The 57,671-nt window shown below is 40.7% G+C and carries 51 protein-coding genes (2 of these 51 running past the window's edge); 43 read left to right on the forward strand and 8 right to left on the reverse strand.

The window, feature by feature from the left end; all coding sequences use genetic code 11:
* Positions 1–867 carry the 3' portion of a murein biosynthesis integral membrane protein MurJ gene (murJ, locus tag WC819_00855; GenBank protein ID MFA5985880.1) on the forward strand. The gene continues 768 nt to the left of window position 1, outside the view, so 867 of the gene's 1,635 nt are visible here — the last part of the coding sequence; the start codon falls outside the window, past its left edge; it ends in the stop codon at positions 865–867.
* A gap of 3 nt (positions 868–870) precedes the next feature.
* Here the strand turns inward: murJ and WC819_00860 are convergent, their stop codons facing one another.
* Positions 871–1,797 (reverse strand): AEC family transporter, encoded by a 927-nt coding sequence (locus WC819_00860; protein ID MFA5985881.1) that lies wholly within the window; start codon positions 1,795–1,797, stop codon positions 871–873.
* A gap of 138 nt (positions 1,798–1,935) precedes the next feature.
* On the opposite strand from WC819_00860, the gene WC819_00865 reads away from it, so the two are divergent.
* Positions 1,936–4,902 (forward strand): class I tRNA ligase family protein, encoded by a 2,967-nt coding sequence (locus tag WC819_00865; protein ID MFA5985882.1) that lies wholly within the window; start codon positions 1,936–1,938, stop codon positions 4,900–4,902.
* A gap of 225 nt (positions 4,903–5,127) precedes the next feature.
* On the opposite strand, the gene WC819_00870 is transcribed toward WC819_00865, so the two are convergent.
* Positions 5,128–5,832: a hypothetical protein gene (locus WC819_00870; protein MFA5985883.1), complete on the reverse strand. Its 705-nt coding sequence runs from the start codon at positions 5,830–5,832 to the stop codon at positions 5,128–5,130.
* Positions 5,833–6,027: 195 nt separating this feature from the next.
* Positions 6,028–7,050: a virulence RhuM family protein gene (locus WC819_00875; GenBank protein ID MFA5985884.1), complete on the reverse strand. Its 1,023-nt coding sequence runs from the start codon at positions 7,048–7,050 to the stop codon at positions 6,028–6,030.
* Positions 7,051–7,930: 880 nt separating this feature from the next.
* On the opposite strand from WC819_00875, the gene WC819_00880 reads away from it, so the two are divergent.
* Positions 7,931–8,095 carry a hypothetical protein gene (locus WC819_00880; protein ID MFA5985885.1) on the forward strand — a complete coding sequence of 55 codons (165 nt, stop codon included), beginning with the start codon at positions 7,931–7,933 and terminating at the stop codon, positions 8,093–8,095.
* A 346-nt stretch (positions 8,096–8,441) separates the two neighbouring features.
* Here WC819_00880 and WC819_00885 read toward each other — a convergent pair whose 3' ends face one another.
* The 3 genes from WC819_00885 to WC819_00895 all read right to left on the reverse strand — a co-directional run bounded on the left by WC819_00885 (position 8,442) and on the right by WC819_00895 (position 10,286).
* A complete protein-coding gene (locus tag WC819_00885) occupies positions 8,442–8,957 on the reverse strand; it encodes a hypothetical protein (GenBank protein MFA5985886.1) in 516 nt (171 codons plus the stop codon).
* Positions 8,958–9,090: 133 nt separating this feature from the next.
* Entirely contained in the window at positions 9,091–9,498 is a 408-nt protein-coding gene (locus WC819_00890; GenBank protein ID MFA5985887.1) for an NUDIX hydrolase, read from the reverse strand.
* 50 nt (positions 9,499–9,548) lie between these two features.
* The gene (locus tag WC819_00895) at positions 9,549–10,286 is read right to left on the reverse strand and encodes a hypothetical protein (protein MFA5985888.1); all 738 of its coding nucleotides are present in this window, start codon (positions 10,284–10,286) and stop codon (positions 9,549–9,551) included.
* Positions 10,287–10,683: 397 nt separating this feature from the next.
* Here WC819_00895 and WC819_00900 point away from each other — a divergent pair, with 397 nt between their 5' ends.
* Positions 10,684–10,881: a hypothetical protein gene (locus WC819_00900; protein ID MFA5985889.1), complete on the forward strand. Its 198-nt coding sequence runs from the start codon at positions 10,684–10,686 to the stop codon at positions 10,879–10,881.
* A gap of 215 nt (positions 10,882–11,096) precedes the next feature.
* Here WC819_00900 and WC819_00905 read toward each other — a convergent pair whose 3' ends face one another.
* On the reverse strand, positions 11,097–13,190 hold the full coding sequence (locus WC819_00905; GenBank protein ID MFA5985890.1) for a hypothetical protein: 2,094 nt from the start codon (positions 13,188–13,190) through the stop codon (positions 11,097–11,099).
* Between the two features lie 546 nt (positions 13,191–13,736).
* Here WC819_00905 and aspS point away from each other — a divergent pair.
* The 11 genes from aspS (at position 13,737) to WC819_00960 (ending at position 27,155) form a co-directional block, all read left to right on the forward strand.
* Positions 13,737–15,509: an aspartate--tRNA ligase gene (aspS, locus tag WC819_00910; GenBank protein MFA5985891.1), complete on the forward strand. Its 1,773-nt coding sequence runs from the start codon at positions 13,737–13,739 to the stop codon at positions 15,507–15,509.
* Positions 15,510–15,530: 21 nt separating this feature from the next.
* Entirely contained in the window at positions 15,531–16,493 is a 963-nt protein-coding gene (gene cgtA, locus WC819_00915; GenBank protein ID MFA5985892.1) for an Obg family GTPase CgtA, read from the forward strand.
* A gap of 15 nt (positions 16,494–16,508) precedes the next feature.
* Positions 16,509–17,600, forward strand: coding sequence for a metallophosphoesterase (locus WC819_00920; GenBank protein MFA5985893.1), 1,092 nt, complete (start codon positions 16,509–16,511; stop codon positions 17,598–17,600).
* A gap of 42 nt (positions 17,601–17,642) precedes the next feature.
* The gene (locus WC819_00925; GenBank protein MFA5985894.1) at positions 17,643–18,671 is read left to right on the forward strand and encodes a prohibitin family protein; all 1,029 of its coding nucleotides are present in this window, start codon (positions 17,643–17,645) and stop codon (positions 18,669–18,671) included.
* Between the two features lie 27 nt (positions 18,672–18,698).
* The gene (locus tag WC819_00930; GenBank protein ID MFA5985895.1) at positions 18,699–19,004 is read left to right on the forward strand and encodes an MGMT family protein; all 306 of its coding nucleotides are present in this window, start codon (positions 18,699–18,701) and stop codon (positions 19,002–19,004) included.
* Between the two features lie 44 nt (positions 19,005–19,048).
* Entirely contained in the window at positions 19,049–21,127 is a 2,079-nt protein-coding gene (locus WC819_00935) for an acetate--CoA ligase family protein (GenBank protein ID MFA5985896.1), read from the forward strand.
* 12 nt (positions 21,128–21,139) lie between these two features.
* Entirely contained in the window at positions 21,140–22,345 is a 1,206-nt protein-coding gene (locus tag WC819_00940; protein ID MFA5985897.1) for a response regulator, read from the forward strand.
* A gap of 62 nt (positions 22,346–22,407) precedes the next feature.
* Positions 22,408–24,129, forward strand: coding sequence for a single-stranded-DNA-specific exonuclease RecJ (recJ, locus tag WC819_00945; GenBank protein MFA5985898.1), 1,722 nt, complete (start codon positions 22,408–22,410; stop codon positions 24,127–24,129).
* A 98-nt stretch (positions 24,130–24,227) separates the two neighbouring features.
* Positions 24,228–24,647 carry an SET domain-containing protein gene (locus tag WC819_00950; GenBank protein MFA5985899.1) on the forward strand — a complete coding sequence of 140 codons (420 nt, stop codon included), beginning with the start codon at positions 24,228–24,230 and terminating at the stop codon, positions 24,645–24,647.
* Between the two features lie 242 nt (positions 24,648–24,889).
* Entirely contained in the window at positions 24,890–25,429 is a 540-nt protein-coding gene (locus WC819_00955) for a hypothetical protein (protein ID MFA5985900.1), read from the forward strand.
* Positions 25,430–25,541: 112 nt separating this feature from the next.
* Positions 25,542–27,155 (forward strand): ATP-binding protein, encoded by a 1,614-nt coding sequence (locus WC819_00960; GenBank protein MFA5985901.1) that lies wholly within the window; start codon positions 25,542–25,544, stop codon positions 27,153–27,155.
* 43 nt (positions 27,156–27,198) lie between these two features.
* Here WC819_00960 and WC819_00965 read toward each other — a convergent pair whose 3' ends face one another.
* A complete protein-coding gene (locus WC819_00965; GenBank protein ID MFA5985902.1) occupies positions 27,199–27,864 on the reverse strand; it encodes a response regulator transcription factor in 666 nt (221 codons plus the stop codon).
* A gap of 156 nt (positions 27,865–28,020) precedes the next feature.
* Here WC819_00965 and WC819_00970 point away from each other — a divergent pair, with 156 nt between their 5' ends.
* The 28 genes from WC819_00970 to WC819_01105 form a co-directional block, all read left to right on the forward strand.
* Positions 28,021–28,755 (forward strand): exonuclease domain-containing protein, encoded by a 735-nt coding sequence (locus WC819_00970; GenBank protein MFA5985903.1) that lies wholly within the window; start codon positions 28,021–28,023, stop codon positions 28,753–28,755.
* Positions 28,756–28,770: 15 nt separating this feature from the next.
* The gene (locus WC819_00975; protein MFA5985904.1) at positions 28,771–29,706 is read left to right on the forward strand and encodes a hypothetical protein; all 936 of its coding nucleotides are present in this window, start codon (positions 28,771–28,773) and stop codon (positions 29,704–29,706) included.
* A 17-nt stretch (positions 29,707–29,723) separates the two neighbouring features.
* On the forward strand, positions 29,724–30,863 hold the full coding sequence (locus WC819_00980) for a 1-deoxy-D-xylulose-5-phosphate reductoisomerase (protein ID MFA5985905.1): 1,140 nt from the start codon (positions 29,724–29,726) through the stop codon (positions 30,861–30,863).
* Between the two features lie 146 nt (positions 30,864–31,009).
* A complete protein-coding gene (locus WC819_00985) occupies positions 31,010–32,713 on the forward strand; it encodes a hypothetical protein (GenBank protein MFA5985906.1) in 1,704 nt (567 codons plus the stop codon).
* Entirely contained in the window at positions 32,703–33,650 is a 948-nt protein-coding gene (locus tag WC819_00990; GenBank protein ID MFA5985907.1) for a glycosyltransferase family 2 protein, read from the forward strand. The genes WC819_00985 and WC819_00990 overlap by 11 nt, the downstream gene beginning before the upstream one ends.
* Positions 33,640–34,452 (forward strand): glycosyltransferase, encoded by an 813-nt coding sequence (locus WC819_00995; GenBank protein ID MFA5985908.1) that lies wholly within the window; start codon positions 33,640–33,642, stop codon positions 34,450–34,452. The genes WC819_00990 and WC819_00995 overlap by 11 nt, the downstream gene beginning before the upstream one ends.
* A 56-nt stretch (positions 34,453–34,508) precedes the next feature.
* Positions 34,509–35,654 (forward strand): polysaccharide pyruvyl transferase family protein, encoded by a 1,146-nt coding sequence (locus WC819_01000; GenBank protein ID MFA5985909.1) that lies wholly within the window; start codon positions 34,509–34,511, stop codon positions 35,652–35,654.
* A gap of 92 nt (positions 35,655–35,746) precedes the next feature.
* Positions 35,747–38,224 (forward strand): hypothetical protein, encoded by a 2,478-nt coding sequence (locus WC819_01005; protein MFA5985910.1) that lies wholly within the window; start codon positions 35,747–35,749, stop codon positions 38,222–38,224.
* A 15-nt stretch (positions 38,225–38,239) separates the two neighbouring features.
* A complete protein-coding gene (locus tag WC819_01010) occupies positions 38,240–39,103 on the forward strand; it encodes a hypothetical protein (GenBank protein ID MFA5985911.1) in 864 nt (287 codons plus the stop codon).
* Positions 39,096–40,721 (forward strand): hypothetical protein, encoded by a 1,626-nt coding sequence (locus tag WC819_01015; protein ID MFA5985912.1) that lies wholly within the window; start codon positions 39,096–39,098, stop codon positions 40,719–40,721. Before WC819_01010 ends, WC819_01015 begins: the two co-directional genes overlap by 8 nt.
* 192 nt (positions 40,722–40,913) lie before the next feature.
* Entirely contained in the window at positions 40,914–41,276 is a 363-nt protein-coding gene (locus WC819_01020) for a carboxypeptidase regulatory-like domain-containing protein (protein ID MFA5985913.1), read from the forward strand.
* A gap of 85 nt (positions 41,277–41,361) precedes the next feature.
* Entirely contained in the window at positions 41,362–42,159 is a 798-nt protein-coding gene (locus tag WC819_01025) for a hypothetical protein (GenBank protein MFA5985914.1), read from the forward strand.
* Between the two features lie 18 nt (positions 42,160–42,177).
* Positions 42,178–43,455: an oligosaccharide flippase family protein gene (locus tag WC819_01030; GenBank protein ID MFA5985915.1), complete on the forward strand. Its 1,278-nt coding sequence runs from the start codon at positions 42,178–42,180 to the stop codon at positions 43,453–43,455.
* A 99-nt stretch (positions 43,456–43,554) separates the two neighbouring features.
* Positions 43,555–44,184: a hypothetical protein gene (locus WC819_01035; GenBank protein ID MFA5985916.1), complete on the forward strand. Its 630-nt coding sequence runs from the start codon at positions 43,555–43,557 to the stop codon at positions 44,182–44,184.
* Between the two features lie 98 nt (positions 44,185–44,282).
* Complete coding sequence (gene secA / locus WC819_01040) at positions 44,283–46,973, forward strand: preprotein translocase subunit SecA (protein MFA5985917.1); 2,691 nt, start codon at positions 44,283–44,285, stop codon at positions 46,971–46,973.
* 321 nt (positions 46,974–47,294) lie between these two features.
* Entirely contained in the window at positions 47,295–47,585 is a 291-nt protein-coding gene (locus WC819_01045; GenBank protein ID MFA5985918.1) for a hypothetical protein, read from the forward strand.
* A 94-nt stretch (positions 47,586–47,679) separates the two neighbouring features.
* Positions 47,680–48,174 carry an NUDIX domain-containing protein gene (locus WC819_01050; protein ID MFA5985919.1) on the forward strand — a complete coding sequence of 165 codons (495 nt, stop codon included), beginning with the start codon at positions 47,680–47,682 and terminating at the stop codon, positions 48,172–48,174.
* 129 nt (positions 48,175–48,303) lie between these two features.
* Positions 48,304–50,007 (forward strand): protein translocase subunit SecD, encoded by a 1,704-nt coding sequence (secD, locus tag WC819_01055; protein MFA5985920.1) that lies wholly within the window; start codon positions 48,304–48,306, stop codon positions 50,005–50,007.
* A 4-nt stretch (positions 50,008–50,011) separates the two neighbouring features.
* The gene (secF, locus tag WC819_01060; protein ID MFA5985921.1) at positions 50,012–50,941 is read left to right on the forward strand and encodes a protein translocase subunit SecF; all 930 of its coding nucleotides are present in this window, start codon (positions 50,012–50,014) and stop codon (positions 50,939–50,941) included.
* Between the two features lie 35 nt (positions 50,942–50,976).
* Positions 50,977–51,348: a hypothetical protein gene (locus tag WC819_01065; protein ID MFA5985922.1), complete on the forward strand. Its 372-nt coding sequence runs from the start codon at positions 50,977–50,979 to the stop codon at positions 51,346–51,348.
* 37 nt (positions 51,349–51,385) lie between these two features.
* A complete protein-coding gene (locus tag WC819_01070) occupies positions 51,386–51,820 on the forward strand; it encodes an NUDIX hydrolase (GenBank protein MFA5985923.1) in 435 nt (144 codons plus the stop codon).
* Positions 51,821–52,201: 381 nt separating this feature from the next.
* Complete coding sequence (locus WC819_01075) at positions 52,202–52,744, forward strand: hypothetical protein (GenBank protein ID MFA5985924.1); 543 nt, start codon at positions 52,202–52,204, stop codon at positions 52,742–52,744.
* Between the two features lie 126 nt (positions 52,745–52,870).
* Positions 52,871–54,373: a glutamate--tRNA ligase gene (gltX, locus tag WC819_01080; protein MFA5985925.1), complete on the forward strand. Its 1,503-nt coding sequence runs from the start codon at positions 52,871–52,873 to the stop codon at positions 54,371–54,373.
* A gap of 17 nt (positions 54,374–54,390) precedes the next feature.
* Positions 54,391–55,017 (forward strand): protein-L-isoaspartate O-methyltransferase, encoded by a 627-nt coding sequence (gene pcm, locus WC819_01085; GenBank protein MFA5985926.1) that lies wholly within the window; start codon positions 54,391–54,393, stop codon positions 55,015–55,017.
* A gap of 6 nt (positions 55,018–55,023) precedes the next feature.
* Positions 55,024–56,010, forward strand: a complete 987-nt coding sequence (gene mltG / locus WC819_01090; protein MFA5985927.1) for an endolytic transglycosylase MltG — start codon at positions 55,024–55,026, stop codon at positions 56,008–56,010.
* Between the two features lie 131 nt (positions 56,011–56,141).
* Positions 56,142–56,624, forward strand: coding sequence for a hypothetical protein (locus WC819_01095; protein ID MFA5985928.1), 483 nt, complete (start codon positions 56,142–56,144; stop codon positions 56,622–56,624).
* 37 nt (positions 56,625–56,661) lie between these two features.
* A complete protein-coding gene (locus tag WC819_01100) occupies positions 56,662–57,321 on the forward strand; it encodes a hypothetical protein (protein MFA5985929.1) in 660 nt (219 codons plus the stop codon).
* A gap of 40 nt (positions 57,322–57,361) precedes the next feature.
* Positions 57,362–57,671, forward strand: the 5' end (the start) of a protein-coding gene (locus tag WC819_01105; GenBank protein MFA5985930.1) for a hypothetical protein. The gene runs 782 nt beyond the window's last position; the window shows 310 of its 1,092 coding nt (coding positions 1–310); it begins with the start codon at positions 57,362–57,364; its stop codon lies off the right edge, out of view.

The following is a 57,671-nucleotide window of genomic DNA, read 5'->3' on the forward strand; positions in this document are numbered from 1 at the left end:
CAACTATCGCTTCTTCTTGTGACATTCTTTGCATCGACACTTGCTTCTGGTAGCGTGACGATCTTTACATTTGCCAATAATGTGCAAAGTGTTGTTTTGGGCCTGATCGGTGTGCCATTTGCTCTCGCCGCCTTTCCTGTATTGAGCAATAAGTTTGCTATCGGAGACACGGAAGCGTTTACAGGCGTCTTGTCACAAACACTTCGCAGGATCTTATATTATTCTGTGCCGCTTAGTATGATCTTTTTTGTTTTACGCGAACAGATCGTGAGGATCGTATTTGGTACGGGACAATTCAATTTGGAGAATACGATTTTCACATATCAAGTTTTGGGCATCTTATGTATTAGTCTTTTTGCACAAAGCGTGACGCCTCTTCTTGCACGTGGTTTTTATGCGATGCAAGATACCAAAACACCATTTTATATCGCTCTTGCGAGCCAGATATTAAATGCATGCATGATCGTTGTTTTGATCCGTGACATGAAAATTTATGCGATCGCGATCGCGTTTTCGATCACAGCTGTTATTAATGCGGGATTGCTCTTTGCGTATTTGCATCGGTCGATCAATGATGGGGAATATCGCGATACATTGCGCACGTTTATGCAAATCCTCATCGCGACATTTGTTACTGTTGTTTTAACTTTTTTTGCACGAAATATATTGGGATATTATTTGCCGTTGCGGTATGTGTGGGGTGTTTTGGGGCAATTGGTTGGTGCGGGAAGCGTTGGCGCAATATCTTATCTTTTTGTAACGGCGGTATTTGGTGTCAAAGAATTTGAAACGATCAGAAAAAAGATCATCATTCGCATATTCGGACGTACGCAAGTTGCTTCGGAGGAACAAAATATTGCGCGATAGTGCTTATCGCAAGAAAGTGATCCAAAAAGGTAATGTGAGAATTGCGAATGTTGTGCTCAATACGATCGATCGGGCGATGAAATTTTTGTCCAATTTATATTGATCGGCGAGAGCAAACGGTGTGACACCCAGTGGCATCGCGGATTCAAGGATCGATAAAACGTGTTCTGATGGCGCTATGCGGAAAAAAATCAGACCAAAATAAAATAATGCCGGAAGGATCATCAGTGATGCAAATGAAAAGATGGCAACAGGATACCAATCACGCAGGTTGCCGCGTGTGGATTGTCCGATAAATACACCGATGATGATCAGGACAACCGGCGTGACGGAAGCAACGAGCATCGTAAATGCCGTGTTGAGAATTGTCGGAATGGGGAGATGCAGTACGCTTATGAGTATGCCACAAAATACGGCGATGAGCATCGGATTTGTGCAAAGAATTTTTACGATGGTCTTGACGACGGATGTAGTAGATGTTCGGCGTGTGAGCTCTAAATATCCCACACCGATGCCAAACAATCCAAAAAGATATACAGCAACGATCAGGCTGAGTTGCGGGAGGATCGTGTTATCAAAAACGCTTGTGAGGAGGGGAATCCCGAGATAGGCGACATTGCTAAACATGAGACAGACAATAACTGTATCGCGCAGTTCTTGTGTGAGGCGGAAAATGTGTCCGATACCATAGGAAAGAATGAGAACAAAGATGATAAATGCAAAGTTTATAAGGATCAGGCGCAGTTCTGTGGAGAGTGAAAACGTTGTTTTTGCAAGGGATGTAAAAATGAGAAGGGGCAAGCCGATCTTGAGAACGAACTGATTGAGATTTTCGGACCAATCTTCTTTGATAAAATTGATATACCGTAAGAACGCCGCACCAAAAATAATGAAAAATAGCGGCGCAATGATCAAAAATACTTCACGCATACTCTTATAAAAATAGTAAAACACATTATGAGGCAATGATCCTCTTTGTCAATTATACCATATTTTTTGTTATGAGCGTTTGAAAAAAAACCCAAAGTGCGATAAGGTTAGGATATACAATTTTACTACATCTAAATTATGGAGCGATACGAACATCAAAAGATCGAGGCAAAATGGCGAGAAGCGTGGACTGCTGCCAATGTGTACAAAACGACAGAGGATCCGAAAAAAGAGAAATTCTACATTCTCGATATGTTTCCGTATCCGTCAGGTGACGGTTTGCACGTAGGTCATCCCAAGGGATACATTGCAACAGATGTGATCTCGCGGTACAAAAAAATGAATAACTTCAATGTATTGCATCCGATGGGGTGGGATGCTTTTGGACTTCCGGCAGAGCAATATGCACTCAAAAATAAAATGCACCCAAAGATCGCGACAGATCACAATATTGCAACGTTTAAAAAGCAGTTAGAAAAGATCTCGCTGAACTATGATTGGGAACGAGAGATTTCCACAATAGATCCATCGTTTTACAAATGGACCCAGTGGACGTTTATCCGCATGTTCAAAAAAGGATTGGTGTTTCAATCCAATGAGCCGATCAACTGGTGTCCGTCATGCAAGACGGGACTTGCCAATGAGGATCTGGAAAATGGTGCGTGTGAACGATGTGGTACGCCGATCGAAAAGAAAAAGATCCCGCAATGGGTGATCAAGATCACGGATTATGCGGACAGACTTCTCGCTGATCTGGATAAACTTGAATGGCAAGATCACATCAAAGAATTGCAACGCAATTGGATCGGACGATCAGAGGGTGCAAAAATTCAATTCAAAATTACATGTCATCCTGAACTTGTTTCAGGATCTCAAACGAATGAACAGTTATATATTGACGTATTTACCACGCGTCCGGATACGCTTTTTGGTGCAACCTATATGGTACTCGCTCCTGAACATCCACTTGTTGATAAATTTCTCTCTTGTCATGCTGAACTTGTTTCAGCATCTCAGGCTGATGCAAAAGAGATCCTGAAACAAGTTCAGGATGACAAAAAAAACTGTTATTGTGCTATTTTAAATGATGGCGAAGTTCGACAATATCAAAAACAAACGCTTACAAAGACAGAGATCGAGCGCACGACAGAAGGACGAGAAAAAACCGGTGTGAAGCTCGAGGGTGTGATGGCGATCAATCCTGCGAATGGTGCGGAGATCCCGATCTACATCGCGGATTATGTCTTGGCTGATTATGGCACAGGCGCGATCATGGCGGTGCCGGCACACGATGAAAGGGATTGGGAGTTTGCAAAGAGATATGATATTCCGATCGTGCAAGTGGTTGCCGAACTGGATGAAACCAAAGGAAAGTATACGGTACGTGATGATAAGAAAAGTGAAGAGCGACGTAGTATCACTGTCATTATCAAGCATTGGGCAGAGGATAGATATTATTGTCTCGATTGGCGAAAATCTGATAATGACTGGACGAGTTTTGTGATCGGCGGAGTTGAGGATGGTGAGACGATCGAAGAAACGGCAGTGCGTGAGGCGCGAGAGGAAACGGGGTATCAAAATATGCGTGTCGTGCGTCGTGTAGGTCAGGTGATCCGCAGTCGATTTTTTGCAGCGCACAAAGATATCAATATGAAAGACGCGGTACGTGAGTGTGTCTATCTCGAACTCATAGACGATGCATTTATTGCACCGGATGAAAAGCATACAAAAAATCATGATGGCATGTGGATAGAAAAAGAAGACGTTGATGAGTTTCTCAATCTTCCTGCACAAAAAACGTATTGGCGGCAATTTCTCACGGGTGAAGACGTGTATACTGGTAGTGGCGTGATGATGAATTCCGGAGAGTTTGATGGTATGGATAGTGAAGAAGCTAAAAAGGCAATTACAGAAAAAGTGGGCGGGGAGATGACGGTGAATTACAAATTGCGCGATTGGGTATTTTCTCGCCAACGATATTGGGGTGAGCCGATCCCGCTCATTCACTGTGCGAAATGTGGTGTCGTGCCAGTACCGGAAGAAGAACTGCCTTTGACACTTCCTGAAGTTGATAACTATGAACCGACAGGCACGGGCGAGTCACCGCTTGCGGCGATTTCTGATTGGGTCAACACAGTTTGTCCCACATGCGGAGGAGAAGCAAAGCGTGAGACCAATACGATGCCACAATGGGCTGGGTCAAGTTGGTATCACCTGCGTTATATCGATCCCAAAAACGATACGGCAATTATTGATAAAGACAAAGATGCATACTGGTCGCCAGTCGATTTTTATGTAGGTGGTGCAGAGCATGCGACGAGACATCTCATCTACGCGCGATTCTGGCACAAGTTCCTCTTTGATATCGGTGCGGTCGCCTATGATGAGCCATACAAAAAATTACAGACAGTCGGACTGATCATGGCAGAGGATGGACGCAAGATGTCCAAGCGATGGGGCAATGTGATCAATCCGGATGAAGTGATCGATCGCTTTGGCTCTGATACATTTCGCATGTATGAAATGTTCATGGGACCATTTGACGCAACCGTTGCGTGGAGCACGGAGAGTTTGATCGGTCCGCGCAAATTCCTCGAACGTTTGTGGAAATTTTTTGGCAATGGATTCACCGGCAATTCAGATCCTCAGATCCAGAAAGTATTGCACAAAACGATCAAAAAGGTGGGCGAGGATATCGATGCGATGAAATACAATACAGCGATCGCACAGATGATGATCCTCATGAACACAATGGAAAAACACAAAACAATGACAACGGGAGATATGGAGAAATTTCTCCTTATCCTCTCACCGTTCTGTCCGCACATTACGCAAGAATTATGGTCGCAGTTGGGTCGTGATTCATTCATCTTGCAAGAGCAGTGGCCAATGTATGATGCGGAAAAGATCATCGATGACGAGATCACGCTCGCAGTGCAAGTAAACGGCAAAGTGCGCGATCAGATCACCGTGAGTGCGGATATCACAGAAGAGGACGCCAAGGCACAAGCGCTTGCAAGTGAAAAGATCCAAAAATACACCGCCGGCAAAGACCCAAAAAAGATCATCTTTGTAAAAGGGAAGTTGATTAGTATCGTTGTGTAATTATTTTAAGCACCTCAAAAGAGGTGTTTTAAAATTATTTTTCATAACGTATCCGAATATGAGAAGTTTTTGACTTCAAATAGTTTTAAAATTTGTAAGAATTGATACAAAATTTTCGTCTGATATTTTTTGAAACGATTATCGGTAAATGGGTTGGAATATTTTTCTTTCAAATCTATGCTTTCTGCATAAATTGCCATGTGAAACAAAAAGGAATGATAATCATCAATTTTCAACGTGATATTTTTTAACAATCATCCTATTAAAATTTTCCTTGCCGTTTTTGCCGGGAACCAGTTTAATCGTATAATCGTCTATAAAAATTTCTCCCCTCATGTTAGGCGCCGATAAAACAAATGACTGATATTCGCCGCTTTCAGCGGCCGGATCTATGCCCTGGGATTGAAGCTCATTAACTAGTGCAGAGTTAATTTCTCTTCCAATATAATCTTTTGATAGGTTGCCTTCTCTTATACTCAAAATAACTGATTTAATTCTGTTGGATATTACGGAATTCATATAGTTAGCACCTTTTTCCCTCGAAGAGCATGCATCTCGAGATGGCCTGATTATCTCAACCCCCAAAGCACCAGCAAGCATATCTCCAATGCCTGAGGTATACGGATGCCATAAGTCGCCAGTAACAATGTGAGTTATTTTGTCTTGAATTATTAATTTATTTAATTCGACAAATAATTCATGCAGGTATAAGTTATTTGAATTGATTATTATTTCTTTGTGCGGCAGGCCAATTAAGCTTAATTGCGTTTTTCTTAATTTCTCATCGGCTTCCGGACCGGCATGCAATTGAGTATCGCCGATCGGCGATTTGATGCTCACTAAATATTCAATGTCATTCATTTCCCGCGCTCTTATTAAGGAATAAAAGCTATCTTTCCCTCCGCTAAATAATACGATTGTTTTTCTCATAATTTTATCCGTTTTTTCTACGACCAAAGAAGCATAAAAACACCTTTTCCCCTTTATAAAAAAATTAAAAATCAAATTTTCGTCCCTGTTCAAATCACAAATCTTCAAACTATCGCCAAGATAAAAAATTTATTTCGCCACAACGTATCGCAATGTCCGACGTTTGCCTTAGCGAATGTGGCTTTATTTTTTTCCTTATTTTTCTCCAGTCGGTAAAGATTTTACAAATTTATCAAAATCCGATTCTATTGACTGTGTTTTATTATATTCATCATATTCTTGAAATGCTTTTTGTTCTGCTTGGGCGCGAGAAATCGTGCCTTTTCCCTCAAGCACTTCATACTTATTAAACTCCAAAAAGTTGTTCACGGACTCCGCCAATTTTTCCATCGTAAGAGCAGTGCGATTTTCAATCAGTCTTTCGATGTAATCAAAATAGCCGACGATGCCTCTTTCTAGTTTCTTTATTTTATCCTCAGTAAGATAATTTTTGGCAATAATTGTGTCTGATTTCAGAATTCTGCTCTTTGGCGAATTTTTCCAAGTCTTGAGTCCCATGAAAGGTTTTTGCTTGTCTACTGTTTCATAAACAATCTCAGCTGCGGTTTTGCCGGTAATGGCAAAATGAAATTTATTTTGGATCATTGCATAAAAATTCTTGGCAATTTCTGACGTGGGGCTATAATCCATGCTACATTCAGCAAAAATATCCGTAATTTGCTGATAAATTTTTCTCTCACTGGCACGAATAGAACGGACTCTTTCCAAGAGTTCGAGAAAGTAATCTTTGTCGAAATATCTTCCGTTCTTTAATCTCTCATCATCCATGGTGAAACCTTTGATGATGTATTCCTTAAGCCTTTCCGTTGCCCAAATACGAAACTGAGTGGCTTGCGATGAGTTTACCCGATAGCCAACCGAAATAATGGCATCAAGATTATAGAACTTTGTTTGGTATTTTTTGCCATCATTGGCAGTGTATTCCAAAATGGAATGAACTGAATTTTCCAGCAATTCGCCACTTTCAAAGATATTCTTTAAATGCTTAGCAATAGCTGGTTGTTGCACACCAAACAATCTGGCCATCTTATCTTGGTTAAGCCAAATATTTTCGTCATGAAAGTAAATTTCCACTTTTACCTTGCCACTTGGCGCTGTGTAAAGCAGAAATTCCGTCAGTTCGTCTTTGATGGTGATTTGGTGATTATTTTTAGTCATATTATCTTAGGCATTAGATCTTCCATAAATTTGTTAATATTCGCCTATCTTGATTATATCACCAAACTTGCTATTTTGTCAGCGCAATTTGCCTGCCTGCCGGTGGGCAGGGGAGAGTCCCGATATCCGTTATTATGTATCAAGTGAAAAATCGGGGATGACGCATTTGCATCACCCCCGTTGTTGTGAGATGAGATCAAGTGTCTCTTTCCCTAGGCCATTCTCACCCGGCCAAAGGTTTTCGCCTTTCTGCTGTTTACCCGCTGGGTCGGAGTCGTCATTTCTCCTCCGCATGGGGTAGCTTGGTCTGGCCGCTTGTAAGGGAACAGCAGTTATTCCTTGCAACAGGATCAGGGTGCGTTAGGTGAACCTGATTTTTTATCCTATTGAGTTATTAACAACAAGCAGCATACCATCCTAGCGCCAATTAGACGAAAATTCTATAACTATCCGTATGAATCACCTCCTTTTTGTTCAGAATTTTTCTAAAAATATTTTTCATAACGTTTAAGAATAAAAGAAGTCACACGCCGACTAAAAACGTAAAGCTTATCCTATCCTCGAAACTTGTTAAATAGCACTGGCTCTATTATATCACAGAACTAAGGCGAGGGATTTGGAAAAATTCCGAGCCGAGGCCATTTTACTTTTATTCTTTGTTAGGCGAGGGTTTGATTTTTTTCCTTGATGTAAGAAATATAAAATAAAAAATCAAAAGCGTGGCGTCCCCTTAAGTTTTAAAGAAAAAATTTTGTTATTTTTAGTTTATAAAAGACATTTTTCTTAATATTGACACCACATAATAAATTTGATTAAATTAAGCATAGCTCTACACACAAGATGTGCATAAACTAGAAGTCCTAGCCGAAAGGAGACTAAGATGGGAAATCTTGAAGAGTACTATGACAAGGACTACGGCAGACGGTATTATAAGCTAACAGCCGAAGCAGAAAGGAAAAAGCGACAAAAAGAAAAAAGGGAGGAGGAGGAACTAAAGCAAAAGGGGACGTGGCCTCACGGTATGCCCTGGGGAGGGAAAAAATAAGACCATGCCACGGATGGTATTATCTCTTGGAGAAACTATCTTACCGCCAATACACCAAAAAGGTTGAGGCGGTTTTTTCTTTGTAAAAAATTTCAAAAAATGGCTGTAAAAAAATAAAATTTAAGGGCAAAGTCATATTTTTATTGGTATGTACAAATATAACTAGAGGTTTCTTTTGCTACGATAGCAAATGGCGCACCTAGCTTGACTACAACTTTTTGACCTGGCAAACACGGTTCATTATTGATTTCCAACGAACCTGTTAAGCATTGTATGGTTTCTTCACGATCAGGCGTAAAAGTATAATTGCCAGGCTCGACCACTTAGCCCTTGCGGATATCGAGTGTTATCGGATGTAATTAAAATTTTTATATTCCTTATGAAGTATGTTTTTAGGTCTGTGTTTACCTTCAGATTGATTTAATATTTTTTTAAACTGCACATTGTCTAGAGTAACAGAACCAAAAAGCTGTATTAAAATTGAAGCCAGCGCGAGTACCGAAGAAATTACAATTGCGAAAAGTGCCATGTTTTTTGCCGTTTTCGATGATCTTAATGCCTCTCTGAATTCACGATAATCAATATAATTGAAGAAAGCATCGTGATTGAGAATAAATTTATCATTCTCAATATTTAAAAACATTGTATTTCGTACCGGGAGCATTCCACCATGTCCTTCACGATCAGTATGTACGAATTGCCCGCCATTTAACGTATCACTAATTTGCTTATTGACAATTTTTTTCTCCCAGTCATTTAGGTCAAGATTTTTTTCTAATTCTTCTTGGGTAAAACCGTCTGGATTTTTATATCCAAATTCAGATATTCTTATGTATAAATTTTTTTCTTCTGGGTGTTGCATTTTTTATTAAAAGAAAGATAAAAATTTTAATTATTTCATAACGTATTGGCATCATGCGAGGTGCAAAGCATTTGGGTGAAGCGTAGCGGAGCCGGATATGCCGTGTTGTGCGATGTAAATTTTTATAATCCACTTATTTAAATGGCTTAAAACCTTGTTTAATCAGATTCTGCTGGGGAATAAATAGGGGTTGGGGTGGGTTAGTCCAATCAAACCATGACCATTGTTCACATTTTTTTGGTTCCATAATTTGCAAATCGCCCGATTCATATTCAGCAGTCATAAATATAGTGATGTAGTGTTTACCTTCAATCGGAAAAATGTCGTTGGTAGCAGCGACAAAGTTTACATTTTTAATGCTCAAGCCAGTTTCTTCCAAAGTTTCACGTGCCGCACATTCTTCCCATGACTCATTAAATTCAAGGTGACCACCAGGAAAACACCACGAACCGTCACCGTGAGCATTTTTACGTTTACCAAAGAGAACTTTGCCATCTTTTAAAACGAGAACTCCAATTCCGACTTTTGGTCTATTTTCCATACGTTCAAATATTATTTCCTTATTATTAAGTGGGGTAGGACTTTATTAATTTATTTTTCAACAAAATAAACTCCGATGTGTTTGTCGTACAAAAGCTCATCTAAGAGAATTATAATTTTTTCTGAAATTTTATTTCCTTCTTTAATGTCTTCTTTTGTTAATTCACGACCATGAAATATTTCACCTCTTTTTTGACTGAAATATTGTATCGCTAAATATAACTCCTTATCGATTATACCACTTTTGAAGAGGTTTCTGCTTTGATTTAAAACTGATCGATTTCTAAGTTCATCATTTTTTGAAGCCAATGAAAGCTCATTTAGATTTTCCTGGATTTTTTTATAATTCAGAAAAAATTTATATAAATACCGGCTTAAGTCTGGAATAATTTCTTCATCTTTTTCTGTTTTAACTTTTTTATCTATTGTAACACCCTTGGTTTTATCGTCTAAATATTTTTTCAACTCCTCAACCTCTTTTTTGTCAAATGGGTGAGTGATAACCTGAACACTTTGTTGCTGGTTTACAGTAGAAATAATGGTATTTTGTAGTGAAGCAAATTTTTCAATAGTCTCGTGCCTCAAACTTTCAATGTCTTTTTTTATTTTTAAAACATTTAAAATACTCAGCTCACTAACTAGTGGCAGCAAGACAACAGATACTATGACAATAAAAAGCATGTTACTAAAAAAGTCTCCTTTGATTGAAAAAATATTGGCTTGGTAAAGGATAAATACAATAGCTAACAAAATGAATGCTATCAGATTGTACCAGTTCTTTGTATTCATAAAATAAATTAATAAAGCCTCATTTTTCATAACGTATCCGAATATCTGAGGTTGCGCCCGTGTTTAATGGCTAAAACTTCAAACATTCTCTTATTGTGATTATATCACTAAACTTTGCTTTGCCGAAGCGCAATTTGTCTGCCTATGACGATTTGTGTGCCACCGCTAAAGCTTTAGCGACACGCGGTCGGCCGTAGTCCTGCCTACCGGTAGGTAGGCAATCTCACTTAGGTGTTCTGTTTTTCGTGCAATGATCGAGATTGCTTCGTCGCTACACTTCGTTCCGCTCCTCGCAAAGACTATGGTACAGCGCTTGACTAATGGTAATTAATATTATAACCTAATGTAAATACTTGAACGAATAGCATCAAACGAAACCAATGGATAGGAGGAAAATATGTGCGACAGGAAAGATGTATATAAACTTGTTGAGGCAATTGCGCGCGCTAAAATGCATTTGAGTGTTAAGCAGATGGATCATTCAAAAGAGTGCAATGCAAGTGAAGGAAGAGGTTGTATTTGTGGAGCTGAAAGAGTGAATGATGCAATAAAAAAAGCAACAGAGGAATTATCTATTGATAGAATGAAATTCTAATCGTAGTACATTGATTGTGCTAAAACCATCTCGGTCCACTGGTAATAAACAGTGGACTTTTTTATATAAGTATCAAAAGGGCTATATATGATGTACATGTTTTCCTTTAATTCGCCGAAGGCGGATTGCTCTTAAAAAGAATTCAATTTTGTTATTTTGTTTTGGGGAAAGGGCAGAGGAGTTAGGGGTGAATGCCCTTACACCAAAAATCCTTATTATAATTTTTGCATATCACTTATTTCATTTTCGATTTTTGTTATTTCAGCCTGAAGTTTTTCGTATAATTTAAAATCAAACTTTTCCTTACTATATAATTTAATTTTACACTTTTCTTTTTGTATACAAATATATTGAATGGGATTAAAAGTTTTTTCTTGCCATATTGAAACCGCGTATATTACAAGAAGGGGTATCAACCCCATTATGTATGTTAAGGGCTCAATTTTATTCCATCCAAATTTTGAAATAATATATACCCAACCTATGAAATAAATAAGTAGCAAAAAGACCGGTGTAAGTTTATACCTTAAGTAAATCTGTTTGTTGATTTTTTTATCAAATTTATTTTTGGCATCTTCAAGATAAGAAAAATTATTACGCTTTTCTGATAATAATTCCATTTTTATTTTCATGGTTTCGGTTATAAGTTTTTTTTCTGTATCACCTTGTTTTTTTATTTGATTATCTAAGAGGAGGTTTATACTTTCAACTTCTTTTTTTAGTTGTGTGTTTTCTTCCTCATGTTTTTTTGCTTTATTTTTAAAATGCTCTTGTTCTTCAATAATTTTGTCTAAATTATTTTCAGCCAATGATTCTAAAATAAAAGATATATTATCATTCATGATATCTTCAGGTTTTTTTGCCTGCTTTCTTAAGTTGGTAATGGCAAGCGCGACTTGATTATCGTTAAGTTTGCCATTTTTAAATCTTTTTTGTAACTCATCAAATTTATTTCCTACCGATTTGTTTAATTGGCTTGAAAGCAGAATCTGAGCTTTTGTTATTACATCAAAAATCTTAGGAAAAGTATTTGTTCCAAAACCTTTATTCAATTTAAACCAAAATTTGTCAGTTAAAAAGTGTAAAGAGGTAGCCAGGGGGACTTCTCCCGATTTTCTAATGCTTTTATGCCACGCAACTTGTAGGGTGGTGTTATTGCCTGATAGAAGTATGTATTTAATATGTTCAAAATTATTATTATATTCATCGGCTCTCTTGATGCTTACGAAGTTAAGTAACTCAAGGTTATCTTTAATTTCATTTACGCCAATAGACGCTGCGATTGATTGTTCAATGTTTTCTTCTGCTTTATGAAAAGTTATGTTGTATTTATGATTTTCTTTTTCATAGTAATTTAGATAATCATCTGCATGAATGTCATTTTTGTTTAATAAGTCAAAAAATATAGTTTTTTTCTCTACAACATCGCTCTTGCTCTTGCTGCCATTAAGTATGTTATTCATTGCTGGACGCCCTGGGTCAACAACCTCTCCTCCAGATATTATGTATTCTGCTTTTGAAAAATAATTGTGAATATTTTCTTCAGTCTTTAAAAAATATCTTAGTTTAATAAGTGGTTCCGAAGCTTTCTGGTTTATCTCTTTTACGAATGAATGAAATTCATCAAACAAAGACTTGAATAGTTCTCCATTAAAACCAGCAAAATCAAATAAAATTTCTGTATCAAGAAAAATGGTTAATTTCGTATTCCATGAGCCAACGTTACCAATGTTGTCACTAAACATTATGCCTGTATACAAAACAACCCCTTCTTTTATGCTTTGTAATCTATTGATAAAATCTGGGTTTGGGCTTTTGCTTATTATGAATGCACTGATATATTCTGAATATTTTTGATTATTTGATTTATCAAGTAGAAATGAGCAAAAGGAATGCATTATTTCTTTTTTATCAGTCTCGTTTATTTCTTGCTTTTTTTGAGAAGAAATAAAATCTACTATTTGTTCTATTATTTCATTATTACCTTTAGTAATTTCATCTTTTTTAGGAATAAGGCTCGGGCTTTTAATATTTGATAAATTTGCAAAGTATTTGCCTTGGTCTTTGTTTAAAAATTCTTTTAGACGACCTAGCGAAGTTTTTACAACGGCCTCAGGTATATGAAAATTAAAGGTGTCATTCAACAAATATGTTATTTCCTGTAAAGTGAAACTGTATTTGGCCTCAGTTATAATTATTTCTTGAAGAAAGCATGAAAGCACACCATATACATCTTTTTCACTGTCATAAAGTTCTTTAAACAAGGCTAGAGATGCTATTCGACCACTTTCTTCATTAATATTTTCCATAGAAATAAATTAAATAAATTCCTTATTCCCCTTATTAATTAATAAAAAAACAAAATTGAATTCTTTTTAAGAGCTGGGCGAAGCCCAAAAGGAAAACATGTATTCCATATAACTGGTTATCATGCAAAATTTCAATCGTATAATAGCTCAAATTTGTATGTTATGCGAACATTTGGTATCACTTCTCATATTTGATCTATGGGCAAAATATACCATATTATTTATGAGTCTCCAAGTTCGTTGCTGGTTGATTTCTTGCACAAACGGTTGATGTATGGTACAGTGTGAAGTACGATGCCGATGAAACTGCTGACACAGTGGAGGCAAAAGGAAGAAATTTTGTCGCAAAACGATTGAAAGAGTAGAACCTTTCGGGTATGCCCGTTATAGCAAACTGATAAAGTGAGTGATCCGCAATACACTGTGATCACTAAAAACGGTGGTACCACGGTTTTTTACCAAAAAAGATCGTCCGTTGGGAGCAAATACGTTTGTTTTCGGCGGACGGTTTTTTGGTCACAAATCTTATCTGGTAAGAATAAAAATATGCTACGAACACATACATGTGGAGAATTAACACATAAAGATATCGGACAAAAAGTTACCTTGTCCGGCTGGGTGCATCGTCGCCGTGATCATGGCGGTGTGATCTTCATCGATCTGCGTGATCGCTATGGATTGACGCAAATCACGTTCAATCCAGAGCGCGGTGCGGATGTGCATGCGCATGCGGACAAATTACGCAATGAATGGGTAATTCAAGTGGAGGGAGAAGTCATCGCGCGTCCGGATGATATGATCAACAAAAATCTCCAGACAGGTGAGATCGAGATCGAGATCAGTGCGCTTGTTGTCCTCAATAAGTCCAAGACGCCACCGTTTGAAATCGGCGATGATAAACTTGAAGCCAATGAAGCGATCCGTCTCAAGTATCGGTATTTGGACTTGCGTCGCTCGAAATTGCAAAACATGCTTGTGCAAAAAGACAAATTTATCAGCGACATACGCACATTTTTCCATGCGAAAGGTTTTTGTGAAGTGCAAACGCCGATCCTCGCGAACTCGTCACCGGAAGGTGCGCGAGATTGGCTTATTCCATCTCGCTTATACCATGGGAAGTTTTATGCATTGCCACAAGCACCGCAACAGTTCAAGCAATTATTGATGGTGGGCGGTGTGGACAAGTATTTCCAGATCGCGCCGTGTTTTCGTGATGAGGATCCGCGGATGGATCGTCACTTCGGTGAGTTTTATCAGTTGGATTTTGAGATGAGCTTTGTGGAGCAGGCGGATATTTTTGCACTGATGCAAGAATTGTGGATCGATCTGACGAAAAAATACAGTACAAAAACACTTGTCTTTACCGATTTCCCGCAGATTCCATGGAAGGATGCGATGAACCGTTATGGGTCCGACAAACCGGATTTGCGATTTGATCTCGAAATCGTTGACGTATCGCATCTTGTCAAAGAGTGTTGTTTTGCCGTCTTTGGCAAAGCATGCGAAAGTGGCGGCGTGGTGCATGCGTTGAAAGTGGATGGTGGCGGTACGGCATTCTCCCGCAAAAATATCGATGATCTCACAGAGTTAGCCAAGACAAAGGGCGCGAAGGGATTAGCATACATTGTTGTCAAAGAAAACGAATTACAGTCACCGATCGTGAAATTCCTCGGTGAAGATGTGGCACAAGCAATTGTTGTACATGTAAAAGCGCGTCCGGGTGACATCATCTTTTTTGGTGCGGACTCATGGCGTGTTGTGTGCGAGAGTTTGGGTGTGGTACGCAACAAATGTGGCGATATGCTCGGACTCAAAGATCCGACAAAAGCGGCGTGGGCCTGGGTTGTGGATTTCCCGATGTATGATTACTCGGAGATCGAGGATGGACGCATTGATTTTTCTCATAATCCTTTTTCTATGCCACAAGGTGGAATGGAAGCACTTACTACTCAGGATCCGATGGATATTGTGGCGTATCAATTTGATCTTGTACTCAACGGCTTTGAGGTCTCAAGCGGAGCGATTCGTAACCATGATCCTGAGATCATGTATGCGGCATTTGCGATCGCGGGGTATAGCAGAGAAGATGTTGATGCAAAATTCGGACACATGGTGGAAGCATTTAAGTATGGTGCGCCGCCACATGGTGGCAGTGCGCCGGGAATCGACCGTGCGTTTATGGTGTTGACTGACTGTGATTCGATCCGTGATATCTATGCGTTTCCCAAAGATGGGCAAGGACGCGATGCGATGCTGGATTCACCGTCGTTTGTTGATCCAAAGCAATTGGAAGAACTGGGGATCAAGATCGTGGAATAATTTTTTGTTGGAAGTAAAAATATGATCATTGATGATGTAACGATTGATGTAAAGGCGGGTCGTGGAGGGGATGGCGTGGCGCTTTTTGCGCGCGCAAAATTCGATCAGGGTCCGACTGGCGGAAATGGCGGACGCGGTGGCAACGTTTTACTCAAAGGTGTTTCCGATTTGGGTGCCCTTCGACCGTTTCGCTCGACCAAAAATGTAAAAGCGGAGGCGGGAAAGAATGGGGAACAAAACACCTGCACGGGTGCTGATGGCGCAGGGGTTACGATCTCTGTCCCGGTGGGAACGGTTGCACATGACCTGACGCATGACAAAATATATGAGATCATTTCTGTCGGTCAAAAGGTTGTGGTGGCAAAAGGGGGAAATGGCGGTTTCGGCAATCATCATTTTCGTTCCAGTCGAAACACATCGCCAAAAATAGCCAAAGCGGGTCAGGAAGGGGAACACATCCGATTGCGTCTGGAGTTAAAGATGATCGCTGACGTGGGATTTGTGGGTTATCCCAATGTGGGCAAGTCCAGTTTGCTCAATGAGCTTACCAATGCGCAGAGCAAAGTTGCCAATTATAATTTCACGACGTTGGAACCGCATCTTGGTGTGTATTATGATCTTATTCTGGCGGATATTCCGGGATTGATCGAAGGCGCGGCAGAGGGGAAAGGTCTGGGGCATAAATTTTTGCGACACATTGAGCGTACGTGCATCCTTTTTCACTTCATTGCGGCGACAAGCACGCGTCCTGTAGCGGATTATCGTGCAATTCGCAAAGAATTACACAAATTCAATCCGTTGTTGTCTGAAAAACCGGAATGGATCGTTGTAAGCAAGACGGATGAATGCACGGAAAAGAAAGTTCAATCTGTGGTGAAAAAATTACAAAAGGTCAATCCGCATGTCGTGACAGTGTCGATCTTGGATGATACAATGATGACGGATATTAAAAAGATCTTGAACGATATCAAAGATCACAAGTAATTCATCATGCTGAATATGAAAAAGATCATCTCTATATGTATTGCAGGCGTGGTTGTTTTATGGGGTGGTCTTTTTGCATTTTATATGTGGCACGTGTACACAGATCATGTGCAAACACGACAAAATCTTGCAGAGGCACAAAGGGTAAGCGACGCGATTCCTCTGTGGCACAAAAAGATCGCAACAAATCAACAGATCAAGATCGGCATGATCACTGACACACACGTGCATCCCTCCAGGATCAATAGGGGTGATGAACGCCCGAATGCGCCCCGGTATCTTGACGGTAAAGATAAAAGGACTATTGGTCAATTTGTGCAGCAAATGAATGTCTTTCACCCTGACTTTGTCGTGCATTTGGGAGATGTGATCGAGGGTACAAAAGATAGTGATTTTATCGGTATGCAGGGATTACAGTTGGTGTCCGAGGAATTACAAAAAGGAAATGTCCCTGTGTATTGGGCGATCGGCAATCACGATTTGCGCAGTGTCACAAAAGAACAATTTCGCGATACGCTTGGCATGAGCGCATTGGATCAGGTTTTTGATGCAGGTGATTATCGTTTCATCATTCTTGATGCAAGCTATAATTTTGAAGACCTTCCGACATCCCCGGGTGTAAATTCGTATGTTCCGGGGAAATTGCCACCACAGACGTTGGCGTGGTTCAAAAAGCAATTGGAAACGGATAAGCGTGTGTTTGTGTTTATCCATCAAGGAACATTTTTGCAAAATATACCCGGTGATTCGGAAATACAAGAAGACGAAGCAGTTGAAAGTGAAAATGAAGAAGAATTAAATGAAGAAAACATCAATGGCATAGAGTATAATATGAAAGGCTCTATCGCAAATGCGCAAGAACTTAGTGATATCCTCAAAGACTATCGCGTTGATGCGATATTTAACGGACACATGGAAGCGCGTGCGTATGAGGTGATCGATCATACGGCGCATTATTCTTTGACAGGTACAGAAAAAAGCGAAACATATCCCGCGTCATTTTATGAGTTGACGATCAGTGGGGGCGTGCCAAGCGTGACCATGTATTATACATCGCCGATCGATCGCAAACAGCATGTGGTATATTTTGAAAGTGGTGAGAAATGACCAGTGATTTTAATACGCATAACATCATAATAATGACATAATATGGATACATTGTGGAACATAATCATCGTACTTGCTATATACATTGTGTTTATTCGCAAGATACTTCGCGCACAGATCATCAAAAATCCGCAGTCACCGCGTTTTGTCTACATTCTCTATAATCCGATCAAAGAGTTGATCAGTTATGCAGGAGGCGCAAAAAGCAATATCAAAACAGCATCATTTACATCTAAGAATACATCTATGTTTAATATCAAGGGAAAGATTTTGTGGATCGCGGGTATCATTTTAATTATTGTGATCGTGATGAATATTTTTATCGTGATCCCCGCAGGGCAGACAGGTGTGCGCACATTGTTTGGACGTGTCAATGAGAAAGAAATGTCGTCAGGGTTGCATATCATCGATCCGTTGGAAAATGTGGAGCGTATGAGCATTCGTACAGAAGAATACACGATGAGTATCACGCAGGGTGAAGGACAAAAATCCGGAGCAGATCAGATCACAGCGCTCACAAATGAAGGATTGCAGGTTGATCTCGATATTACGGTTTTTTATCATCTTGATGAAGAGAGTGCATCGGACGTGTACAAAAATCTTGGCGTGAATTATCAGGAAAAAATTATCCGTCCGGAAATTCGTTCTGCGATCCGTGAAGTTGTGGCGCGATATAATGCCAAGGATATCTATAGTGAGAAACGCAATGAAGTAGCCGATGGCATTCGCACAAAATTGTCTGAGACGATCGACCCGCGCGGTATTATGGTGGAGCAAGTGTTGTTGCGCAATGTGACACTTCCGGCAAGTCTTTCAAAAAGTATTCAGGAAAAATTGCAAGCAGAGCAAGAATCGCAACGCTATGAATTTGTGTTGCAAAAAGAGACAAAAGAAGCGGAGCGCAAACGCGTAGAGGCGGCGGGACAGCGTGATTCGCAAGCGATCATCAATGAATCGCTCAGTGCAAAATATCTCCAATATCTCTACATCAAAGAACTCAAAGATCGCCAAGGAACGATCTATGTGCCGACCGGTGCTGACGGGTTGCCGATCTTTAAGAGCGTAGAATAAAGGTCTTTTGTTTTTGTCAAAAAAACCATGAAATGTCATGCAAAAGTTGGTGGGCGACCGGGCAAGCCGGCATATCGCACGCCGTCCACATTTCAAGCGAAAGTGTATGCTGTGGTCAAAAAGATCCCAAAGGGTGAGACGATGACATATAAACAAGTGGCGCAACATATTGACCAGCCTCGCGCATATCGCGCCGTCGGAAATGCGCTCAATAAAAATTATGATCCTGCCATTCCGTGTCACCGCGTTGTCCGTAGCGATGGAACGATCGGCGGTTATAATCGTGGCAGTCAAAAAAAGAAAGATATTCTCGCAAAAGAAAAAGATGCGTAGAAACATTTTGTTACAAGTGCAAAAAAATCTGGTATACTAGTATCATGAAACAAAAATTTGAACGATTGTTCAAACCGCGTTCGATCGCAGTTGTCGGTGCAAGTGATGTGCAAGGGAAGGTGGGACATATGATCGCACAAAATCTCATCGCACACTCCTATCAAGGAGCAGTGTATTTTGTCAATCCTGCGCGCAACACAATTCTCGATCAGACGTGTTATCCCACTTTGGCAGATCTGCCAAAGAAAGTGGACTGTGCCATCATCGCCGTACCGGCGCATCTCGTGTATGACATTATCCATCACGGCAAAGAACGGTGCAAAAATTTTGTTGTGATCTCGGCGGGATTTGGTGAAACGGGCATAGCGGGACACAATCAGGAAATGCAACTCGCAACTTTCGCACAAGAGCACGATATCACGATCTTGGGTCCGAATTGTTTGGGATTTCTTGTACCGCCGCTTGGCGTAAATGCCTCGTTTGCGCCAGGGTTACCGCATGAGGGAAACATTGCTCTTATCTCTCAATCAGGTGCGCTTGCTGTGGCGGCAATGGACAAAGCGCAAGAGGAACACATTGGTTTTTCGGCTGTTGTATCAACGGGAAATGAGATGCTTGTGACTGCGGCAGATCTCGTCAGGTATTTTGCCGATGATACGGCAACAAAAACGATCATTTTGTACATGGAGGGTGTCGTGCGGGGCGAAGATTTCCTCCATGCAGTGCGCTATGCGAGAGAAAAAGACAAGACGGTCGCAGTGCTCAAAGCGGGACGTACGGACGACGCGCAAAAAGCGATTGCTCTTCACACGGGCTCTCTTGCAGGCAGTGATGAGATCTTTGGCTCTGCGTTAAAAAAGGCCGGTGGCATACGACTGCAAACGATCGAAGAACTTTTTGCGACAATGGTGTATGTATCGCATTATGAGATCTTTAAAAAGGATGAAATTCATATAGGTATCGTGACAAATGCGGGTGGTCCCGGCGTACTTACTACCGATGCCATCGCGGAATTATGCGGTTTGCGCATGAGCGTATTGAGTGCAAAAACAAAAAAAGATCTCCTGCACACTTTGCCGCAGGCGGCATCGGTGCACAATCCTGTCGATGTACTTGGTGATGCGGGCGTAGAGCGCTATTCTGCCGGCATGCAGGCAGTTATTTCCGATAAAAATACAGACATTGTCATCGCACTCTTGACGCCACAAGCTCAAACGCCGGTAATGGATATTGCACGAGGCATCGTCGCATTTTGCAAAGAAAATAAAAAACAGGTCATCGCGTCATTTGTCGGGGGAGAGCGTGTTGCAGGAGCTGTCGCATACTTGCGTGATAATGGTGTCGTGCACTATGCTTCTTTGCAATGCATCTTGGATGTACTTGCGCGTTTTACAGAAAAGCAGACACACTATCGTTATCCGGTGACGAGAAGCGGCGCGCGTGAGCGCAAAAAAGAAATGACGAAAGTATTGTCCGGTGCAAAAGATCGCGGAGCCCTCTATTTTGAAGAATGTGCGACTGTTGCGCAGATCTATGGTATATCAGTGAGCAGATTTTTTGATATCACTAAAGGATTGTCAGCGCAGCAAAGGATCGCGTATCCGTGTGTTGCCAAAATTGACGATCCACACGTATTGCACAAGACTGATCGTGGCGGTGTGATCTTGCCGATCCGCAATCTGGCGGAACTTCATCGTGCGCAATCGCATCTTCTCCATCTGTTTGCCTCACGCAGTGCGCGTGTCATTGTCCAACCGCTTCTGCCGATCAAGATGGAATTGATCATCGGCATGAAAAGGGATCCAAAGTTTGGTGTGGTTGTCATCGTGGGACTTGGTGGCATATACGCAGAGGTTTTTCGTGTGACAGAATTTTTTATTGCGCCACTTTCGATCGCAGAGATCAGAGACATCCTCTTGCACGGATCACTTGGATTTTTGTTTGCAAAAACGCGCGGGATGCATGCATATCACCTTGAAGTGGTTGCGCACTCTGTTTTGCAGGTGTCTCTTATTGGTGTGGAAAATGCGGTGGTGCAGGCTATCGATATAAATCCGTTTTTGGTTTATAATGACGATAGAGAAGATGTCGCTGTGGATTTTAAAATAATTATAAAAAATTAATAAGAGAAACATATGACTCTGCAAAATAAAAACAACCATTTTCTTGGCAAGCAAGATGATCATGTTGATAATGATGACGTTGTTGATATCTTCGATCAATATGGCGCAGGGGATGATGTGGGTACTGCTGTGACACCACAAACGCAAGATCTGTCTGATGAGCAAGTAGGGACTGTCGCGACAGAGGATCTCGTACAAGAAAAGGATCCTGTCGCATTTGTGGACGAATCCATGACAGAGGAAAACGGCAATGACGCGTCTGTTGCACCGCATGTGCCTTTGGATGAAAAGAAATGGGAAGCGGATTATGAGGGTGGTAAAGAAAAAATCGTTGCGCAACCGATCGTAAGTGAACCGGTGGTGGAAACGGCGCCATTGCCCGATGTACCGAAAAAACAAGAAAAAGTCATAGAAAGTGAAGAAAAAAAAGATGATGCACCAAAAGCGGAAGAGCCGATTGCAGTGGTGCCGGAAGGAGAAGTGCCAAGTACGCCAGAGCCACCTGTGCATGTTTCAGAAAAACAGACAGAGCCGGTCGCCGCACCGCTCAAGGAAAACATGAACTCGGTGGTACAAGCGGAAAATCGTGAAGATATCAAAAAAAGTTTTGTGCAATCACAAAAGCAAGTGACTTCTCGAAGGGTAAAGATCGATCCAAGCAAAAAAACGATTGCGATCGTTGATGATGATGTTGATACGCTTGATATGTATGCCAATATTTTTGAGATGGCGGACTACAACGTCATTTGTGCTTCCGATGGATTGGAAGCCTTGGGCATGATCAGCGAACACACGCCACACGTGATCTTTACAGGTATCGTCATGCCACGTATGGATGGTTTTGCGATGATCGAGGCACTCAAACAAAACAAGCGTACTGCTGATATTCCTGTGGTGATCAATTCGCATCTCGGGAGAGAGACTGATCGCAAACGCGCTGAAGAATTGGGTGCGCGCGATTTCATCATTCGCGGGTTTACGCCACCACGTGAAGCGGTGGAACGTATCGGTGCATTGCTTTTGCGAAGCGAGTATATTTTTCGATTTGATATTCACGACACAGAAGCGCGGAAGCTCGTGAAGGATCTCGGTGCAAGTAATTTCTTTGTGTGTCCGCGCGGACAAGAGATGGTGCTTAAATTAAGTATTACTGATCCGAAGGAATTGCTGTTCTCTGCACGGTTTAGTTGCGTAGACCAAAAAACCGACAAAAAATAGATCATCATGTAAAATAGAAGGCAAAAAACAAGGAGAAAAGCCCTTGTTTTTTGTGTGATACAATGGGAAGACGTATGCAGTGGAAAGTGAAGAAAAAAATTTCACCGCAGGGCAATGGTGTGCATGTACATCCGATCATCGATCAATTGCTTTTGCAGAGGGGTATCATCACCAAGGAATTGGCGGGTGCTTTTTTGACGCCAAATTATGATGTTGATCTGCATGACCCATTCTTATTCCGTGATATGCGTCGTGTAATTGAGCGCGTGCACAAAGCGATTACAGATGGTGACATGATCGGGATTTTCGGCGATCATGATGCGGATGGCGTGAGTAGTGCGGCACTTCTAGCTGAGGGATTGGAATCTCTTGGCGCGACTGTTTCGGTATATATCCCGGATAAGATCACAGAGGGTCATGGCATCACCGTCTCGGCGATCGATCAATTCATTGCACAAAATGTGCGTGTTGTGATCAGTGTGGATTGTGGCACGTCAAGTCATGAAGCGGTGACATATGCTATGGAGAAGGGCATTGATGTGATCATCACCGATCATCATCATGCGCCGGATATATTGCCACAGGCATATGCGATCATCAATCCGCAGATCAAAGGAGAGACATATCCTTTTCGAGATCTTTCAGGCACAGCTGTTGCTTTTAAAGTGGTGCAGGCATTATATACGGAGTATGCCCCGGAACGTCATATGCAACTCAAATGGTACTTGGATGTGGTGTGTGTAGGGACGATTGCCGATTGTGTGCCACTTATCGGAGAAAATCGTACGCTTGTCGCATACGGGCTTATCGTGTTGAATAAGACACGGCGCATCGGATATCAGGAGATGTGTGCTGTGGGACAATTCTGCAAAACCGGCAATGAACTTCGTGCGGATACGGTTGCGTTTCATATCGCACCACGCATCAATGCCGCAGGGCGCATGGTGCATGCAAAACACGCATATGAATTACTGCGTGAAACGCACAGAGGGCGGGCGCGAGACAAAGCAAAATTTATCGAAGACTTGAATGAAAAACGCAAAAAGATCACGGAACAACTTACCCGTCGCGTAGAAAAGATCGTAGAAAAAGACCATGCGGATCGATCATTTATCATCGTGTCCGGTGATGATTATCCTGTCGGGATCATCGGGATCATCGCGGGACGCATTGCCGAAAAATACAAAAAACCAACCGGCATTTTCACCCGTTTTGAAACAGAAAGTCGTGGCTCATTTCGCAGTGTAAACGGCGTGCATGTTGTGGATGTCTTGCATGCATGCAGAGAACACATCGTGAAATTTGGAGGACATGAAAAAGCAGCCGGTGCGACGGTGCGTCATGAGGATTTCGATCTTTTTGCGCAAAAAGTCGATGCGCATGTCGCCACGATGCAAAAAGAACTGCCAAAACCGCATATCGTCGCAGATATGGAGATTGCTTTGATCGATGCTGACATAGCGTTGGCGGAATTGATCGCGACGCTGGAACCATTTGGCGAAGGTAATGCTGAGCCGATCTTTGTGGTGCGTCATGTCATTGTCGCAGATCTGCGCATGGTCGGGACAAAGGGATCACACGTAAAAATGGTATGTACGGATCGTGAAGGTAGCGCGCATGTGGGCGCGATCGGTTTTTTCATGGATCAAAAATTTCGCGGTATCGCGCAAGGAGATGTGATCGATATCATTGCGCATGTACAAATAAATGAATGGAATGGCAATGTTTCCGCACAATTGCAACTGATCGATGTGAAAAAAGTTATAGAAAAAACAAATAATTGACAGTCTGCTATCTGTGCGGGAAAATGGGGTTAAATCAGGTCGTTCTTTGAATTGCATAAGGTACTTTCATTTTGAAAAAAGAGGAGGCTCTTATTATTATGTGCAGTGAATACAAAACCACTACCGATGAATGTTCTTTTATTTTGAAACCATCACGGTTCAATGGTTGCGGTGTCGGCGTTTTTACAACACACAAAATTGCCAAAGGAACGTATCTGCGTCTTTTTGGCGACAGGGAGACATGGTTGGACAATATTGTATTACGACAGATCAGCGCGGTTCCGCATATTTTTCAAGATTATTGCGTCAAAATGGGGGATGATATTTTTGCGCCAAAAGACTTTGGCTGCATGCCCGTCGGTTGGTATATGAATCATGACGCATCCAATCCGACCGCAAAGCATAAGGATTTCGAGTATTTCGCAATGCGAGATCTCGCAGAGAATGAGGAAATCACCACGGATTACAACTCCTTGGAAGAAGATAAGAGCGCCATTGCTCCGTATTACAAACAATAAAAAAGAAACCGCATCATGCGCGCATGATGTGGTTGTTTTTATGACTTTTCATATAGCGCGAAATATTTGGTTTCGTGAAACGTGTATTATAGGTATTTAAAAAATCGATCTGTTGTCTTTGATAAAATATTTTTTAAACGAATTTGTGGTATAATGGTATTAGTTCTTTTTTAAAGAGGAGTATACAAAGACAAAGCGTGAAAGAGGAGAAAAATTTTCAAAAAAACAAAAAGGAGAGAGACATGACGAAAAAAAACGTAATCCAGCGTGTAAATTATAATGAACATCCGTGGGCGCTGGATGAGATCGTGACTTTGCAAGGATTTATGCCGGAATATCTAAGAGAAGATCCTTTTCGTATAAAAGAAAATTTGGAGGGCGAACGGAATATCAATATGCTTTTGACCGGAGCCGACGGCACTGTTTTGTGCTACATTTTTGCGTCCCCGCAGAATGGTCGCATTGTTGAAGATTTTGCTGACGAAGTTCCGTGTGTAGACATTGATACAAATCGCTATTATATTGATCAAATAGTCGTAAAAGAGGGATGTCGCAAGGGCTTTCTTTTTGCCGATTTGCTATTTGCTACTTTTCGTGAAGCAAACTTTATGGGTTTTTTTGATTTTTCCGCACATGCACTATGCAGTAATCGCTTCGATCGCATTATCGAAAGAGTGTTGCGGGATCGTCTTACAAAAAAGATCCCTACTGTCCTCGAGCGTTATGGTGGTGAAAGATACATGTACATGGAAGCACATGTTGATTTATTATCCTCATCGTAAGTGTCTATCTCAAAGACCGATACAACGTTTATCGGTCTTTGTTTATCTGTTTTTGCATTTTGTGATAGAATGCACATAGTGTTTATTAGTAGCAAATTTATTATTGACGATTATGTGTGATTTTGGCATTTCTCTGGCACTGATCTATTATGCGCATATACCGGTCTTGATCATCTGCTTTCTTTTTGGATTGTTTGTTTTGTTTTCCAATCCTACACATCCGGTCAATCGCAACCTTTTTGCGTTCATTTTATTTTTTTTCGTTTGGACATTCAATGATCTCTTGCAATGGCTTATTACAGACCCTGTGCGCAATCTACTTTTGGCGAGATTGGCAATTCTTGAGGCATTGTCAATCGTTTTTTTACTCTTCTTTACTTATGCTTTTACAGGAGTTGTGATTTCTTTGCGCAAAAAGATCCTGCTTTTTGTGCCAGCTTTACCGATGATCATTTTGATTTTTAGTGACTACAATGCATTCCTTGTTGATGAGGAACATTGCAATGTTCAGTTTGGCGAACTCTATTGGTACTTGTATCTTTTTGTGTTGGGGTATTTCCTATACTCAGCATATATACTGGTTCAAAGGTTTCGTGACAAAAATACAAGTCAAGAAATAAAAAATCAGATAAAAATTATTATCAGTGCTTTTGGCTTTTTTGTCTTTCTGGCTATTGGGCTCATGTTTAGCGCTTGGTTTTTTGTGGTGAACGATTACGCAATCGGTGATAATATTCTCCTGTTCTTTCCTTTTTGCATGGTGGCATTTATCGGGATTACCATATATGCCATCACAAAATATCAATTTCTCAATTTGCGATCGGTGGTTGCACGTATGTTGATCTATACGACATGGATCCTTATCGCTACCCAATATTTTTTCGTATATTCTACGATCAACGTGATTCTTGTTACGTTTACATTGCTTCTGTCCATTATTTTTGGTGGCATGTTGTTATATTCCGTCAAAATGGAGATACAACGGAAAAAAGAACTTGAGGTGGCAAATGAACAATTGCGAGAATTGGACAAGAAGAAATCGGAATTTATCTCAATGGCATCGCATCAATTGCGCACACCGCTTACAACGATGAAAGGTTTTATTGGTGTCATTCAAAAAGGCGCCTACGGGGAAATTCCTCTAAATTTCAAAGAGCCTATTGATGTGATGGAAAATGCCAACAACCGATTGATCGCTCTCGTGGAAGACATGTTGGATGTATCACGCATGGAATTGGGAAAGGCGGAGTTTAATTTTGAAAAGCACAATATCAATGACATAGTTAAGGAGTTGCATGCATCATTCAGTCTCATCGCAAAACAAAAAAATATTTCTCTGCGCATTAAATTGGATCCTGCCATGCCTGAGATCATGTTGGATGAAGCAAAAATGCGGGAAACTCTTTCAAACATTATCGACAATGCATTGAAATATACACAAGAAGGTTCGGTGACGATATGCACAAAATATGAAGGGAATGATGTAAAAGTCCTTGTCACGGATACCGGGATTGGTATTATGCCGGAAGAAAAACACACGCTATTTGAAAAATTTTCACGCGGTCAGAAAGCAAAGGAGATCAAAAAAGAAGGATTGGGGCTGGGATTATATATGGGACGAAAGATCGTTGAAGCGCATGGCGGTACGATCCATGCATTGCCACATGAGGGTGATAAGGGCATGACGTTTGTTGTGGAATTGCCGATCACACCCATAAAAAAATAGCACAAGGGTGCTATTTTTTATGGATCTAAATATAGGATGTATTTTAATTTAACCTATAGCCGATTCCGCGGATCGTTTCGATATAGTGCTCCGTATCCTCGGCATTTAATTTTTGTCGCAGTCTGCGAACATGGACTTCAACAGTGTTGGTAAAAGGATCAGCATTGGTATCCCATACATGTTCGAGGATCATGCTTCGCGTGAGAATTGCGCCGATATTACGCATGAAATATTCGAGAAGAGCCAGTTCTTTTTTACGCAGATCAAGAGATTTCTCGGATCGTTTTGCGATAAATTTGTCGAGATCGATCTCCAGATCTCTGTGCGTGAGTACAGTGCCACTGCTATGCGGATGGTCGCGCAAAAGCACGTGGATGCGTGCGATCAATTCTTCGATGGCAAAAGGTTTTGTCATATAGTCGTTCGCGCCACACTGAAAGGCCTGTACTTTTTTTGCCACCTCTTTCTCTGCTGTGAGCATGACGATTGGCATATTTTTGCCGTTTTTGCGCAAAGTGTCACAAATATCGATCCCATTTTTTTCCGGAAGATTATGGTCGAGGATGACGATATCATAGGCATTTGCACGCGCCATGCGTTCGCCCTGTGAGCCATTTTCCGCAACATCGACAGTAAAAAGCTCTGATTCTAGTCCTTTTTTGACAAATGTTGCGATATCTTTTTCATCTTCTGCGAGGAGAATTTTCATAGAGATCAGTTAATTACCTGTTTACGTTTTAAAGGCTATTATAGCACATATTTTATAAAATGTCAAATGTTTGATTTGTGGGGTGTTTTTGTAAAAACGTGTTTTTTGTGCAGAGTGTTGTATAATAAAAAAGTATAAACAGCTAATAATTCTGTCATGGGAAAGGATCAATTGCATAATTTGCTTTTTTTGGATGTCGAGACGACGGGTCTCGAAGAAGAAGATCGACTGGTACAGGTCGCCTATGTGTATAATGACACAGAAAATGAATCGCTTTTCCATCCCGGGCGTGCGATGAGCATACGGTCAATGGAAATAACGCATATCACCAATAAGCATCTGGAAGGAAAAGAAAAATTTGTCGGATCATCTTTTTACAAAGAACTTGAAAAAATTCTTGCAAAAGAGGATACGATCTTTGTCGCGCACAATGCATCGTTTGATATGGGCATGCTCGCGCGTGAAGGATTGGCGGTCAACAAATTTATCGACACGTTCAAAATCGCGCAGGAATTAGATGTCAAAGGAGATATTCCTGCATATCGTTTGCAATATTTGCGGTATTATCTGGGGATCGATTTGGATGATGCGTGTGCCCACAGCGCGCTTGGTGATGTGAAGGTGTTGGTTGCGCTTTTTGAGCGGATGTATGATAAGATGTGTGCAAATGACGCGCACGATGCGGTGATCCAAAAAATGGTGCATATTTCCTCGCAACCGACATTAATCAAACGATTTAATTTTGGTAAGTATAATGGGGAATTGATCGCAGATGTTGCACGCAAAGATCATGGGTACCTCTCGTGGCTTCTCGGACAGAAAGAATCTGATGCGGCAAATGGTGCGCTGGAGGAAGATTGGATCTTTACATTGAAAAAATACATCCGTTAACATGTGGAAATATCTATGAAAAAATATTATACGATCGGCACGGTGATCATCATGGGATTCGTTTTGTCCGGTTGTGCGAGTGTCTTCTCCCCAAAAAATGATCTGGCAGAGCAAAACGCACGTGCCGCTGAGGAAAAAGATGCAATGACAGAACAGTTTGTGCAAGCACAAGTACAAGAGGGTATATTGCATGAAGACGAGGTGCGGAGATTGATCACTGCAAGCGAGGAGGCGGCGCTTCTTGACGTATCGCGTGCGCCGGAGTTGTTGAAAGAGCATACATATGGGGAAAAGCTCGTGATGATCGGCACATTTGTCAAAAAAATGATGGCGGATACGGGACGTACGCGCATCTCACAGCGTGATAGTGTCCTTACGGATACGGAGATCCCGATGGTAGATCTCATCACAGGGGCAAAGAAATATTATTATGGAGAGGATGGGGAACAACGATATCAAGACTATCTCGCGCAACGTTTTGGGATCGGTGTGTATCCTACGATCGATGAGTTGAATGGAACATGGCACGGAGAGATGACTGTGACCAAAGTAATGATCTTTCATGAATTGGGCACGGCGCCAATCGGTTATGATGAGGCAAAGATCAATGCGCTGGAGGGGGAAAAGGATGCAATCAGTTTTACTCTTGCCGCAAAAAGTGCGGACACGGGAACGTTGACGCCTGTAGCGGGTGAAAATGTTTCATCGATGCCGTTTGTTTATGATTTTATCCCAAAATTTACAGACAAGATCACATCGGCATCATTTACATATCACGATGTTAAAGAGAAAGGGCAAATGAATGTGGCGTTCGGACGAGGGCAAATCAACGGCACGATGCTTTTGCATGCAACCAAAGGGGATGGTGGCGCTCTCAGTGGTACGACAAGCATAGATCTTTTCAACGGATATATCAAAATAAGTGGGGAAATCACTGCAAAAAAACAATAATTATTTATTGATTGCATATGAAAAAGATTGCACTCATGGGGAGTACGGGATCGATCGGTACACAGACGCTTGATGTCGTGCGAAAGTATCCGGATAAGTTGCATGTTTTTGCCTTGACGGCACATGGCAATACGGACTTGCTCTATGAACAGATCCAGGAATTTCAGCCGGAAGTGATCGGTGTGGCTGATGAGGAAAAAGCGCAAAAATTACAAAAAAAGATCCACCGAGAAGTGCTGACCGGTCCCGCCATGTTGCAAAAAATTGCCGGTATGGATGGATATGATACGTTTATCTCCGCAACAGTCGGGCTTACGATCATCCGTGCAACGATCGATGCGATCCGCGCGGGCAAAGACATCGCACTCGCCAACAAGGAAACACTTGTCGCCGCCGGTGAGATCGTCATGCGAGAAGCCAAAAAATATCATGCGCGCATCATGCCGATCGATTCGGAGCATAGCGCGCTTTTTCAATGTTTGAATGGCGAACGTAAAAACGATATCGCATCGCTTGTGGTCACCTGTTCCGGCGGTGCGTTGTGCGACAAAACAAAAGAGGAATTACAGCATGTGTCGATCACGGATGCATTGGGGCACAAGACATGGAACATGGGACAAAAGATCACGATCGACAGCGCAACACTCATGAACAAGGGGTTTGAGGTGATCGAAGCGATGTGGCTCTATGATGTCGCGCCAAAAAACATTCGTGTCGTGATCCATCCGGAAAGCCTGATCCACTCAATGATCGAATATACTGACGGGTCGATCATGGCGCAGATCTCGGAGCCGGATATGCGCTTGCCGATCCAATATGCGCTCAGTTATCCTGAGCGATGGGGACGTGCGGTAAAACAGCATAACTTTGATCGTGCATACACATTTGCCGAGCCGGATCCGGAGCGTTTCCCATGTTTGGGGTATGCATTTGATGCGATGGACAAGCGTGGCACAATGCCTGCGGCGATGAATGCGGCAAATGATTATATGGTGGCAGAATTTCTCGCCGGCAGATGTACGTATCTCGATATTCCACGTATGATCAAAAAGGTGATGGATGCGCATGATGTTGTGCTCGCGCCGACATTGGAGGATATTGAGCAAGCGATCAGTGATGCGACACATATGGCACAAAAATTTTTGCACGGCGAATGAGTTTTGAGATCTGATCAGCGGGCACTTTCTTTAAGGAGGAGGTCTTCGTGGCACACAATAGGGTTTTTTCGATTGGACAGGCACTCTTGACAAGAGGGCTGTTTTTTGTTATAATAGACAGTTAATTTCAATAAAATAATGTGATTATGAGTACAAAAGTTGTCGATTTTATCACGAGAATGTGGCAAAAAGTGTCCATTTTAAGCAAAAAAATCCCGGTCGTTTATTACGTCATCGTGTTTTTTGTGTTGGTCATTTTTGTGACCAACGAACTCTATTTGTGGCATAAGGACAGCAATAATGCAGAAAATTCTTCTCAGCAAAAAACTGCATCAAAAGCTAATGATCCTTTCGTGATCATTTCCGCACAAAGAGACAATATGGATGAATTTAATAAAGAAGTGCAAGGCACGACGGATTCTACTTTTGAATTAGCGACATATGGATCGCCTAAAAATATTGCGGTAAAAAATGCCGTAGTAAAATTATCAAAAGACCGATCGCACAGCGGGAAAAATAGCCTGTATATCAAAAGAGATGGTAAGCAGGCGAGTTCGGTGCGTCTGAAGAGTTATGTGGTTACGCAAAAAGACCAATATTATAAATTGGGCTTGTGGATCTCCAGCACGCAAGGTGGAAATTTCGATATTCTTTTGTCGAATGACGATCAGTCTTTGCCTGTTGCTACCGTCGGCATCGTCGCCAATCAAAAAAACGAATTCAGTTATTACGAATACAACTTTCGTTCTCCTGTGGATGCAACGCATGTGGATCTTTCGATCGCCGGTGATGCACTCAAAGATGTTTTCATTGATGATATCAAGGTAATACCTCTCAATATCGATAAGCAAGAAGATCTCGCCTCTATCAAAGTCACAGCAATCGGTGATGGCCGTCAAAAAAACATCGGAGCAAAACAAACAGTACACAGTGCCACTGCGGATGCATTGGCAGTCAAGGGAACGCTTGTGGGACAATCGTTTATCGCGAAGGCGGATACTGTGACCGGTGTGTCTTTTGCTTTGGTCAAAAAAGGTGACGGCGGGATCGGTGAGTATACTGTGGAATTGCGAGAATTTGATGAAACGACAAAAACGATCTCCGACAAAAAGATTGCAGTAAAAACCTTTAATTCCGGCGAGGTCACATCCGCCACGACATTTATTCCGCTATTTGCACAATTGGAAAAAGGGAAAAAATATTGGATCGGGATCAATAATGCCGGTGTAAAATTGAACAAGGATCATAACCTCGTTGTCGGGCAAGCAGGAGATGATCGTGCGTATCCGGACGGTGATGGGTGGATGCAACGTGGCGCAGACAAGACTTTTGTAAAAACAAACGATCTCTATTTCATCGTGTACACTGCCGGAGTGATCAAGGTGGACAATGTCGCTCTTTCCTTTGGAGAGACGCTATATGATCTCGGGAAAGGGAAAAAGCGCGCAGAGTATCAATGGGACACGACAAATGGCAACAAGATATTGGACATCGATGCACAAAACAATATTTCTGTAGATAAGTGGAAAAACATTTCATTTGTGGATGATGACGCTTATGTCGTATACAAGGTTGGTATGAATGGAAAAAATATTGATCGTTTGACGCTGGCAAATATATCCTTTCACAAAAATATCAGTATCGCTCTTTCTACAGATGGAAAAAAATGGATGGAGGTCTTCGCGGACGACTCAGGTAAACCCCGGCAAAATTCTGGAAAGATCGAAGTGCGACCTGTCACGAGTGCAAAAAATGTTTTCATCAAAGTAAAGAAAAATGGAAAAGATAGTAGCACTTTTATGGGTGGTCATGTTATACTTGATTTAGTAGATCAAAATTATGGAAAATAATATGACGCAAAAGATCTCCGTCGTGGTTCCTGCATATAATGAGGAAAAAAATATTCCACTTTTTTATGCACGTTTGAAAAACATTTTCGCAAATGCATCACAGTATGATGTGGAAATGATCTTTGTCAATGATGGTAGTCGTGATAAGACATGGCAAGAGATCCAGAAATTGGCACTTAATGATGCGAGCGTGCGCGGTATTTGTTTTAGTCGTAATTTTGGTCATCAGATTGCACTTACGGCAGGCTATGATATAGCTACCGGTGATGCCATTATTTCTATGGATGCGGACATGCAAGATCCCCCGGAGCTTATTATGGATATGTTGGTGAAGTGGCATCATGGATGTGAAATTGTATATGCACGAAGACGAAATAGAAAAGATGGTTTTCTCAAAAAATTGACGGCAAAAATGTATTATGCACTTCTCAACAATGTATCTGATGTGGATATTCCGCGTAATGTGGGTGACTTTCGCCTGATCGATAAAAAGGTTTTGAACGAATTGAAAAAATGTCGTGAAAAATATCGCTATTTACGTGGTATGGTTGCATGGGTGGGATTTAGAAATTGCTATGTGGACTTTGATCGACCAAACAGGATCAATGGAGAAACAGCGTATACATGGAAAAAAATGATCAAATTTGCCATGGATGGTTTTACGGGATTTTCTATGTTTCCGCTCAAAATTGCATCATATGTCGGCGGTTTTGTGATTATGACGGGATGCATGATGTTCCTTTATGTCGCATATGATTTTCTCATCAAAGACACACCATATCCACTCTATAAATGGTTGGTGATCTTGGTATACATCTTTATTGGTGTGCAGTTCATCTTGATGTGGCTGATCGGAGAGTACATCGGACGGATCCATGATCAACAAAAAGAGCGACCATTGTATGTAATTAGAGAACGATTGAATTATGATGAATAATCCACAAGTATCCGTTGTGATGCCAAATTACAATTGTGCCCGTTTTCTTGATGAGGCAATTGACAGTATATTGCAACAGACATTTTGTGACTTTGAATTTATCATTATTGATGATGGAAGTACGGACAATTCGTGGGAGATTATTCAAAAATATGCATGTAAAGATGATCGGATAAGAGCGTTTAAAAATGAAAGAAATCAACACATAGTCTACTGTCGCAATAAAGGAGTTAGCCTTTCAAAGTGTGATCTCATAGCTTTTTTAGATAGTGATGATATTGCTTTTCCGGAAAGGTTAAAAATCCAAGTTGATTATATGCTCAAAAATCCAGATTGTGGCGTTTGTGGGTCTAACTTTGAGATGATAAATGAAAAATCACAGTTGATTGGATACAAAAAATTTCCTGAAAATCATGATGCAATAAAAAAATCATTTTTTTTCTGCAATCCTTTCGGACAAAACACAGTTATAGTCAGGAAAAAATGTTTTAATGAGGTTGGATTATATAATGATGAATATCGTAACGCTGAGGATTTGGATATGTGGGTGCGCATTGGAGGCAAATTTAAATTACATAACATACAGAAAGATTTGGTAAAGTACAGGGTTCATGCAAAAAATAGTATGTTTACAAGTCAAAAAAGAATGATTAGGAGTACGCTAAAAATCAGAAAGAAAGCCATTTCAGAATATGGCTACGCGATGACTTTTAAAGGTCAAATTTTTTACTGGGGAACATGGTTGGCTCAATGGCTACCATCAAAATTTGTTTTTTGGATTTTTAATTTTTTAAAAAGATAAAATGTTGAAGAAAATTTTGAACAAATGAATCCATATTTTAATTTAATTTGAAATTTATGAAAAAAAATAAAGAAAAGGCAGTACTTATATTGGGTAGTTACGGTCATACGAACATTGGTGATGACTTGTTGATGTATAATTACGTATTTTTATTCCGCAATCTTGGATTTAAAAAAATTTATACTAATGTAGCTGTTTCGGCTAATGTGCCTGAAGAAATAGCCAAGGTTGTTCACATGAAAGAAACCTATGGAACTTCTTTTTTGGATTGGTTAAAAATATTGAAAGAGGTCGATGTTGTTTGTTATGGTGGTGGCACGATCTTAAAAGAACTCTACAGCTCAACTTCAAGATCTCGATATGCAGTGATCATCAGGATGATGTTTTTTAATTTTTTTGCAAAGGTTGTGGGGAAGACCATATATAATTTAAACATTGGCATTGGCTCTTTGCAAACTATAGTTGGAAAATTAATTGTTAAAATATCATTAATATTTTGTGATTTTACGATTTTTCGAGATGCTGATTCATATAATTTTGCAAAGGATGAACTGAAAATTAATATAAAAAAAATAGGGTTGGGTGAGGATGGTTTATTCATAAATGAAAAATGGCATGACCATCGTGCTGAAAATCTTCCTATGAATGTACCAAATAGGGTTGGGGTCAATGTTCTTTTTAATATCCCAGATTGGGTTGATAGAGAAAGCTATCTCAAGGAACTAAGAGATTTTGTTAATAATATTTTGGAAAGAGGTTTTTTTGTGGTGTTTATTCCTTTTCAACACTTACTTGATAAAAATAATGACTTGGTTTTTATTGAGAGAGATATATTACCCTATTTAAAAAACAAAAATTATGAGCTAATTCATCATGTGCAGATTGATAAGTTGGCAGAGACTTTAAAAGGACTTGATTTTTTTGTTGGTATGCGATTTCATTCTTTGCTGATGGCCATATCTACAGCGACGCCGTTTCTTGCTATAGAATATGATACTAAGTGCTCTAGAATAATTAAAGAATATTCATATCCATATTCAGTGCAAATTGAAAACTTTTCTTGTGATTTATTGGTAAAGAATTTTGATGCACTGATTTCTAATCGAGAAAAAAATATTGATTTTTTGATTGAATTAGGCAATCGTTTATACGCTAAAGAATTTCAATGCGAGAAAGACCTGTGGAAAAAATTAGAGAAATAAAAAAGATAATTACGAACAAATCTTCAGTTTGTCTTATTTTGATCTTCCTTTTCATTTTTGTCGTTCATTTATTTATCTTTCGGGATATTGTTATGAATTTACCATCTCTTATGAGTGGTGAATCTGTGATTGTGCGCGAAGAGCTAGTTCCTTTTTTTGATTTTAAAAGTCAATTTCTTGATCAAATCAAGGGTGGAGAGTCCTATCTCACGATGACAGATGAAATACGAGTAGCATATTCTTTTTGGACGTCGTGGATGAGATATTGGATTGTACTTCCTTTTGCTCTCATTATATTGAATAGTATTTCGGCCTTCCTGTTCTTTATCTCTGTGTACATGATTGAAAAGGAGATATTCAAAAAAAACTCCAATTTCATCATGACAACTTCTTTCCTGACATCATTTTTTATTTATCTCATATTACTTTATTCAAAGGTAACTCATTTTTATACTTTAATATTTGGCTTTAGCTTGTTTGCTTTGGCAATCTCTATGACCATCAGAGAATTTTTCTTTCGTGATAAATTTTCTTTGAAATCTTCCATCTGGATTTCGATTTTGGTCCTTTTTAATCCCGCGATTCATTACCACATTCTTTATTACATTGTTTTTTCTTTGGTTGTGTCGTTTATATTTTTGATGAACGATAATTTCAAGGGAGAGACAATTAAGTTTACAAAATATTTTAGTGTATTAATGCTCATCAGTTTGTTTCCATATGTAATATTTATTCTTTATGTGATAAATAATACTGATTCTGATATTACTACTTCAATTGCAGTTAATTTCATGTTCATTTTTAATACATCAACATCCTTAACCCATATTTTTTCTTTGGACATAGCTGCCCCAGTTGATATGTTTTTGCATGGTAAATATCTAACAGATTTGCCACGCTATAGTAAAATACTCTTTTTCTTAATTTTGTTATTACCCCTAGCTTTTACTAGAGAAATAAATTCACAAAAATCCAAAAAATTTATTATTTTTTCGTATTTTGTTCTCACTATTGCAATATGGATGTCGATCGGTTATTTGCAGGAATTTTCTTTTCATAGCATAGGATCGGATTTTATGATTTATCTATCTCAGTTCTCATCTTGGGGTGTAAATATAGTTAAAAAAATTGTAGGAACAACAATTCAAATATTGAGATTCCCACATCGTTTTGAATTTATTTTGTTTTATATAACTCCAATTTTAGCCACATTTTCTTTTGCTTTTTTGAAAAATAAATTTGGCTATGGTTTTGTGATAATCGCAATATTTCTCAGTGTAGGAATGCCTTTTATAATTGACGTTGATCATAGAACATTTCTTGCTAGCGGTAATTATGGTGGATTTTTGAGCCCGATGAGGATTCCATCAGATTTAAAAAAGATAAAAAGTATTATTCATGAAGATCTTGGCGTAGGATTTATTTTACCAACATTTGAGAGTGGTAGGGATATGCAGATTGATGATAAAAATTATAATTTTATTGATAAGTTTTTAATATATTATTTAGATTCCCCAACTTTTTACTATGGAACTGGTGCTAAGACAGAAAATAGGATTAGAGCATTCTTGGTTTATCAGGCAATTTTGGATGATTCTACATCTTGGGAGAATGTTTTAAATTCAGGAATGAATGTAAAATATATAATTAATCCACATACAGTATCTAAAACTTATGGGAATGTTTATTTGCCAGAGATTGATAATAAGTTAGACCAAAAACTTAATGATAGTTTATTATATCAAAGAGTCTATACTGGAGAATATTTTGATTTATACAAAAGGAATATTGAAAAAAAATATGACAATAGTATTATGCTGGACGTTTCTTCTGAAAAGATTTTTCAATATTTAAAATTGTCAGAGATAGATGAAAATACACTTTATTTTCCTCTTCAAGAAAAAAAATTTCTCCAGGGAGAAAAAGCGAAAATTCTTGTAACAGATAGCTTGGAGAGTTCGTATTATAACTTGCTGGTGTTGAAAAATGATTCTATTTCTCATGTGTATCCAGATTCTGATTTGCTACCTTTCACCAAAGGTCTTATGCCGAGTACATTTTATACAAATATGCCACTTTCTTTGGAAGCTCTTCTGGGTGACAACTCATATAACTTTTTTGGAAGGCCTGTTACGGATATGATTAATCTCAGCTCGCCCCAGTTTATTGGCATTGTTGATAAAAATTTTCAAATAAAATTTTCTTTTAAGATTAAAGATGTCGGAAAACATCGGTTGATTTTAAAAGCATCAACATCAGAAAATAAGATTTTTGTAACTCTATCTGGGAAAGAAGTTGAATTAAAAAGAATGGATCAAAATACAAATGTAAAGAATAAAGAAAATTTTTCATATTTTTATGCAGATTATGATTTTGCTACAAAAGGTAACTATTTTCTGGGTGTAAAAAAGGAAAGTGACGATGGCGATCCTCTTCTGGTGGAGTCTCTTTCTGCTGTTCCTCAATCATTATTTTATGAAGAAAACGATTCCTGGGTTGGCTCAGAATACCTCAAGCTTATTCGCTCAAATGAATCGGAGGTATATCACGTTGAGATTCATGAAGAGTAAATTTGTATAAAAAATATGGATCAAGTAAAAAATAAGAATATTTTTAGTAGCATAGGAAAAAATATCGTCAGGATTTTTGTTAAAGTTCTTTCTGATTTTTTTGAGAAAAAAAGTAGAAGTGCGCTTCTTCTTGTTTTAGCATTTTTAATTTTTTGGAATCTAGGTTTTGTTGCCAGTCTGAACTGGATTGTATTTTTGGCCTTTCTTTTCTATGGATGGGAAAATAAAATTCTTGGCATCGGGGCTTTGATCTTTTTGAGTGTTTGTTTTACGCTTCTCTTTTTTCAACAAGATGCTTTTGCTGAAATCGCAGCTACGCAAGCATATTTTCTAATAGTCATGACCGTGGTTTTGCAAATAGTGGATTTTAAAAAAGAAAAAAAGATTGCATATCAGGAAGATGTGAATAGGGTAGAGGAGGTATTTAAAAGTTCTCATATAAAAAAAGAGGATGGGGAATGGGTTTTTGAAGGGGCTGTGGAGATACTGAGCGAAGAAGAAAAGCGTATGAAAAGAAAGAAAATGATGTATATATTACTCATATCTTTTCTATTTCTTGAGATTGCGGTGGTGTTTTTCAATTGGTCATTGATAGTGATTGTTTTTTGGATCATATGTGCTATAGCTGTAATTTTTCCAAAAAACGTAATAAAGTTTTTATTTTCCACAAGTATCTTTTTCTGTATTTTGGCTGTCATCTCTATTATTTTTTCGCAAAAAGATTTGGCCACGGCATCGTATTTTGGGATACTTTTTGTTTTTGCATTTATCGCTGTGATTGTGAGTTTGCGGGTCTTTGGGAGGAAAGCGCCAAATTCTCCGAGAAAATGGGTGAGAAGTTTTTCGTACTTGCATAAAAATAAGAAATCAGATGAATAATTTTTTCAAAAAGTATTATTGGGTCGTATTTTCTGTTATTGCGATCATCCTGATCTATCCATCGTTTACGCGCGGATATATTTTTGCATTGGATTGGACGATCCGACCATTCATCGCATGGTCGGATATTGTCTGGTCCAAACCGTTGGGGTGGAGTATTTGTGATATTTTGGCGATTGTCATGACATTTGAGGTGTTTCAGAGAGTATTACTTTTTGCAATGATCACATTGACCGGTGTTGCGGGATTTCGTCTGGCAAAAAACACGCGCAATATCTTCGCACAATATTTTGCCGGACTATTTTTGATCTTCAATCCGTTCTTTTATGCGCGCATGCTGGAACAGACGATGTTGATCGGGGCGGGGATTGTCTCTTTTTTCTGGTTTTGGGCATGGTTCAAAGAATCGATAGAAGAGGGTAATGACGTGAAAAAATTGATCTATTCTGCTTTGGCGGGGGCGCTGGCTATTTCGTTTTTCGCACATAGCATCTTTTTCGTTGCGAGCGTGTTTGTGGTGTTGAGCATAGTGGCATATGCCCGAAAGAAGGATTGGAAAAGGATCATCACGATGACGGTGATGTTTTGGACGATCGTTTTTGCTGTGAATGGCAACTGGATCTTTGCCTCTTTTGCAGAGGGTGACACATGGGCGAGCAAGGTGGTCAATTTCACGCAGGATGATGTGGAAGCGTTCAAGACGCGGAAGATCGGGGGTTATTCTGTCTATATGACGGTCTTATCTCTCCAGGGGTATTGGGGTGAGTATCAGGATCGTTTTGTCTCTGTGCAGGATAATATGCTATGGTTTCCTGCGTTTGTTTGTATTATTTTTTTGGTCTTTTTTGGCCTGGTGCGACTATGGCGCAAAAGTATTTTTGTGAAACCTTTCGTGTTTCTTTTTCTGCTTGCTTTTGTGTTGGCAATTGGGGTGGCGTCACCGCTAGTCAAACCGTGGGTGTTATGGCTGTATCAGCATGTGCCATTTTATATCGGATTGCGTGAGCCGCAAAAATGGGTTGTGATCATGGTTGTGGTATATGCATTTTTGGGCGCGTGGGGCATAAAATACATTCTCGATATAGATAAAGTAAAAAAATATCGATGGGGCGTTGGTGTGTTGTGTGCCATTTTGCCGGTCATTTTTTCTTTTTCTGTGATCCGAGGGATGCATGAATATTTTACACCGCATGATTTCCCTTTGGCGTGGCAGTCGGCGAGAGTGTATCTGCAATCGCAACAGAGCGATGGTAAAATATTGTTTTTGCCGTGGCATTCATATATGAAGTTTGATTTCGCCGGAAAAAATATCACCAATCCCGCCAAGGCGTATTTTGGCAAAAATGTGATCAGTGGCAACAATGTGGAGTTTGGTGGCGTATATTCCAATTTTACCGATGCACAAACGCAGACGATCCAGCGATATGTTTTGGGTGCGGGGGAGGGTGCTGATTTTCATGGTGATATGGTTTCTCTGGGCATCGAAACCATCATAGTGGCAAAAGTGGAGGATTGGCAAACATATGTATGGATGGGTGATGCCATCGGTGTGCAAAAAGTCATGGAAAACGATGCACTGATCATCTATCGTGTGGATACGGGAGCTAAATCGGAATAAATGCCTTAAATACAAGCTTTTTTGGCGGTTTTTAGCCTCTTTCAACTGATGTCGGCAGGAGCATGATCGAGGGGTTATTTCCACGGGGTAGGCACTTGACAGATTATGCAATGGGTGCTACAATAGCATTAGCTTTAAGAAGGTGTCCTAATAAGGTCATTATTATTGTTATTAATTAAAGAAGATAATTTTATGAAAAAGTATATCGTCATTTCTTTAATCAGCATTTTCGGCCTATCGGCAATCGTGCCGGCTGTTTCTGCCAATTATGGAGAGGATAATAGTTTACTCGGGTATGTCAAAGAATACCAAACTTTAGTTCCTTTAGCGCATGCTAAAGTGAAGCTTTACAAAAAAAGTGGAAAGTTAAAGGATTCTGACAAGACGAATTTACGCGGTAAATACCATTTTTCTGATCTCACAGAAGGAACGTATAAAGTAAAAGTACGAGTGGAAGGATATAGAAATCCAAAGGATATCCGAAAAGATACCGTCTCCAAAACTATAAAGGTGGACGGAAAGGATCGACAGAATTTATATCTTCAAAAAATGTAATTCATTCGAATTTTGAAAAAAGTGTCTCACTTAGGTTAGACACTTTTTGTTTTACTTGGGAGTAAAAAAGTTTTATAATACATACATGCGTAATTTCAAAAAAAAATATCTCCAAGACAAATACATCTTTATTTTTTTGGGAGCGGCGATCATTGCCGTGGGAACTTTTGGTTTTCGAGATCATCTCTATAAGTTGGGACAGACGGAGGATACGGTTGATACATTTGAGGACACGATGCCGGCACAATGTGAAAATGGCGATTGGATCGAATTTCCCGACATGACCGGTGCCAATCAGTATGAAAAATTTCTCGGTAAAGAGAAATTGTCCTATGACGAGGCACATAGCACACTCACAAGTGAGGATGGTACAAAAAACTTTATTACCGATGAGCGATACTCGCTATTCTTTTTTGTGGGTAGAAATGTGCAAATCGATGGGTATAAGTTGAAAAACGGTGAGATCTATGCAAAGAAGGTAAAGTGTATCGGTGCAGAATCTGACAAGAATGCCCTCTACACAAGAAGGAAACTCATGAGCTATATCAAGGAGAATATCAATTCACTGGCTTTGGAACAAGCACCACACGACGTGTGGCAGGTGGAAAATTTTTACTTTGTCAATGATGCGGACCTTTATGTGGAGTATGAGACAGAGGGTTCATTTATGGAGGAGGCACCCTATGATGCACATCTGTGGCTCATTCGTGTGTCTGAATGGAGCGGGGACATCCCTGTCATCAAGACATTGGCATACATCCAGGAAGATCCGGATGATTTTGACAAAAACATCGTGAAGCAAGGGGAGGACATATACAAAAACACAAAGAATATGACAATTTACGAATTTGACGATGAGATGAATCAGTGGGTTTTGCAATAGACGTTAATAGAAATATTCATGAGTTGGATCAGCGAGAGCAAAAAAATAATCAAGAGCGGATCTGTATTTTTTGTTAGTAGTGTCGTGGTCAGTGTTTTGGCGTATGGATTTCATCTCTTTGCCGCGAGGATTTTGGAAGTTGCCGATTATGGGTCATTGCAGACATTGATCTCGTTGCAAAATATCGCTCTTATCCCGATCACGATACTGATCGCGCTTTTGACCAGGACCATGGCAGAATACAAGCATGATCATGCCGAAGAAAAAAGTCTTATCTTGCGAATGGAACTACGGAATTTGTTTTTATTTCCGGGTGTCTTGATCTTGCCAATCCTTTTTTTGATCACGCCTTTTTTGAAATCATTTTTTCACATCGATTCCACGATCGCCTTTGTCCTTTTGTGGATCACTCTGTATCTCACGATCTTTCAGGGTATTGATGGTAGCCTCCTCAATGGGTGGCATAAATTTTTTGAGTCAAATGTGAGCACAGTGACAAACGGGGTGTCAAAATTTGTTTTGGGTTTGTCTCTGATGGCTTTGGGACTGGGCATCGTCGGTGGATTTTTGGGGATCACTATTGGTTTTGCGCTTGGCACATTGATCAATATGTATTTTGTCTCTTCCAAATTTTCTCGTGCAAAAAGTATAGGAAAAAATAATGTGAAAATCTTGCCCATGGATAAAAAGGGTATGATAAAAGCATTTACATATTCTTATCCTGTGATCATGGGGATCATTGCCATTGCTATTTTTTCTAATGTAGATACACTGATCGCCAAACATCATTTTAGTGCTATAGATGCAGGAAGATACGGCGGACTTTTTGTCCTTTCAAAGATCATTTTTTTTGCTGTGAGCAGTCTTTCTGCCATTGTCGTTCCTCTGCTGACGGCAGAAAAGGATGTCAAGAAGAAGAATCGTTATTTTTTATTGATCATGGTCGCAAATCTGTTGATCGCCGGTGTGAGTGTGCTCATTTTTTACATATTTCCGGAGATCGTCATCGGTTTATTGTTCGGTCATGAATATTTGGATATTGCTCCGTATCTGGCTAAATTTGGGCTACTGGCACTTTTTTTGAGCACGCTCAATATCTTTGTCCAGTATTTTATTTCTTTGAAGTACAAAGGTATTCTGGTGGTCATAACGATCATTTCTTTAGGAGAAATCATATTCCTTTGGTTTTTTGGAACAAATTTTATCCAGTTCTTTTTTATCATCCTCATCTCTCTTGGAATCGCCAATGTCATAAGTTGCGGATATTTTTGGAAAAGATCGATCAGTATGGCGTAAGAGAATGGCGGTTGACATCAGAGCGATATTTCCGTATAATGAAATGTTGTTTTTTGATAATCATAAAATATCGGATCATATCATTTATGAGGGGAGAACATGATGAAACTTTTTGGGAATAGAGTATCTGTTTCAAAAGAAGAAATCGAGGATCGGCGGATGTATTTGATCGATGAGTTGGGGATATCGCCGGGAAGCGTGCGCTATTTGGAAAAATATGCGCCGACCTTGTGTGATCTCGTCACTGTGCAAAAACGATATGATCATTTGGTGCGCTTGGGGTTTGCTGATCCGTGTGCATTCATAAACAACAACCCGTTCATTATTATGCGATCATGTGAGAATGTGGCAGAAAAGTTTCATTTGTGGAAAGATGCCATCGCGCAATTTGATCCACATGTTGATATCTATCAACTACTTGATGAACGCTTACAGATCCTAAGTGCTTCATCACGAAAGGCGCGTGTGATCTTCTTGCTCGCAAAACATCTTGCACGTGATGTGAATGCCGATCGTCTGTGCAATATTGTGACACTGAATCTCGAAGACGTCTTGCTCGCGTATATCAACTATACGTGTCAAAACTTTTTTGATCTCTGTGTCAAAGCACGTAAAATGCGCAAAGAGATGAAAGGGAAACCCGTTCATTTCAAACGTGGCATGGTGATGTATATGCGCAAAAAACTTCCACCCGATGTGGAAAGTGCGTATAGAGAATCATTAGAATGATAGGGCCAAACCGTTGACATGTGTTCATGTCAACGGTTTTTCTTTGACGAAGACGGTAAATTTTGATAGAATTGATGCGTGTTTATTTTGCTGTATGTATGCAGGAAATGAATGGTTATTTTATTATGCAAAAAAAGAATATGACACTTTTCCAGAAACTATTTGGTTCAAACGAAAAACAATTAAAGAAATTGCAACCGATCATTGATCGGATCAATGCAATGGAGGAAGCGACAAAAAATTTGTCCGATGAGGGCATTAAAGCCAAAACTGCCGAATTAAAAGCACAATTACGGGATGGAAAAACCTGTGATGACATTTTGCCGGAGGCTTTTGCGCTTGTGCGCGAGGCATCATATCGCGCGATCGGACAGCGACATTATGATGTACAGCTCTTGGGTGGCATCATCCTTCATGAAGGCAAAATCGCAGAGATGAAAACCGGTGAAGGAAAGACTCTCACATCGACATTGCCGATCTATCTCAATGCATTGGAAGGCAAGGGTGTGCATGTAGTGACGGTCAATGATTATCTGGCAAAACGTGACTGTAATTGGATGGGCGCAGTCTATGAAAAGCTGGGTTTGCAAGCGGCGTGCATCACACATGACGGCGGTTTTTTGTATTATGCAAAAACCATTGACACAAATGAAGTGGATATTGAAGTGGAAAATTTGACCGCTGTGTCAAAAAAGGAAGCCTATGACGCGGATATTACATATGGAACGAATAACGAATTCGGTTTTGATTATTTGCGCGACAATATGGCGCAGTCCAAAGAGCAATTATCACAGCGTGGACATCATTACGCGATCGTCGATGAGGTGGACTCGATCCTTATCGATGAAGCGCGTACGCCGCTTATCATCTCGGCACCGGACGCGGAATCAACCAAATTATATGAACAATTTGCCTCTTTCGTCCCACAATTGGTGCGCGATACGGATTATACGGTGGATGAGAAGTTGCGATCTGTCGCGATCACAGATGCGGGCATCGAAAAAGTGGAGAAGACACTCGGTATCGGCAACATCTATGAACAAGGCAAGATCCAATATGTGCATCATTTGGAGCAGTCGCTCAAAGCGGAAACACTTTTTACGCGAGACAAAGATTATATGGTGCGCGATGGCGAGGTGGTGATCATCGATGAATTTACGGGACGTGCACAAGAGGGACGCCGGTACAGCGATGGATTGCATCAAGCGATCGAAGCAAAGGAACATGTCGAGGTGCAAAGAGAATCGCGTACACTTGCGACGATCACGTTTCAAAATTATTTCCGTATGTACAAAAAGTTAGCCGGTATGACGGGTACGGCAAATACAAGCGCGGAGGAATTTCAAAAAGTATACAAACTCGATGTGATCGAGATCCCTACAAACAAAAAAATGATCCGTACGGATCTGCCGGATGTTGTGTACAAAAATGAACGGGGCAAATTTAACGCGATCGTTGCCAAGATCAAAGAACTCAACGAAAACGGACAACCGGTTCTCGTGGGCACGGTGGCGATCGAAAAATCCGAAGCATTGAGTCGCGCACTGGAAAAAGCACGTATCTCACACAGTGTGCTCAATGCCAAATTTCATGAAAAAGAAGCCCAGATCATCGCCGATGCGGGACAGAGAGGATCGGTGACAATTGCAACCAATATGGCGGGACGCGGCACGGATATCAAACTCGGTGACGGTGTGGCGGATCTTGGCGGATTGTATATTATCGGTACGGAACGACACGAAGCGCGACGCATCGACAATCAGTTGCGCGGACGCTCCGGTCGCCAAGGAGATGCAGGGACAACACAATTTTACATTTCTCTGGATGATGAATTGATGCGACGGTTTGGCGGAGATAAGCTCAAAAGTATCATGGAGAAACTCGGTTTGCCGGAAGATCAACCAATTCAAAACGGCATGATCTCCAAACAGATCGAGGGAGCACAATCCAAGATCGAGGGATTTAACTTTGATATCCGCAAACACGTATTGGATTATGATAACGTCGTCAACAAACAACGTGAGATCGTTTATGAGAAACGTCGCAGTACGCTTGAAAGTGCTGATGTAAAGACGCAGATCATGGATCTCTTGCATGAAGAGATCGAAAAGGTGATCAGTATCCATACGACAGGAGAGCGTTATGCGTGGGAAGTGGAGAATATACGCAAGGATATCGTGGGAATGTTTCCTGTGAATGATGATGGGATCAAAAAAGCGGAAAATATCATCAAGGATCACAGCAAGGATGATCGTGAAACAGTGAGTGCGGTCATTGAGCATTTTTTTGCGCTGGCAAAAAACGCATACGGCATGAAAGAAAAGGAAAATGGTGATGTAGCAATGCGTGCAATCGAACGATCGATCCTCTTGCGCACGATCGATCAGCATTGGATGAATCATTTGGATGCGATCGATCATTTGAGGCAGGGCATCGGTCTGCGCGGATATGGACAGCAGGATCCTCTTATCGAATACAAGCGCGAGGCGTTTGATATGTTTTCACAACTTATGGCAAATATTCGCAATACAGTATTGCATACGATCTTTCGTGCAGTCATTGTGCGTCCGGAAGACAGTGCAATGGCACAAATGGCACAGAGCATGGAGTTTGCCGGTGCAGAAAGCAATCCGGCACAATTTGCCGCAGCCGCCGCCCAAGAGGAGAAGAAATTATTGTCCAGTATGCCAAAGATCGAAAAACCGGCACAGAGCGCACATACTGTCGGACGCAATGATGATTGCCCATGTGGCAGTGGCAAAAAATATAAGAAATGTCACGGGAAATAAAATACCCGTCAATCTAAATATACCCCCTCTCCCCTCAAGGGGAGAGGGGGTTATTAGAACATATCTAAACAAGAGGTCTTTTGGGTTTTTTCTATTGGCGAAAAACCCCTCTTGTCATTCCCGTGAAAATTTGCATTGTATGTGGAATAGTTTTGGATTCCCGTCCCCCGATTTCTCGAGGACAAGCTTCACGGGAATGACAAATTGATAAAAGGAAGTTGACAGGAGACAAAATAAGTGCTATAATGAAATCCTGTTCTTAGAAAATAATGCCAAGTGTAAATTTGGTATAAATAACAAAAAACAAGGAGGAAAGTTGTGATGAACGATGTAAAAAAGATCTTTGTCGTGTGCAGCGGAGAGGGATGTGGTAACGTATTGGGCTGTTTTGACAAGTACGGCATCAATCGTATTTGTATTGTCGATTGTGGCAAACAAACACCGCATGGAAAAGAGCAATTTTTCCAGTGCACAGATACAAAGGATCATGTTGAGCAAGGCGATCTCAGTGGTTACAAAATAGAGCTCGATGAAAAGGGCTCTTGTGACCTATGTCCTACTTCAGCTACTGCCAAACTGGATTTGGAGCCGGTAGCGTATATGTCCTCATAAGGTTTTGTTGAGAGTCCTCGTGTATAATTGCGCGAGGACTCTTCTATTTTTATCAAAATTTTTCTATTTTTCAATTCGATGATAAAATAAACAAATGGTCATACGAAAACAATTTCCACGATTCTTGTCACCGTATTGTATTGCACTGGAGAAATCTGTCGGTGCGGTGGTTTTCCGCGTCGAAAATGGAGAAAGGCAGTATCTCGTGATCAAATATCGTAATGGGCATTGGGAATTTCCACGTGGGCACATCGAAGACGATGAAACAGAGATCGATACAATGCGCAGGGAGATCCTGGAAGAGGTCAATGTGACAGAATTGGAGGTTGTCCCCTCATTTCGGGAAAATATTCGTTTTTTTTATACGGCGCAAGGACGGGAAAGAAAGGAGCGTTGTGCGCAAAAAAATTGTATCTTTGTGCATAAGAAAGCAACATTTTATCTTGTCGAGGTACAAGCCCTGGATACGATCGCACTTTCGCATGAACATACGGATTTTGTATGGCTGACATTTCCGGAAGCCTATGAAAAACTGACATTTGCCAATGCGCGGTCCGTCCTCAAAAAAGCGCATCAACATGTATGTTGAGAAGTGATCGTTTGCATTTTAGTGCCGATATAGTACAATAACCGAGAGCTGTGTTTTCTACAAAATTTCCGTATGATGACATGGAAAAAGAAAACGTTTTTTTGAGGTAATTACCTTTTATTTTTTTATATGTTTAGGAAAAACTTACGCAAATTCATCTATGTGATCATTTTTTCAATTGTGATGATCGTGATCGCTTTACCGACAGTAAAATATTTGCCTGAGTCGGTGCAAGGTCGTTTTGAAAAACTGGCGGTTAATTTGGGATTGGATCTGCAAGGAGGATTGCACTTGGAATACAAACTTGATCTTTCCAATGTGCCTGATGAGAAGAAGGGTGAAGCAAAGAATGCTGTGCAAGCGGCGGCAGAACGCAAGGTCAACGCGTACGGTGTCGGTGAGCCGATCGTCTGGCTCTCTGAACGTGGTGCGGAAACGTATTTGATGGTAGAAATCCCGGGTGTAAAAAATATTGAAGATGTAAAGAATGTTATTCAGAAAGCACCACTCTTGGAATTCAAAGAATCAAAGACCGAGGAAGAAATGGCAAAAGAAAAAACGGATATGGACGCGGCAATGGCCGAAACACTTGCGCCGATGAACGAGGAAGCGCATCAAAAGGCGATAGGGGCGTTGGAAAGAGCAAAAAATGGCGAAGACTTTGTCGCGCTAGGAAAGGAATTCAGTCAAAATCCCGATACGGCGACGGGTGAGGAAAATGTGATCGATTTTAAAAAAAGAGCTGATCTACCTACAGAACTTGGCGATGCGCTTTTTTCTGATAACCTAAGTGATGGATCGGTCTATCCCAACCTGATCGAAACCGATCAGGGATGGTTTATCATCAAAAAATTAGAGATGCGCGGTGAAGGTGATGAGCGAGAGGTGAGGGCACAATACATTCCTTTTGGCAAAGTTTCAATACCGGTTGAGCCGTATAAAACAACCGGATTGACGGGAGAATTCCTCGAACGTGCAGACGTGAATATGCAAAATACAATGGGTGGCGGTATTTCTGAGCCAGCCGTCCTTTTGACGTTCAATGGTGAAGGGAAAGATTTGTTTGCAGAGATCACCAAACGCAATCTCGGCAAACCGGTCGCGATCTATCTCGACAATCAGCTCATTTCTGCGCCAACAGTACAAGCAGAGATCGTGGATGGACGTGCGGAGATCACAGGGAACTTTACCGTTACGGAAGCAAAGGAATTGGCGCGACAACTCACTGAGGGCTCGTTGCCTGTGCCCTTTGAACTCGTATCACAGCAAAGTGTTGAAGCAACGCTTGGCGCGGAAGCATTGGCAAAGAGTTTGAAAGCGGGCATGTACGGACTCCTCCTTACGATGATCTTTATGACGCTATATTATCGTCTCTTTGGCTTGATCGCGGCACTTGCCTTGTGTGTCTATACGGGAACTTTAGTGACGATCTTTAAGTTATCCAGCTATACACCCTTGTCAATCACACTCACGCTCGCCGGTATTGCCGGTATCACGTTGTCGATTGGTATGGCGGTGGACGCGAACGTCCTCATCTTTGAGCGTATTCGCGAAGAATTGCGTTTTGGTAAACCGTTGCGACGTGCCATAGCTGAGGGATTCAAGCGTGCATGGCCGTCAATTCGTGACGGCAATGTGTCCACGATCATTACATCGGTGATCCTCATGATGATGGGGACGAGTTTTGTCAAAGGATTTGCGCTCATCCTCATACTTGGTATTGTCGTACACATATTTACAGCAATTGTTTTGGTGCGTATTGTGCTCACATACATTTCCGGGGATTGGCTATCCAATCATTCTTGGCTCATAATGTCTAATAAGAAGAAATAACTATATGATCGATTTTATTGAAAAAAGAAAATATTTCTACGCTTTTTCCGGCACACTTGCTTTTTTGAGTGTGCTTGCAATTGCACTATGGGGCCTTAAATTAGGTATTGACTTTGTGGGTGGCACAGAAATGGAGTTTAAGATCGGTGATGATGTGTCGATCACAAAAGATGTTTTGTGTGCCAAAATTGAGGGTGGGTGTGCGAGTGATTTCACTGTTTTGGAGAGTCAAAGTGAACATGGCAGAAGTATTTTTGTGCGATACAAGAGTTCTGATGAAGTTTTCAATCAAAAGGTGCTTGCCGCAGTCAAAGAAATTGATTCGACGACTGTACAGCTTAAGTCGGATTTTATCGGCGCAATGGTTTCTACACAATTGAAGTCAAATGCCGCAAAAGCGATCCTTTTTTCGATCATTGCGATCCTTTTGTATATCGCATGGGCATTTCGCAAGATCTCAGTGCCGGTATCCTCATGGTATTACGGGATCAGTGCCGTTGTTGCATTGGCACATGATATTCTTATCACGATCGGTGTGTTTGCATTTCTCGGGCATTTTTATGACCATGAGATCGGCGTGCCATTTATCGCGGCATTGTTGACGATTCTGGGATATAGCATCAATGACACGATCGTGGTGTATGATCGTGTGCGTGAAAATATGCTCAAAACACGTGCCGTATCCAATTTTCATGACATGGTCAACAAATCTCTCAATGAGACGTTGGCGCGCTCGATCAATACATCAATGACGGTGATCATCGTGCTTATCCCGATGGTGTTGTTTGGCGGGGAGTCGCTGTTTAATTTTTCATTGGCACTTCTCATTGGCGTGGCGTTCGGGACATATTCATCGATTTTTGTGGCAACTGCGCTTGTGGTGACGATTTACCACATGCAACAAAAATATCGCGAGCAGCAAGCGCGAGCGTAGGTGCATTCTATTTGTAATATATCACAATTCATTATATGGGTATCACAGATTTTTTCAAAAAAAAGGATAAAAAAAAGATCGATCCGATCGAAGCAAAAAAACAAGCAGAAAAGATGCTTGGCGGTAAAATGCCGGAAATCACCGACGCGATGATCGACCAAATGTTGGACGGCTCAATGCCGGGCGTACCAAAGCTTGGTCCCATGCAAAAAATGGCAATTCGCGGACTCAAGAAGATGTCCCCGGAAAAAAGACAAGAGGTGTTTGCCGAGGCATTTGGCAAAATGGGTGGCGCTGATGGAGAAAGCAAAGAAGAAATGGCAAAACAGATCGAGGAAATGCGTGCCGCCGGACAACTCAACTCCAAACAATACAAGATCGCAAAGAAGCGTTTGGGGATCAAATAATTATTTCGTTCCTTCCTTAAACACAAGAGAGGTGTCTATGTTATATCGCATAATGCCGGAGAAGTTCAATCCAAAGTTAGAAGTTGCAGGCGGCTTTATTGAGTGTGGTGGTGAATTCATTTTATTGCATCGGCAAGATCATAAAGCACAAGGAGATACATGGGGGATCCCATCTGGAAAGATTCACGACGGAGAAAATCCGCGTGATGCCGCTTGTCGTGAAACTGCAGAGGAAACTGGCGTGATAATTTCGCGAGACCATATGGGTTATTTTGCAACAGTGTATGTCAGGTATCCTGATTACGATTTTATTTATCATATATTTCACGCCAAAATAAAAAGAAAGGCTGAGATCGAGATAAATAGAAATGAACACAAGGATGCAAAATGGGTCTCACCGCAAGATGCATTGCGCATGCCGTTGATCGGAGATCTTGGTACCTGCATAAAACTTTTTTTTCAAAATACGTAGGACATAAAGAAGTAAAAGTTTTACGTCCAAAACCGATGGCAAAAAGCTATCGGTTTTTTATATAAACACTATTATTATTTCCACAAAATGCATCCAATTTCAATTCTGCGAGTTTACCCCCATGTCATTCCCGTGAAAACGGGAATCTAGAATTCAGAATTATTATACGACAAATATTGATAGTGGATTCCCGTTCCCCGATTTCTCGAGGACAAGCTTCACGGGAATGACAGTTGATCGTATGTAGAAAATTATAGCTATTCGCGGGAATCTACTAGAGTTGACATGATCTGAAAATTATGCTATAATTAACGGTTGAAATTGTTCAACAAATCAATTGTTGTGTTATTTGAAAATATCAAATTTCAATAGGAGAAAGATATGAGAAACTATGCCACCAGCCTTTTTTCATCAAGTGCGGATGTTGTGGCCACAGCGTTGATCTTTGCACTTTCGATGGGGATACTCCTCGTCATCCTAATTACGGGAATACAAAGAAGGAAGTTGCAACGAGAGCGCGATGCCTGTTACATGGTATTAATCGATCAGTTCATCAGAAAAAGAAATCCATTGGCTGATTTGATACTCGCTGAGATTGTGAGGGTCAGTATGACCATTTTAAAAGATGATGGAGAACTGATCAAATATGCCGTAGCAAAGATCCGTGATGCAAAATGTTATCGTATCTTTACTGATAACGGAATTATTTTAGATGAATATCGAATCATGATTGGTGCGATATTGAATATTGGTGCCCAATACAAGAAAGAGGCATCTGCAGTGGAAAGTGCCAATCAGATTTTAATCACGGCGTTTTCAGCTCACTATATTGATATGAGCCAGGGGGTTCAGGCACATCTCAATCGCGCGAGTGACATTTTAATACAAATGTCATCGATGCTGGATAATCTCAAATCAATCTAAACCTCGTCAGCGCCCACTACATGTAAATGTTGGTGGGCGTTATTTTTTTTATAGTACAATTTATGGACGAAAAACTGCTTATCTGGTATGCTATAAATACATTTTATCCGCATTTGCACACATGTTATGGCAGAACTAAAGGGTATTCGCGTGCGATTTGCACCATCACCGACGGGAGAATTACATATCGGGAGTCTCCGTACAACACTGACAAATTTTCTTTTTGCCCGCAAAAATAACGGGACGTTTATCTTGCGCATTGAAGACACGGATCAGAAGCGTTTTGTCGACGGCGCAGTCGAGCGTCTGATCGATTCTTTGACATGGGCGGGTATCACGATCGATGAAGGTGTAAAGATCGATGAAAGCACGGGCGTTGTGATCGAGGATGGTCCGTGCGGGCCATATATTCAATCAAAGAGATTGGCGATCTACCAAGAACACGTTCAACAACTTATCGATAGCAAAAAAGCGTATCATTGCTTTTGCACGTCGGAGCGTTTGCAGGAGATGCGGACATCACAACAGGCGCGCAAAGAATCCCCCAAATACGATCGACACTGCTGTGCGCTCACACAGGAGGAAGTGCAGACAAAACTGGATGCAGGAGAAAAATACGTTGTGCGTTTCAAAATTCCGGAAGGCGTGACGACATTTGACGATCTGATCTTTGGTCATATTGAAGTGAATAATGACACGCTGGATGATCAAGTACTTATGAAATCAGACGGATTTCCCACATATCATTTGGCGGTTGTGGTGGATGATCACTTTATGGAGATCTCACATGTTATCCGTGCGACGGAATGGCTTGCATCGACGCCAAAACATGTCTTGCTCTATGACGCGTTCGGTTGGAAAGAGGATATGCCTGCATTTTGTCACGTTGCGCCGATTCTCAACAAGGATCGCAAAAAACTCTCAAAAAGAGAGGGTAGTGTGAGTGTGCAGGATTTTCGCGACAAGGGGTATCCCAGAGAAGCGCTTATCAATTTCATCGCGCTTTTAGGATGGAATCCCAAGACAGAACAGGAGATCTTTACAATGGATGAACTCATCGCACAATTTGATATCGCAAAGATGAATCGCGCAGGTGGCGTTTTTGATGTCGATCGTCTCAATTGGATCTCTCGTGAACATATCAAACGCATGTCGATCGATGATCTCTATCGCGAAGGTTTACCGTTTTTGGAACAAAAGGATTTTTATAAGAATGTACAGTTGAGCAAACACAAAGAGGACTTCATCAAAAAACTTCTCACCGTAGAACAGGATCGTCTTGATACTTTTGTACAGATCGGTGAGGCAAATCAATTTTTCTTTGCGGATGAAATTGCTGTGGACAAAGATCTATTACGATGGAAAGAGAACGCTGATGTCGACACACAGAATGTTTTAACGCAGGCGCACACGATTCTTGTAAATATCACAGAAGAAGATTGGACGCGAGAAAATCTCGAAAAGCTCCTCATGGACGCCGCGGGAGAAAAACGCGGGGATTTCCTCTGGCCACTGCGCGCGGCACTTACCGGTGAAAAACGTTCACCGAGTCCGTTTGACTGTGCATGGGTACTAGGCAAAGAAGACACAATCGCACGTATCAGCGCAGCGCTTGCTTGTTTTGAATAGTCTTTTTACATGAACATATGAACACGCAACAAGAGCTCGTTGATCATTTGGTTCATAGTGGCGTTTTGGTAACTCCTCGTATCATTGATGCGTTCAGAGATGTTGATCGCAAAGATTTTGTGCTGTCGATATATGATGCACTAGAGATCTATGCAGATCATGCATTGCCAATCGGCTATGGGCAAACGATCTCACAACCGTTTACAGTCGCATTTATGTGTGAAATACTGCAACCACGTGCAGGTGATCATATTTTGGATGTGGGGAGCGGTTCAGGCTGGACAACGACGCTATTGGCACATATCGTGGGGGAAACGGGTGTGGTACGAGGTGTAGAGATCATACCTGAACTTGTATCATTTGGAGCAAAAAATCTTGCAAAATATTACCATAAAAACGCATCAATCATACAAAGCAGTGATGCGTATGGGCTACCGGCATATAAACCGTATGATAGAATTCTTGTATCCGCCGCAGGTACGCATATACCGCAAGAATTGGTTGACCAGCTTTCAGATGATGGGATCTTGGTTATGCCTGTAGAACATGAGATCATTCGCTATAAAAAAGATGGTGGTGACATCGATCGCTATGAAGGATTCTCCTTTGTGCCACTGATCAATCCGTCAAAAAATATTTTATAAAAATTTATGAATACAAAAAAGATAATCATTATGATTGGGCTAGGCATATGCGGTGTTATTATTTTGTCAGTGGTCTACATGGTATTTTTTGGTAAAAATCAATTACAGGAAGAGAGTGTCTTTGTCGTTGGGAAAAACCAGACAGAATTGGAGATCATAGATAAAATGAAAAAACAAGAGTTGATCAAAAACAAAACGATTTTCGTGGTCACGCTCTATCTCAGAGGTAAACATCATGCGATTGCACCTGGCGGGTACAAGATGCAAAAAAATATGACCATGTGGCACGTGATCAATAAGATCACATCTCCTCCCGATATGAAATGGGTCGTCATACGCGAAGGATTGCGGAAAGAACAAATTGGCGAATTGTTGGCGGATACTTTTGGTTGGAGCGAAGAGGACGTTGATAAATGGAATACTGTGTATACAAAGATGGAAATTGACTATCTGGAGGGGACATATTTTCCCGATACTTATCTCATTCCTGTCGATGAAGATGGCCTGGCGGTTGCTAAACGTATGATACGTCGTTTCAATGAGCAATTTGAGCCGTATATCGGTCAATTTGCCGAGCAAAATATCAAGTGGACAACCGGTCTCACAATGGCGTCGATCATTCAACGAGAGGCAGGCGGAAAGGATGACATGCCACTGATCGCCGGGATCTTGTGGAATCGTCTGAAACAAGATATGAATTTGGAGATCGATGCGACTGTCCAATATGCCCGAGGTAAGACAGAGGAAGGTTGGTGGGCTCCAATTACGCCGGAAGACATCACGAGGATCGATTCTCCGTACAATACATATATGTACAAAGGGTTGCCACCGCATCCGATCTCCAATCCGGGCGTGGATGCAATCGATGCTGTCTTGCATCCTACAGAAACGGAATGCTTGTATTATCTCCATGATCGCGATCGAGAGATCCATTGTGCAAAAACATATGAAGAACACAAAGAAAATATTGAGAAATATTTGCAGCGTTTATAAAAACATTTTTCTTTATGTTTTTACGCCTTTCTTTTTATTATTTATTCTGATAGACTTGAGGTGTAAAATTGTACCGCAAAATTTCATAAAAAAGAGGTAAAAAATCGTTTCTTATCAGTAAACGGTATGTTATGGGTAAAGCCATTGGGGTTATGTTTATGTGGTTGATGCTGTCGGTGCATACGGTCACTGCTGCGCCGGCACCTTGGGGATTGGCTTTGAATATGGAAACCAAAGAGTGCGCCGGCTATTGGGCGGGAGATGAGTTTGTGGCCTATCATTTACCGGAGGGATGGAAGGCGTATTATCCAACGTACGATGCAGATAGCAATAGTTTGTGGAGCACAATAACGACCGATGCGGGAGAATGTGCTTTTCAGATGCGCAAAGAGGAGGCATGTTGTATGGAGTTGGGTTATGCATTCGTATCACGCAATATCGGGGAAGGGCACATGGAAAAATTGCGTGATCGGGAAGAATTTCAAAATGCGATGCAAAAACACGGAAATAATTTACCCGTGATTTTTTTTGATGTTTTAATATGTGCAGGCATTTTTACAGTAGTAGGAATTTCTATGAGAAAATCAAAAAACAAAAAAGAACAGCATCTGTAAATATTATAAAATATTATTTTTTAAACATACAATAAATATGAGAAAGAAATTCGCGTACATAGTACTTCTCTTATGTGTTGCACTTGTGACATGTGGCTGTGCCAAAGAAAGAAAAGAAAGCACTGTCCCGGGAGTATCACAGACAGCGCAAGAAACATCTCCCGTGCAAGATGCCTCGAGCACTCCATGCAAAAAAGAAAGTGTGACACTTCCAAATTATGGCGACCCGGGCAAACGTCTCAATAATTGTTTTGTAGAGTATCCCGGAGAGCCAACGCGAGAAGATAAAAGCTATTATATCGTAGAAGATATTTGCGGACAGTTCACCAAGGAGTTTGTGGAAAATGTATCAGGAAAAAGATTGACAAAGATCGCACCTCCGGAAATTGCATCGCTCAATAATTGCACATATTACTTTGATGAAAAAGAATATGTCATGCTAAATCTCGAGTATCTCGCTATCGAAAATCAAAAGACGGGAAATGAATATGCCGGATATACAGTGGCAACAAATGCAAAAATCCCAATGGAGAATTATGTCGTGACGCAAAAAGATGGTGTGATCAATGTTATCTATCTTGTTCTTGGACCACAAAAGTTTATTTCATTGCGACCGAGTTCAAAAAATACGTTTACCACTGATCAATTTGTAGACTTCGCAGTACGTGTCGCCGATGCGATCAAAAATTATAAATGACGAATTCGGTAAAAAAATAATTTTTTAATGAAAAATTTCTATGAAAAAACGTCAATACATTTATCCGCTTGCTGTGATATCTTTGACGGTGCTCTGCGGATGTGCGATTACAACGTCGCCAACACAGAAAGACAAAAATGATGTCACAAATGATCTGACGGATCGTGAAAAGATGGACGATACCACTGCATACAAGAAACTTTATGATCCACCAGAGGGCGGTGATCAAAAAAACATCGGCAAGATCATTTTCGCATCAGATCTCGGCAGTACCACAAATGCGGATTATGACCTGTACACGATAAATCCTGATGGTACAGAGAAGACGCGTCTGACAACAGTTGAAGGCT

The organism is Parcubacteria group bacterium (genome assembly GCA_041660065.1).
Classification (GTDB): Bacteria; Patescibacteriota; Minisyncoccia; order Moranbacterales.

Coding starts and splice junctions, on each gene's coding strand:
- WC819_01050 (MFA5985919.1), top strand. CDS start 47,680: ATGGTCATACGAAAACAATTTCCACGATTCTTGTCACCGTATTGTATT.
- WC819_00885 (MFA5985886.1), bottom strand. CDS start 8,957: ATGCAACACCCAGAAGAAAAAAATTTATACATAAGAATATCTGAATTT.
- aspS (MFA5985891.1), top strand. CDS start 13,737: ATGCTACGAACACATACATGTGGAGAATTAACACATAAAGATATCGGA.
- WC819_00940 (MFA5985897.1), top strand. CDS start 21,140: ATGACTCTGCAAAATAAAAACAACCATTTTCTTGGCAAGCAAGATGAT.
- WC819_01000 (MFA5985909.1), top strand. CDS start 34,509: ATGAAAAAAAATAAAGAAAAGGCAGTACTTATATTGGGTAGTTACGGT.
- WC819_00995 (MFA5985908.1), top strand. CDS start 33,640: ATGATGAATAATCCACAAGTATCCGTTGTGATGCCAAATTACAATTGT.
- WC819_00875 (MFA5985884.1), bottom strand. CDS start 7,050: ATGACTAAAAATAATCACCAAATCACCATCAAAGACGAACTGACGGAA.
- WC819_01020 (MFA5985913.1), top strand. CDS start 40,914: ATGAAAAAGTATATCGTCATTTCTTTAATCAGCATTTTCGGCCTATCG.
- WC819_01005 (MFA5985910.1), top strand. CDS start 35,747: ATGAATTTACCATCTCTTATGAGTGGTGAATCTGTGATTGTGCGCGAA.
- WC819_00865 (MFA5985882.1), top strand. CDS start 1,936: ATGGAGCGATACGAACATCAAAAGATCGAGGCAAAATGGCGAGAAGCG.
- secD (MFA5985920.1), top strand. CDS start 48,304: ATGTTTAGGAAAAACTTACGCAAATTCATCTATGTGATCATTTTTTCA.
- WC819_00950 (MFA5985899.1), top strand. CDS start 24,228: ATGTGCAGTGAATACAAAACCACTACCGATGAATGTTCTTTTATTTTG.
- WC819_01015 (MFA5985912.1), top strand. CDS start 39,096: ATGAATAATTTTTTCAAAAAGTATTATTGGGTCGTATTTTCTGTTATT.
- WC819_00975 (MFA5985904.1), top strand. CDS start 28,771: ATGAAAAAATATTATACGATCGGCACGGTGATCATCATGGGATTCGTT.
- WC819_01095 (MFA5985928.1), top strand. CDS start 56,142: ATGGGTAAAGCCATTGGGGTTATGTTTATGTGGTTGATGCTGTCGGTG.
- WC819_01025 (MFA5985914.1), top strand. CDS start 41,362: ATGCGTAATTTCAAAAAAAAATATCTCCAAGACAAATACATCTTTATT.
- WC819_00970 (MFA5985903.1), top strand. CDS start 28,021: ATGGGAAAGGATCAATTGCATAATTTGCTTTTTTTGGATGTCGAGACG.
- WC819_00960 (MFA5985901.1), top strand. CDS start 25,542: ATGTGTGATTTTGGCATTTCTCTGGCACTGATCTATTATGCGCATATA.
- WC819_01045 (MFA5985918.1), top strand. CDS start 47,295: ATGAACGATGTAAAAAAGATCTTTGTCGTGTGCAGCGGAGAGGGATGT.
- WC819_00985 (MFA5985906.1), top strand. CDS start 31,010: ATGAGTACAAAAGTTGTCGATTTTATCACGAGAATGTGGCAAAAAGTG.
- WC819_00860 (MFA5985881.1), bottom strand. CDS start 1,797: ATGCGTGAAGTATTTTTGATCATTGCGCCGCTATTTTTCATTATTTTT.
- WC819_01065 (MFA5985922.1), top strand. CDS start 50,977: ATGGGTATCACAGATTTTTTCAAAAAAAAGGATAAAAAAAAGATCGAT.
- WC819_00955 (MFA5985900.1), top strand. CDS start 24,890: ATGACGAAAAAAAACGTAATCCAGCGTGTAAATTATAATGAACATCCG.
- WC819_00890 (MFA5985887.1), bottom strand. CDS start 9,498: ATGGAAAATAGACCAAAAGTCGGAATTGGAGTTCTCGTTTTAAAAGAT.
- secF (MFA5985921.1), top strand. CDS start 50,012: ATGATCGATTTTATTGAAAAAAGAAAATATTTCTACGCTTTTTCCGGC.
- WC819_00990 (MFA5985907.1), top strand. CDS start 32,703: ATGGAAAATAATATGACGCAAAAGATCTCCGTCGTGGTTCCTGCATAT.
- WC819_01010 (MFA5985911.1), top strand. CDS start 38,240: ATGGATCAAGTAAAAAATAAGAATATTTTTAGTAGCATAGGAAAAAAT.
- WC819_00880 (MFA5985885.1), top strand. CDS start 7,931: ATGGGAAATCTTGAAGAGTACTATGACAAGGACTACGGCAGACGGTAT.
- WC819_00905 (MFA5985890.1), bottom strand. CDS start 13,190: ATGGAAAATATTAATGAAGAAAGTGGTCGAATAGCATCTCTAGCCTTG.
- WC819_01070 (MFA5985923.1), top strand. CDS start 51,386: ATGTTATATCGCATAATGCCGGAGAAGTTCAATCCAAAGTTAGAAGTT.
- WC819_01100 (MFA5985929.1), top strand. CDS start 56,662: ATGAGAAAGAAATTCGCGTACATAGTACTTCTCTTATGTGTTGCACTT.
- WC819_00895 (MFA5985888.1), bottom strand. CDS start 10,286: ATGAATACAAAGAACTGGTACAATCTGATAGCATTCATTTTGTTAGCT.
- WC819_00870 (MFA5985883.1), bottom strand. CDS start 5,832: ATGAGAAAAACAATCGTATTATTTAGCGGAGGGAAAGATAGCTTTTAT.
- gltX (MFA5985925.1), top strand. CDS start 52,871: ATGGCAGAACTAAAGGGTATTCGCGTGCGATTTGCACCATCACCGACG.
- WC819_00925 (MFA5985894.1), top strand. CDS start 17,643: ATGGATACATTGTGGAACATAATCATCGTACTTGCTATATACATTGTG.
- WC819_01030 (MFA5985915.1), top strand. CDS start 42,178: ATGAGTTGGATCAGCGAGAGCAAAAAAATAATCAAGAGCGGATCTGTA.
- WC819_01035 (MFA5985916.1), top strand. CDS start 43,555: ATGATGAAACTTTTTGGGAATAGAGTATCTGTTTCAAAAGAAGAAATC.
- WC819_00935 (MFA5985896.1), top strand. CDS start 19,049: ATGAAACAAAAATTTGAACGATTGTTCAAACCGCGTTCGATCGCAGTT.
- WC819_00965 (MFA5985902.1), bottom strand. CDS start 27,864: ATGAAAATTCTCCTCGCAGAAGATGAAAAAGATATCGCAACATTTGTC.
- WC819_00930 (MFA5985895.1), top strand. CDS start 18,699: ATGAAATGTCATGCAAAAGTTGGTGGGCGACCGGGCAAGCCGGCATAT.
- recJ (MFA5985898.1), top strand. CDS start 22,408: ATGGGAAGACGTATGCAGTGGAAAGTGAAGAAAAAAATTTCACCGCAG.
- pcm (MFA5985926.1), top strand. CDS start 54,391: ATGAACACGCAACAAGAGCTCGTTGATCATTTGGTTCATAGTGGCGTT.
- WC819_00980 (MFA5985905.1), top strand. CDS start 29,724: ATGAAAAAGATTGCACTCATGGGGAGTACGGGATCGATCGGTACACAG.
- secA (MFA5985917.1), top strand. CDS start 44,283: ATGCAGGAAATGAATGGTTATTTTATTATGCAAAAAAAGAATATGACA.
- cgtA (MFA5985892.1), top strand. CDS start 15,531: ATGATCATTGATGATGTAACGATTGATGTAAAGGCGGGTCGTGGAGGG.
- WC819_00900 (MFA5985889.1), top strand. CDS start 10,684: ATGTGCGACAGGAAAGATGTATATAAACTTGTTGAGGCAATTGCGCGC.
- WC819_00920 (MFA5985893.1), top strand. CDS start 16,509: ATGAAAAAGATCATCTCTATATGTATTGCAGGCGTGGTTGTTTTATGG.
- mltG (MFA5985927.1), top strand. CDS start 55,024: ATGAATACAAAAAAGATAATCATTATGATTGGGCTAGGCATATGCGGT.
- WC819_01075 (MFA5985924.1), top strand. CDS start 52,202: ATGAGAAACTATGCCACCAGCCTTTTTTCATCAAGTGCGGATGTTGTG.